The 41,161-nt window shown below is 72.1% G+C and carries 39 protein-coding genes; 14 read left to right on the forward strand and 25 right to left on the reverse strand.

What is annotated here, in order from left to right:
• Positions 1-51 precede the first annotated feature (51 nt).
• Entirely contained in the window at positions 52-1,275 is a 1,224-nt protein-coding gene (locus M8J73_RS04135) for a 4-hydroxybenzoate 3-monooxygenase (RefSeq protein ID WP_249828241.1), read from the reverse strand.
• 85 nt (positions 1,276-1,360) lie between these two features.
• The gene (locus M8J73_RS04140; RefSeq protein ID WP_249828242.1) at positions 1,361-2,341 is read right to left on the reverse strand and encodes a threonine/serine dehydratase family protein; all 981 of its coding nucleotides are present in this window, start codon (positions 2,339-2,341) and stop codon (positions 1,361-1,363) included.
• Between the two features lie 178 nt (positions 2,342-2,519).
• On the opposite strand from M8J73_RS04140, the gene M8J73_RS04145 reads away from it, so the two are divergent.
• Positions 2,520-3,092: a hypothetical protein gene (locus tag M8J73_RS04145; RefSeq protein ID WP_249828243.1), complete on the forward strand. Its 573-nt coding sequence runs from the start codon at positions 2,520-2,522 to the stop codon at positions 3,090-3,092.
• Positions 3,093-3,176: 84 nt separating this feature from the next.
• A complete protein-coding gene (locus M8J73_RS04150; protein ID WP_055537865.1) occupies positions 3,177-3,743 on the forward strand; it encodes a DUF4291 domain-containing protein in 567 nt (188 codons plus the stop codon).
• Positions 3,744-3,837: 94 nt separating this feature from the next.
• Here the strand turns inward: M8J73_RS04150 and M8J73_RS04155 are convergent, their stop codons facing one another.
• The gene (locus M8J73_RS04155; protein ID WP_206187800.1) at positions 3,838-5,103 is read right to left on the reverse strand and encodes a DUF418 domain-containing protein; all 1,266 of its coding nucleotides are present in this window, start codon (positions 5,101-5,103) and stop codon (positions 3,838-3,840) included.
• A gap of 267 nt (positions 5,104-5,370) precedes the next feature.
• Here M8J73_RS04155 and M8J73_RS04160 point away from each other — a divergent pair, with 267 nt between their 5' ends.
• The 3 genes from M8J73_RS04160 to M8J73_RS04170 all read left to right on the forward strand — a co-directional run bounded on the left by M8J73_RS04160 (position 5,371) and on the right by M8J73_RS04170 (position 8,571).
• Positions 5,371-6,600, forward strand: coding sequence for a DUF418 domain-containing protein (locus M8J73_RS04160; RefSeq protein ID WP_055537869.1), 1,230 nt, complete (start codon positions 5,371-5,373; stop codon positions 6,598-6,600).
• A gap of 187 nt (positions 6,601-6,787) precedes the next feature.
• The gene (locus M8J73_RS04165) at positions 6,788-7,456 is read left to right on the forward strand and encodes a response regulator (protein WP_169797825.1); all 669 of its coding nucleotides are present in this window, start codon (positions 6,788-6,790) and stop codon (positions 7,454-7,456) included.
• Positions 7,453-8,571, forward strand: a complete 1,119-nt coding sequence (locus M8J73_RS04170) for a sensor histidine kinase (protein ID WP_249828244.1) — start codon at positions 7,453-7,455, stop codon at positions 8,569-8,571. Before M8J73_RS04165 ends, M8J73_RS04170 begins: the two co-directional genes overlap by 4 nt.
• 25 nt (positions 8,572-8,596) lie before the next feature.
• Here M8J73_RS04170 and M8J73_RS04175 read toward each other — a convergent pair whose 3' ends face one another.
• The 4 genes from M8J73_RS04175 to M8J73_RS04190 form a co-directional block, all read right to left on the reverse strand.
• Entirely contained in the window at positions 8,597-8,947 is a 351-nt protein-coding gene (locus M8J73_RS04175; protein ID WP_055542650.1) for a UBP-type zinc finger domain-containing protein, read from the reverse strand.
• The gene (locus tag M8J73_RS04180; RefSeq protein WP_055542649.1) at positions 8,944-10,452 is read right to left on the reverse strand and encodes an ATP-binding protein; all 1,509 of its coding nucleotides are present in this window, start codon (positions 10,450-10,452) and stop codon (positions 8,944-8,946) included. The genes M8J73_RS04175 and M8J73_RS04180 overlap by 4 nt, the downstream gene beginning before the upstream one ends.
• Positions 10,453-10,480: 28 nt before the next feature.
• Positions 10,481-12,157 (reverse strand): NAD(P)/FAD-dependent oxidoreductase, encoded by a 1,677-nt coding sequence (locus tag M8J73_RS04185; protein ID WP_055542648.1) that lies wholly within the window; start codon positions 12,155-12,157, stop codon positions 10,481-10,483.
• A gap of 97 nt (positions 12,158-12,254) precedes the next feature.
• A complete protein-coding gene (locus tag M8J73_RS04190) occupies positions 12,255-12,608 on the reverse strand; it encodes a VOC family protein (RefSeq protein WP_055542647.1) in 354 nt (117 codons plus the stop codon).
• A 58-nt stretch (positions 12,609-12,666) separates the two neighbouring features.
• On the opposite strand from M8J73_RS04190, the gene M8J73_RS04195 reads away from it, so the two are divergent.
• A complete protein-coding gene (locus M8J73_RS04195; protein WP_249828245.1) occupies positions 12,667-13,539 on the forward strand; it encodes a universal stress protein in 873 nt (290 codons plus the stop codon).
• A gap of 16 nt (positions 13,540-13,555) precedes the next feature.
• On the opposite strand, the gene M8J73_RS04200 is transcribed toward M8J73_RS04195, so the two are convergent.
• A complete protein-coding gene (locus M8J73_RS04200; RefSeq protein WP_249828246.1) occupies positions 13,556-14,803 on the reverse strand; it encodes a DUF4032 domain-containing protein in 1,248 nt (415 codons plus the stop codon).
• A gap of 162 nt (positions 14,804-14,965) precedes the next feature.
• Positions 14,966-16,882 (reverse strand): AMP-dependent synthetase/ligase, encoded by a 1,917-nt coding sequence (locus M8J73_RS04205; protein ID WP_055539148.1) that lies wholly within the window; start codon positions 16,880-16,882, stop codon positions 14,966-14,968.
• Between the two features lie 343 nt (positions 16,883-17,225).
• On the opposite strand from M8J73_RS04205, the gene M8J73_RS04210 reads away from it, so the two are divergent.
• Positions 17,226-17,750 carry a hypothetical protein gene (locus M8J73_RS04210; protein ID WP_055539147.1) on the forward strand — a complete coding sequence of 175 codons (525 nt, stop codon included), beginning with the start codon at positions 17,226-17,228 and terminating at the stop codon, positions 17,748-17,750.
• Between the two features lie 38 nt (positions 17,751-17,788).
• On the opposite strand, the gene M8J73_RS04215 is transcribed toward M8J73_RS04210, so the two are convergent.
• Genes M8J73_RS04215 through M8J73_RS04225 form a run of 3 tightly spaced genes read right to left on the reverse strand, consistent with a single transcriptional unit; the run spans position 17,789 to position 20,878 of the window.
• Positions 17,789-19,288 (reverse strand): tripartite tricarboxylate transporter permease, encoded by a 1,500-nt coding sequence (locus tag M8J73_RS04215; protein WP_055539146.1) that lies wholly within the window; start codon positions 19,286-19,288, stop codon positions 17,789-17,791.
• 1 nt (position 19,289) lies between these two features.
• Positions 19,290-19,883, reverse strand: a complete 594-nt coding sequence (locus M8J73_RS04220; RefSeq protein ID WP_372503887.1) for a tripartite tricarboxylate transporter TctB family protein — start codon at positions 19,881-19,883, stop codon at positions 19,290-19,292.
• A complete protein-coding gene (locus tag M8J73_RS04225) occupies positions 19,880-20,878 on the reverse strand; it encodes a Bug family tripartite tricarboxylate transporter substrate binding protein (RefSeq protein ID WP_249828247.1) in 999 nt (332 codons plus the stop codon). Before M8J73_RS04225 ends, M8J73_RS04220 begins: the two co-directional genes overlap by 4 nt.
• A 260-nt stretch (positions 20,879-21,138) precedes the next feature.
• On the opposite strand from M8J73_RS04225, the gene M8J73_RS04230 reads away from it, so the two are divergent.
• Both M8J73_RS04230 and M8J73_RS04235 read left to right on the forward strand, forming a co-directional pair.
• Entirely contained in the window at positions 21,139-22,791 is a 1,653-nt protein-coding gene (locus tag M8J73_RS04230; RefSeq protein ID WP_249828248.1) for a sensor histidine kinase, read from the forward strand.
• Entirely contained in the window at positions 22,788-23,486 is a 699-nt protein-coding gene (locus M8J73_RS04235) for a response regulator (protein ID WP_055543376.1), read from the forward strand. The genes M8J73_RS04230 and M8J73_RS04235 overlap by 4 nt, the downstream gene beginning before the upstream one ends.
• Before the next feature lie 106 nt (positions 23,487-23,592).
• On the opposite strand, the gene M8J73_RS04240 is transcribed toward M8J73_RS04235, so the two are convergent.
• Positions 23,593-25,788, reverse strand: coding sequence for a hypothetical protein (locus tag M8J73_RS04240; RefSeq protein ID WP_249828249.1), 2,196 nt, complete (start codon positions 25,786-25,788; stop codon positions 23,593-23,595).
• Between the two features lie 203 nt (positions 25,789-25,991).
• Here M8J73_RS04240 and M8J73_RS04245 point away from each other — a divergent pair, with 203 nt between their 5' ends.
• Positions 25,992-26,303 carry a hypothetical protein gene (locus M8J73_RS04245; protein ID WP_249828250.1) on the forward strand — a complete coding sequence of 104 codons (312 nt, stop codon included), beginning with the start codon at positions 25,992-25,994 and terminating at the stop codon, positions 26,301-26,303.
• Here M8J73_RS04245 and M8J73_RS04250 read toward each other — a convergent pair.
• From M8J73_RS04250 to M8J73_RS04270, 5 genes are all read right to left on the reverse strand, one after another.
• Positions 26,281-27,165 (reverse strand): STM4011 family radical SAM protein, encoded by an 885-nt coding sequence (locus M8J73_RS04250; protein WP_055541766.1) that lies wholly within the window; start codon positions 27,163-27,165, stop codon positions 26,281-26,283. The genes M8J73_RS04245 and M8J73_RS04250 overlap by 23 nt on opposite strands.
• Before the next feature lie 8 nt (positions 27,166-27,173).
• Entirely contained in the window at positions 27,174-28,514 is a 1,341-nt protein-coding gene (locus tag M8J73_RS04255; RefSeq protein WP_055541759.1) for an STM4012 family radical SAM protein, read from the reverse strand.
• Positions 28,511-29,317 (reverse strand): STM4013/SEN3800 family hydrolase, encoded by an 807-nt coding sequence (locus M8J73_RS04260; RefSeq protein WP_055541767.1) that lies wholly within the window; start codon positions 29,315-29,317, stop codon positions 28,511-28,513. The genes M8J73_RS04255 and M8J73_RS04260 overlap by 4 nt, the downstream gene beginning before the upstream one ends.
• Positions 29,318-29,411: 94 nt before the next feature.
• Positions 29,412-30,578 carry an STM4014 family protein gene (locus M8J73_RS04265; RefSeq protein WP_107424094.1) on the reverse strand — a complete coding sequence of 389 codons (1,167 nt, stop codon included), beginning with the start codon at positions 30,576-30,578 and terminating at the stop codon, positions 29,412-29,414.
• Positions 30,579-30,626: 48 nt separating this feature from the next.
• Positions 30,627-31,595 carry an STM4015 family protein gene (locus M8J73_RS04270; protein ID WP_055541761.1) on the reverse strand — a complete coding sequence of 323 codons (969 nt, stop codon included), beginning with the start codon at positions 31,593-31,595 and terminating at the stop codon, positions 30,627-30,629.
• 266 nt (positions 31,596-31,861) lie between these two features.
• Here M8J73_RS04270 and M8J73_RS04275 point away from each other — a divergent pair, with 266 nt between their 5' ends.
• Together M8J73_RS04275 and M8J73_RS04280 are read left to right on the forward strand one after the other, a co-directional pair.
• Positions 31,862-32,188: a DUF8820 family protein gene (locus M8J73_RS04275; RefSeq protein ID WP_055541762.1), complete on the forward strand. Its 327-nt coding sequence runs from the start codon at positions 31,862-31,864 to the stop codon at positions 32,186-32,188.
• Positions 32,189-32,233: 45 nt separating this feature from the next.
• Positions 32,234-33,343, forward strand: coding sequence for a DUF6745 domain-containing protein (locus M8J73_RS04280; protein WP_055541763.1), 1,110 nt, complete (start codon positions 32,234-32,236; stop codon positions 33,341-33,343).
• A 118-nt stretch (positions 33,344-33,461) separates the two neighbouring features.
• On the opposite strand, the gene M8J73_RS04285 is transcribed toward M8J73_RS04280, so the two are convergent.
• The 4 genes from M8J73_RS04285 to M8J73_RS04300 all read right to left on the reverse strand — a co-directional run bounded on the left by M8J73_RS04285 (position 33,462) and on the right by M8J73_RS04300 (position 36,351).
• Entirely contained in the window at positions 33,462-34,082 is a 621-nt protein-coding gene (locus tag M8J73_RS04285; RefSeq protein WP_055541764.1) for an L-threonylcarbamoyladenylate synthase, read from the reverse strand.
• Between the two features lie 29 nt (positions 34,083-34,111).
• On the reverse strand, positions 34,112-34,573 hold the full coding sequence (locus M8J73_RS04290; RefSeq protein ID WP_283946298.1) for a GNAT family N-acetyltransferase: 462 nt from the start codon (positions 34,571-34,573) through the stop codon (positions 34,112-34,114).
• A 226-nt stretch (positions 34,574-34,799) separates the two neighbouring features.
• Positions 34,800-34,952, reverse strand: a complete 153-nt coding sequence (locus tag M8J73_RS04295) for a hypothetical protein (protein ID WP_249828251.1) — start codon at positions 34,950-34,952, stop codon at positions 34,800-34,802.
• Positions 34,953-34,986: 34 nt separating this feature from the next.
• On the reverse strand, positions 34,987-36,351 hold the full coding sequence (locus tag M8J73_RS04300) for an FAD-dependent oxidoreductase (protein ID WP_249828252.1): 1,365 nt from the start codon (positions 36,349-36,351) through the stop codon (positions 34,987-34,989).
• 219 nt (positions 36,352-36,570) lie between these two features.
• Between M8J73_RS04300 and M8J73_RS04305 the strand changes: the two genes are divergently transcribed.
• The gene (locus tag M8J73_RS04305) at positions 36,571-37,035 is read left to right on the forward strand and encodes a hypothetical protein (RefSeq protein WP_372503888.1); all 465 of its coding nucleotides are present in this window, start codon (positions 36,571-36,573) and stop codon (positions 37,033-37,035) included.
• A 179-nt stretch (positions 37,036-37,214) separates the two neighbouring features.
• Here M8J73_RS04305 and M8J73_RS04310 read toward each other — a convergent pair whose 3' ends face one another.
• The gene (locus tag M8J73_RS04310) at positions 37,215-38,198 is read right to left on the reverse strand and encodes an aldo/keto reductase (RefSeq protein WP_249828254.1); all 984 of its coding nucleotides are present in this window, start codon (positions 38,196-38,198) and stop codon (positions 37,215-37,217) included.
• 29 nt (positions 38,199-38,227) lie between these two features.
• The gene (locus M8J73_RS04315; protein WP_055543090.1) at positions 38,228-39,193 is read right to left on the reverse strand and encodes a DUF1152 domain-containing protein; all 966 of its coding nucleotides are present in this window, start codon (positions 39,191-39,193) and stop codon (positions 38,228-38,230) included.
• Positions 39,194-39,379: 186 nt separating this feature from the next.
• On the opposite strand from M8J73_RS04315, the gene M8J73_RS04320 reads away from it, so the two are divergent.
• Positions 39,380-40,162 carry an alpha/beta fold hydrolase gene (locus M8J73_RS04320; protein ID WP_055543089.1) on the forward strand — a complete coding sequence of 261 codons (783 nt, stop codon included), beginning with the start codon at positions 39,380-39,382 and terminating at the stop codon, positions 40,160-40,162.
• Here M8J73_RS04320 and M8J73_RS04325 read toward each other — a convergent pair.
• On the reverse strand, positions 40,051-41,046 hold the full coding sequence (locus M8J73_RS04325; RefSeq protein WP_055543088.1) for a hypothetical protein: 996 nt from the start codon (positions 41,044-41,046) through the stop codon (positions 40,051-40,053). The two genes, M8J73_RS04320 and M8J73_RS04325, sit on opposite strands and share 112 nt — an antisense overlap.
• Positions 41,047-41,161 lie beyond the last annotated feature (115 nt).

The following is a 41,161-nucleotide window of genomic DNA, read 5'->3' on the forward strand; positions in this document are numbered from 1 at the left end:
ACGACGAGGGACTCCCTCGGCCGACCGTCGGCCGGGGGATCGTCAACCGCCCTAGTGGTCGGTGTCCTTGCCGATGAACAGTTCCGCGAACGTCGACGCGGCGGCGGGGGAGTGCAGCAGGCGCCGCAGCCTGGCCTTCGCCGCGCCCGCCCGGAAGGGGTCACCGGACGACGGGCCGTGCAGCAGCTCCGCCAGCCACTGTGAGAACTCCTGGTAGTGCCAGACCCGCCGCAGACAGGCCGCGGAGTATCCGCGCAGCCCGCTGTTGTCGCCCCGGCCCAGACACGCCACGAAGGCGTCGGCGAGCAGCAGGGCGTCGTGCAGTGCCAGGTTCATGCCCTTCGCGGCGATCGGCGCGACCAGGTGGGCGGCGTCGCCCGCCAGGTACAGCCGCCCGTACGCCATCGGCTCGGTGACGTAGTTGTGCATGTCGAGGACCCGCTTCTCGACCAGGGGCCCCTCCGTGAGCGGCTCCGCGCCGGTCACCGCCAACCGGGTGTGCAGCTCCGACCAGACCCGCTCGTCCGGCCAGTTCGCCGGGTCGTCGCCCGCCGGGACCTCCAGGTAGTAGCGGGTGACCTCCGGGCTGCGCGCCATGTGCCCGGCGAAGCCCCGCGGATGGACACCGAGGATCACACAGTCCGACGACGGCGGCGCCTCGGCGAGCAGCGCCAGCCAGCCGACGCCGTGGTCATGGCGGGCCACGGTCGCGTGTCCGGCCGGCAGCGCGGTCCGGGTCACCCCGCGCGCTCCGTCGCAGCCCGCGACGAAGTCGCAGCGCAGCAGCCGCCGTTCACCCGTCGCGCCGTCCGTGTACGACACCGAGGGGTGTTCGCCGTCGAGGTCGTGCAGCTCCACCTCGCGTACGCCGAAGCGGATGTCGCCGCCCCGGACGTCCGCGTACTCCCGCACCAGATCCGTCACCAGCAGCGGCTGCGGATACACGTAGTGGTGGTGCCCGGTGATCTCCGTGTACGGGAACCGCTGCCGCTCACCGTCGAAGCGGAACTCGAACTCGGTGTGCACGGGCGCCCGTTCCACGAGCCGGTCGGCGAGCCCCCGCCGCTCCAGCGCGCGCACCGCCCACTCCTCCAGGAACCCGGCACGCGGCCGCCGCTCGATGAACTCCCGGCTCTCGGTCTCCAGCACCACGCAGTCCACGCCGGCGGCCCGCAGCACGGTGCCGACGGTGAGCCCGGCGGGCCCCGCGCCGACGATGACGACGGCGGTGCGCTCGACCGTGGGGGAGCCCGGTGAAGGGGTGGGGGTGGTCACCCGGGCATTATGCCGGGCGCCCGCTCGGACACCGTCAACTGCCATCGAAGGAAAGCCCGTTGACGCCCGGCAGTGACAGCCGGCGTCACAACCCGAAGCGCCGCGTCCACTCCGCGATGTCCGCCGGGGTCGTGTTGCCGCCGCACACCACCAGGCCGAGCCGGGCCCCCTCGCCGACCCGTTCCACGACCTGTCGGGCGGCGGGCAGCAGACAGCCGGCGGCGGGTTCCGCCCACACCTTGGCGTGCTCGGCCAGGTCGAGGACACCGCGGACCGCCTCCGCGTCCGGCACCACCAGGACGTCCTCGACGAGCGCGGACACATGGTCGTAGGTGAGGCGGGAGGCGGAGGGCGCGCTGAGCGTGGTGACGATCGAGGACAGGTCGACGGTGACGGGGCCGCCCGCCGCAAGGGCCTCGCTCATGCAGGTGGCGCCCTCGGTCTCCACGCCCCAGACACGCACCTCCGGCCGCAGCGCCTTGAAGGCGGCGGCGACACCGGCGATCAGACCGCCGCCGCCGATGCTGACGAGCACGTCCGTCACCTCCCCGGCATCCCCCTCGGCCGCGTCCTGCGCGTCCTCGGCGAACTCCAGGCCGACGGTGCCCTGACCTGCGATCACCACCTCGTCGTCGAACGGGTGGACGAGGGTGAGGCCCTCGGCCCGCAACCGCTCGGTGAGCGCGAACGCCTCCGCCATGCCGTCGGTGAGCCGCAGCGACGCGCCGGACGCCTCGACGAGGTCGGTGGACCGCTTGGGCGCGGTCCGGGACATCACCACGGTCGCCTTGATGTGCAGGGCCGCCGCCATGTGGGCCAGGGCGATGCCGTGGTTGCCGCCGCTCACCGCGACCACGCCGGCGGCCCGCTCCGCCTCGGTCAGCGACAGCAGCTTCGCGGTGGCGCCGCGGGCCTTGAAGGAGCCGGTGCGCTGCAACAGCTCCAGCTTGGCGGTCACCGGCACACCGAGGAACGCGCTGAGCCCCGGGCTCCGTACCGTCGGTGTCCGCACGACGTGATCCGCGATCCGCTCGGCCGCCGCCCGGATCTCGGAGATCCCGATCAACTCACCCACCCCGCCCCATGAAGCCGTTGCCGACGTCGGCCGGGCCGACGTACTGCCTTGACCTTGATCCACGATGGCGCCGAGGTCAAGCGACATCGGGCGGCCGGGCCGTGCGCCGACCGTGGATCAGTAGGGTGGGGTTGGGGCGGGCGTCGCGCCAAAGCATGGGGGAGGCGCCGTGTTGGTCGGGGCGAGGACCGGATTCGGTCTGGAGTTCCACGTCGAGCGGGACCCGGGGCTGCTGTGCGTCGATGTCTTCGTGGGCGGGCTCCATGTGAACGCGTGGGACAACGCGTTCTACCCGCCGCTGCTGGTCAAGAAGCTGAAGGACGAGCTGAGCCGCTTCAACGCGCCGACCGCGCGGCCGACGGGATTCACCTCGCCGGAGGAGTCCTTCCGTATCGCGGAGCACTGGATGTACGGCGACACCGGTACCGGGACCCGCTCCGGGGCGGATGCGGGGGCGGAGGCGGGCGAGGAGCTCGCGCGGTGGGAGTTCCTGGAGTGGGGCGAGTGCACGGACCAGGTGACGGCGTTCGCGTTCCCTGACGGAGACCAGGTGCACCTGGCCTGTCGAGTACGGGACGGAGGCGGCCAGGCCCGTGACACCGAGGCCCGGCGGGCCCCGACGGTGGTGTCGATGAGCCGGGCGGCGCTCGTCGACACGCTGGAACGCGGCCTCGCCGTAGCCGAACACGAGTGGGCCGTCCGGCTCGCCGCCATGAAGGCCCGCGGCGACTCTGATCATTGACCGGGACGGCGTTGAAGCCGTCGGAGGCCGGTCGCGGGGAAATTCCTTCGCGACGCGCACACACCGAATGACAGGGTGCGGCGCATGGCCCCCCAGTACCAGGTCCGCGCGGACCACGACGCCGACACGATCGTGGTCTACCAGGCATACGCGCCTGCCATAGCCGACGCGGCGCTGCGAGCGGGCCGCTTCGTCGCGCCGTTCTCCTTCCACAGGATGACGTGGATCAAGCCCTCGTTCCTGTGGCTCATGCATCGCAGCAACTGGGCCCGCAAACCAGGTCAGGAGCGCGTGCTCGCTGTGCGGATGACCCGCGAGGGCTGGGAGGAGGCCCTGTCCCGAGCCGTGCTCACGACCGCGGATCCGGCAGCCGTGGCCAGGGCGGCCGTGCATGTCCAGTGGGACCCGGAACGCTCGCTGCGCGGAGCCGCACTGAACCACTACAGCATCCAGGTCGGCATCGGCCGCGATCTGATCCGGACCTTCACCGACGACTGGATCGTGAGCCTCACCGACCTCACCCCGCGGGTCCGCAAGGCGGCGGCACTGACCCGAACCGGCCACACCGCCCAGGCCCAGCGACTGATTCCCGCAGAGCGGGCCTACCCGCTCCCCCAGGGGCCGGCGAACCTCCTGACGCGGGGCGCATGACACGACCGGCGGTCTCGGACCGGCGACCTCAGCGAAGGGCGGCCGCGTGCAAGGCCGGGGTGGGACGTGGAGGCGTCCCACCCCGACCGGGGGCTCATCGGATGTGCTTCGCCGGTTTGGTGGCGGCGTTGAGCAGGTACTCCAGGGGGCCTCGGCGGAAGAAGCGGGACCAGACGGCGGCGAACACGGTGGCTCCGAGGACGAACATGAGCAGGGGCAGCCAGGACGTCCGGGTGCCGGTCCCGGCGGGCACGGACAGCGCGGACTGGGCGAGGAAGTGGCCGACGTAGGCGGTCAGGGACATGGTGCCGACAGCTATGACCGGTTTCGCCAGGCGGCGCAGCCGCGGCAGCCGGTCCATCGCCACCGTCGCGCCCACGATCACGAGGATCGCGACGCCCACGCTGCCGATGATGTCGAACGTGGTGCCGCTGTGCGGCCCGGCGGTCAGCAGCATCGACGCCGGCATATCGGGGAACGAGCCGCCGCCAGAAGGCATCGAGGCGCTGTCGAGTGGTATCGAACCGGAGCCGCTGGACGACCCGTCCTCCGCGAGGCTCCGCAACGCTCCCGGGCCGGCCAGCAGCAGGGACATGCCGTAGGCGGCCGCGGTGAGGGCGGCACCGAGCGCGGCCAGGCGCCGCTGGACAGTGCCGGAGGACAGGTCGAGGCGGCCCAGTGCCATGCCCGCGATCACGAACGACATCCACGTGAGCGCCGGGTAGAAGCCAGTGAGCAGCAGGTCGAGGACGCCGACCTCACTGAGCCGGCGGAGCGGGTCGTAGGAGTTGATGCCCTCCTGGACGGAGGGAGTCAGCAGCGAGGTCAGGGAGAAGGCCAGTTGCGGCGTGACCAGGGCGAACGCGGCCGCGATGATGGCGAGGGTCCTGGCGCTCAGTCGCATCAGGGGCAGGGCGAGGAGGAAGTAGACACCGTAGAAGCCGAGGATGATCACGCCCCCGTACTCCATGGCCATGGCGGTGCCCAGGGCCAGCAGGACCACGGCGCGGATCGCGATGCGGGCCTTCGCCTGCCGGCCGGCCAGGCCGGTCTTGGGCCGGCGGCGGCCGGCGAGCAGCATGAGCGAGAACCCGGCGAGGGTGGCGAAGAGGACCGAGGAGTGGCCGTCCGCCATGTACCGGATCCAGCTGGCGGGGCCGTGTGTGGCTGACAGCGGGGGGCCGATGTGCACGACGTACATGCCGAACACCGCCAGTGCACGGGCCAGGTCCACCCCGACGAGGCGGCCCATCGAAGGGCCGTTCGAGGCCGGTTCGGTGGACTCGGGGGAGGGCCGGTGCTGGGGAGGTGCGTCCTCCCGCTGAACCGGCGTCTCCTGTGGTGGCTGTGTTTGCGTCATACGCAGACCTTCGCGTGGCGGTCGGCGGGCGGACCATCCGGCAGGTTTCGGGACCGGCCCTGCCGGTCGGCGGGTATCACCCTGCCGACCGGCGGAGACTCCTGGCGGTGCGGGACGGGCGACCGGACGGGAGGGCCGTGCGAGCCCCACGCAGCCCGGTGAGCGCCAACTCCAGCCACACGGCGGGGTGTTGTCCGCCGGTCGGCAGGGCGGTCACAGCCTTCTGCCGGATATTCCATGATCGGCACGGTCTCCAGGCTGAGCCGCATGACGCATCATCCCGACACCCCCCTGCCCACGGCGGACGCGTCGTCACCGGCATCCGAGAACACCGGGGCCCCGACGGACGCGCCCGGCGTCGGCCGTCTGGTCGGGTTGGACCTTGCCCGTGGCCTCGCCGTCTTCGGTATGTACGCGGTCCATGTAGGGCCTCCTCCGGGCCAGGGCGTTGTCATCGACTCCCTGATGGAGCTGGCGCAGGGTCGTTCCTCCGCCCTGTTCGCCGTACTGGCCGGCTTCGCGGTCGCCCTCATCACCGGGCGCCGCACACCGAAGACGGGCCGGGCCGGCCGTCAGGCCGTCGCCAAGGTGATCATCCGGGCCGTGATCCTGGTGGCCCTGGGCACCGCCCTGACGATGACCGGCACCCCCGTCGTGCCGATCCTCGCCTTCTACGGACTGTTCTTCCTGCTCGTGCTGCCGCTGCGTCGGCTGGGCGCCAAGCCGCTGGCGCTGATCGCCGCGGGGTGGGCCCTGACCGGCCCGCCGCTGCTGTACCTGTTGAAGCCGGTGGTCGGCGGCCGCTCGTTCCCCACCGTCGGCGAGGCCGACGGCCTCGTCTCGCTGTTCTTCACCGGCGGCTACCCGGCCCTGACCTGGGTGCCGTTCGTCATCGCCGGGATGGCCATCGCCCGCCTCGACCTGGCCGCCACGGCGGTCCGCATACGCCTGGCCCTCTCCGGTGTCGCGCTCGCCGTCGCCGGCTACGGCGGCTCCTGGCTGGCGCTGCGTCTCGTACCGGGGGCCGCCGCGGCCGTCCAGGAGGCCGAGAAGGGGTCGGCCATGGCCTCCATGCCGTCCGCGTCCTCGATGGCGTCGCCATCGCCCGGCAGCGCCGGCATCTTCGGTGACAGCCCGGCCGGGCTGCTGGTCGCCTCCCCGCACAGCGAGGCGACCCTGTCCATCGTCGGCAACACTGGCGTGGCGATCCTGGTGATCACCGCGTGTCTGGCCGCCGTGGACGCCTTCCCCCGGCTGCGCGGCCTTGCTCGGCCCGTCATCGCGGTCGGCTCGATGTCGTTGACCGCGTACGTCTACCACATCGTCGCCATCTGGCTCCTGGACACCGGGGGAGTGACCGTCCAGCCCCTCTACGTCCTGCTCGGCTTCATCGCGTCCGTGACGGTCCTCGCCACCCTCTGGTCCCGCTTCTTCCCACGAGGGCCGCTGGAGTGGCTGATGGGCAGGGCGACCGGGATCGCCGGGCGTATTCAGTGAGGCGCCGATCATCAGGGCTGCTCATCAAGGCCGGAGAGCGTCCGGCGGGGGAGGGTGGTGTCCCTGCCGACCGGTGGGTGCTCCCCCGCCGGGTGGCTGGACCTGCGACGGGAGGGGCCGTGGGGAGTCATCGGGGCTTTAAGGTCGGGTCGGCAGGTGTCGGGTGGTGGGGGAGAGGGTGGCGTGCGTGATCCGGGTTGTGGTGGTGGACGACGAGGCTCTGGTGCGGTCGGGGTTCGGGTTGATCCTGGGCGCGTCGGAGGACATCGAGGTCGTCGCGACCGCGAGTGGCGGTGAGGCGGTCGAGACGGTCCGCCGGGTGCGGCCGGACGTGGTGCTGCTGGACATCCGGATGCCGGACGTCGACGGGCTCACCGTGCTCCGGGAGCTGCGGGCGGCGCCGGACGCGCCGGTCGTGGCGATGCTGACGACGTTCGACGCCGACGAGTACATCCTGACCGCGCTGCACTGCGGCGCGGCCGGGTTCCTGCTGAAGGACACCGAGCCCGAGCAACTCGCCCATCTCGTACGCACCCTCGCCGCCGGCGGTGTGGTCCTCTCCCCCAAGGCCTCACGGACCCTGCTGCACAGCCACCCCGGCACCGGGACGGCCGTGGACGCCGACGCCGCCCGGGTCCGGCTGCTCACCGCACGCGAACGTGATGTCCTCGTCCTGGTGGCGGAAGGGCTGTCGAACGCCGACATCGGGGCGCGTATCCATCTGGGCGCCGGCACCGTCAAGGACCACGTCAGCGCCATCCTGACCAAGCTGCGGGTGACGAGCCGGGTGCAGGCGGCGCTGCTCGCGCAGCGGGCCGGACTCCTCGACGAACGCACCCAGGACGCCGCCCGATGACCCGCGCACGCACCCTGTGGCAGCGGATCCCCCCACCGGTCGTCGACCTCGTCCTGGTGGCGGCGGCAGCCGTCGACGTGTGGGTGACCCTGTGGGACGACTCACCGCTCGGCGTCGGACTAGCCGCCCTCGGCTGCACGGCGCTGGCCTTCCGCCGCCGGCTCCCGCTCGTCGTGTTCCTGCTCACCCTGCCGCTCGCCCTGACGCAGGATGTCGCCGTCGCTCCGATCGTGGCGCTGTTCACCCTGGCCGAACGGACCCGCAACCGCCTCCTGCTCGCCATCTGCGTCGCCCTGACCGGCATCGCCAACAGCATCCCGTGGCCCGAGGTGAGCCTGATGGCCATAGGCCAGACCATGACCCTGGTCGTCTTCGTCTACGGCCTGGCGACCGCCGCCGCCCCCGTCCTCTTCGGCCAACTCCTCCAAGCCCACCGGGACCTGGCCCGGCGACTGGTCGAGATCGAGGAAGCCCGCGAACACGAACGCGCCCTGCACGCCCAAGCCCTCCTCGCCCGCGAACGCGCCCAACTCGCCCGCGAAATGCACGACGTCGTCTCCCACCAGGTCAGCCTCATCGCCGTCCAGGCCGGCGCCCTCCAAGTCGCCGCACCCGACACCGACACCAAGAACGCCGCCCGCACCATCCGCTCCCTGAGCGTCACCACCCTCGACGAACTGCGCACCATGGTCACCCTGCTCCGCGCCTCCGGCAGCAACACCACCGAACTCACCCCCCAACCCACCCTCGCCGACCTCCACACACTCGTCGAATCCAGCGGCACCCACGCCCGGCTGACGGGTGAACTACCGCCCACCGTCGCCACCCCCACCCAACGCGCCCTCTACCGCACCGTCCAAGAAGCCCTCACCAACGTCCGCAAACACGCCCCCGGCGCCACCGCACACATCGAACTCTGGCAGGACAGCGACCACATCGGCGTCACCATCACCAACACCCCACCCACCCGGCCCTCCCTCCCCCTGCCCGGATCCCAACAAGGCCTCCTCGGACTACGAGAACGAGCCGACATCCTCCACGGCACCCTCCACGCAGGCCCCACCACCGAAGGCGGCTACCGCGTACACCTGCAAGTCCCCCTCACCGCCGACTGAGACGGCGTAGGCGCGGGCACCCGGCTCACCCCAGGTGCTGCGCCCAGTCCGGCGGCACGCGGCCCGCGGGCCCCGGGGCCGGCTGGTCCGCGGGGTGGCTGTGGGGTGGCGCCAGGTCGGGGCCCGACTCGTACATCTCGGACGTCTCGTAGTTCCAGAACCATGTCTCGCCGGGCTCGTAGCTCTGGACGAAGGGGTGCCCGGCGGCCGCGGCGTGCGCGGTGGCGTGCTTCGCGGGGGAGGAGTCGCAGCAGCCGATGTGCCCGCACTGGGCGCAGCGCCGCAGATGGAACCACCAGCCGCCGACGGCGTCGCACTCCACGCAGCCGGCCCCGCTCGGCGGCACGGCGGGATCGATTCCGGCGGGCAGGCTCATGACGTCTCCTCGGGCGCGTCGGAATCGGGCGCGTCGGATTCGGGGGCGAGGGTGAGGTCCAGGTCCGGCGCGGGCGCCGTCAGCGGCAGCAGGACCTGGAAACGGGTGTCGCCGGGTGCCGAGTGGACCTCGATGTGCCCGTGGTGCTTGTTGACGACGATCCGCCAGGAGATGTCGAGGCCCAACCCGGTGCCCTGCCCGACGGGCTTGGTGGTGAAGAACGGGTCGAAGATACGGCCCCGGATGCCGGGCGGGATGCCCGGTCCCGTGTCGCGGAACTCGACGAGCAGCTGATCCCGGTCGTCGCGGGCCGTGCGCACCGTCAAGGTGCCCTCGCCGCCGGTGTCGTTGATCGCCGCCACCGCGTTGTCGATGAGGTTCGTCCACACCTGGTTCAGCTCGCCCGGGTAGGCGGGGATCCTCGGCAGCGTGCGGTCGTACTCCTTCACCACCCGGATGCGGTCCCCGATCTTCCCGGACAGCATCAGCAGGGTGCTGTCGAGGAGTTCGTGCACATCGGCGTTCTGGTAGGGGGCCCGGTCCAGCTGCGAGTACTGCTTCGCCGCGTCGACGAGCTGGCTGATCCGGGTCGTGGAGTCCTCGATCTCGTTCATCAGCAGCTCGGTCTCGACCGTGTAGTTGAGCCAGCGCACCGCCCCTTCGAGGGTCTGCTCGTCCACGGATGCCGCGACCCGGTCCAGCCACGCGGTGTCGAGCCCGGCCTGCACGAAGTTCGGGGCGAGCTGCCAGCCGCCCGCGATGCCGTGGTCGTCGAGCCAGTCCGTCAGCTCGTCCTCCCGGTCGGCCGCCTCCAGCGGGCTGAGCGGTGTCGCCTTGGCGACCTGCTCGGCGGTCCGCTCCTGGAGCTCGACCAGCGACTCCAGTGTCTCGCGTCGGAACGGCCCGGAGGCGATGGCACCCAGTTTGTGCCGCATACCGGCCACCCGCTCCCGCAGCGCGGAGGTGGCCCGTACGGCCGCCGCGGCCGGGTTGTTCAGCTCGTGGGTGAGGCCCGCCGACAGCGACCCGAGTGCCAGCAGCCGCTCCCGCTGCCCGATGGTCCGCTGGGTGTTCTGGCTGCCGAAGAAGAGGCCCTCCAGCAGATGCACGGCCATCGGGAACCACTCGCGCATGATCTCCGCGAACGACGCCGAGGGCAGGATGAAGAACCGCGACGGCTCGATGACCCGCATGGACCCCTTGTAGCGGGCCTGGTCGGCCTGGTCGCCCAGATACGCCTGGAACGCGCCCGCGTACACCCCGCGCTGCGAGGTGCGGTTGAGCTCCACATCGTCGTCGCCGACCTGCCGCGACATCACCAGCGTGCCCTGGAGGAGCACGAAGAAGCAGGTCGCGGGCTCGCCCTCGCGGTAGACCCAGCCCGGTTCGAACCGCTCGACGCGGCCCTCACGGCACAGCCGGTCCAACTGCTCGGGCGACAGCTTCTCGAACAGGAACAGCGTGGCGAGTTCCGCCCGGTCGCAGGCGAGCGGCTGCCCGCTCACGACACCGCTCCGGAGACCCGCGCGCTTCTCATGACTGCTCCAGATAACGGTGCACGAGCATGACGGCCATCGCTCCCTCTCCCACGGCGGACGCGACCCGCTTCGCGGACTCGTACCGGGCGTCCCCGGCGACGAACACGCCGGGCACATTGGTCTCCAGGTGGTACGGCGGCCGGTCCAGCTCCCAGCCCGGCGGTGGACTCCCGTCGACGGTCATGTCGGGCCCGGCCAGGATGAAGCCGCGCTCGTCGCGCAGCACGGTGCCGTCCAGCCAGTCCGTCAGCGGCTCGGCGCCGATGAACACGAACATCCACTGCGCGTCGACCAGTTCCTCGTGCCCGCTCGCGACGTCCTTGAGGGTGAGCCGCTCCAGCTGGTTGGTGCCGTGCGCGGCCTCGACGACCGTGCCGGTGCGCACGTAGATGTTGGGCGTCTCCGCGAGCTGCTGGATCAGGTAGTGCGACATGGACGCCGCCAGCGACTCCCCGCGCACCAGCAGCGTCACCGACTTGGCGCCGCGGGACAGATACATCGCCGCCTGCCCCGCCGAGTTGGCGCCGCCCACGATGTACACGTCGTGCCCCTGGCAGGCGGCGGCCTCGGTGAGCGCCGAGCCGTAGAACACCCCGCAGCCGTTGAGGTCGGCACAGCCCGGCGCGGTGAGCTGCCGGTACGACACGCCCGTCGCGAGGATCACGCTGTGCGCGGCGACCGCCGAACCGTCCGAGAACCGGATGGTTCGCGCCGCCCCGTTCACCTCCAGGCCGCTGACCTCGCGTGCGGTGAGGATCTCCGCGCCGAACTTGGTGGCCTGCCGCCGGGCCCGGTCCGTGAGCTGCGCGCCGGACACCCCGTCGGGGAACCCGAGGTAGTTCTCGATGCGTGAGCTCTGCCCCGCCTGGCCGCCGGTCGCCGACCGCTCGACGAGCAGCGTCCGCAGCCCCTCCGACGCCCCGTACACGGCCGCGCCCAGCCCGGCCGGGCCGCCGCCGATGACGACCAGGTCGTAGAAGTCCTCGGCCGGGGTCGTCGCCAGCCCCACCGTCTCCGCCAGCTCCGGGTCCTCCGGCGCGACCAGGGGCGTACCGTCCGGGGTGACCACGAGCGGCAGCCGCTGCCCGTCCGCGCCGGCCGCGGCGAGCAGCCGCCGCCCCTCCGGCTCGTCGGACGAGAACCAGCGGTACGGCACCTGGTTGCGGGCCAGGAACTCCCGGACGCCCGAGGACCGGGCCGACCAGCGGTGCCCGACCACCTTCGTCGTGCCGGCGCAGGTCCGGTCGGCCGCCCGCCACGCCTGCAGCAGATCGTCCAGGACCGGGTAGAGCTTCTCCTCCGGCGGGTCCCACGGCTTCAGCAGATAGTGGTCGAGGTCGATCACATTGATCGCGTCGATGGCCGCGTTGGTGTCGGCGTACGCAGTGAGCAGCACCCGGCGCGCCCCCGGATAGACGTCCAACGCCTGTTCGAGGAACTCGATGCCGTTCATCTGCGGCATCCGGTAGTCGGCCAGGACGACCGCCACCTGGTCGCCGCGCAACTTCAGCTCCCGCAGCGCCTCCAGGGCCGCCTCACCGGACTCGGCCCGTACGATCCGGTACGACTCGCCGTAGCGCCGTCGCAGATCCCGGGCCACCGCACGAGACACTCCCGGATCGTCATCCACGGTGAGGATCACGTTCCGCGCCGGACCGACCGCCTGAGTCATATGCCTCCCACCCCGAACCAATGTGCTCATCGTATGTTCGGACGTTCGGGTTCGCTCGGCTTCGGAGTCTCCACCCCCACTCGCCTCGAGCGGCCGGTCAGCTGCGGCGTCCGGAGAGGACGCAGAACTCATTGCCCTCCGGGTCCATGAGCACGACCCATGACTCGTCCCCCTGTCCGACGTCCGCGTGGCGGGCGCCGAGAGCGAGGAGCCGGGACACCTCCGCCGCCTGGTCGACCGGGCGGAAGTCGAGGTGCAGCCGGTTCTTCACGGTCTTGGCCTCGGGGACCGGAGTGAACAGCAGGCCGGGCACGCGGTCGGGCTCCGGGCGGATCTCGTACTCCTCCGGCGTGTCGTTCACCACCACCCACCCGAGTGCCTCGGCCCACCAGCGCCCGAGAGCCACCGGATCGGCGGCGTCCACCACTACCTGCTCCCAGTTCAGGTCCATGCCGCGAGGGTAGTGAAGACTGGGCCCGTCAGCCTGATGAGACGAAGAAAGGTGGCCGATGTCGACGCGCCCGATCACCGCCGCAGTGGACGGTACGCCCGAGAGCCTCGCCGCACTGGCGTGGGCCGGCCGGGAGGCCGTACGCCGGGACGTACCGCTGCGGGTGGTGCACGCCTGGCAGTGGCAGCCGCACGAGGCGATCACCGTGGACCGGGACGGACAGGCCGGATGGGCACGGGACGCGCTCGCCGAGGCCGTCCGCGGCGTCACCGAGCGGCACCCGGGCCTGGAGGTCTCGACGGACCTGGTCGAGGGGCCGCCGGTGGAGTCCCTGACCGCCGCGGCGGAGCACGCCGAGACCCTGGTACTCGGCTCGCGCGGCCACGGAGCCGTCGTGGGCTTCCTCCTCGGCTCCGTGGGACAGCAGGTCCTCGTCGACTCCCCGCGTCCCGTCGTGTTCGTCCGCGCCGGTGACGAGGCCGCCGCCGAGGCCGCCGGACGCGAGGTCGTCGTGGGCCAGGGCGGCACACCCGAGGACAGCGCCGCCACCCTGCGGTTCGCCTTCGAGACCGCGGCCGCCCGGGGCGCCGCCCTGCGGGCCGTCCGCGCGTGGACGCTGCCGCCGCTGTACGCGTACAGCCCCGGTTCGCTGAAGCTGCTCGACGAGGCGGGCGGCCTCGAACCGTACGAGAAGAAGGCGCTCGCCGCCGCGCTCCGGCCGTGGCGGGAACGCTTCCCCGAGGTACGGGTCACCGAACACGTGGAGATCGGCAGTGCCGGTCAGGTCCTGCTGTCCGTCGCCGGGCACGCCCAGCTGATGGTCGTGGGCCGCCGCGCCCGGCGCACGGCGGTCGGCGCGCGCATCGGCTCTGTGGCCCACGGCGTCCTCCACCACGCGCCGTGCCCGGTGGCGGTGGTCCCGCACGCCTGAACGGCGGGCGCGCGCCTCACATCCCGGTGACGTCGTCGATCGGCGGCGGCAGCACCGCGCGCGCCTTCGGCAGGACGTGGTCGATGTAGTCCTTCACGGCGATGTCCAGCCCGATGTCCTGCTGCGCCCGCTCCGACAGGTACCAGCGGTGCTCCAGCAACTGGTGGTAGATCTCCGCCGGGTCCATCGAGCCGCGCAGCTCCAGCGGCACGGCCCGCACGGTCGGGCGGAACACCTCGCGGACCCAGCGGTGCGCCAGCACCTCTGGGCGGGCGCCGAGGGGGTCACCCGGGGCGTAGTCGTCCTGGGTGGCCATCCAGCTCTCCAGGTCGTTCAGCAGCCGACGGGCCTGGTTCTCCTCGGTGTCCAGGCCCGTCAGCCGCAGCAGCTGCCGTTGGTGGTGGCCCGCGTCCACCACCTTCGGCACGAAGGTGACCGTGTCGCCGTTGGACGAGTGCTCGATCTGCATCTCGGCCACGTCGAAGCCCAGCTCGTTCAGCCGGCGGATACGGCGCTCGATGTAGTGGTACTTCCCGGCCGGGTACACCGACGTACGCGTCAGCTCCTCCCACAGCCGGCGGTAACGGGAGCAGATCTCGTTGCCGAAGTCGATCGGGTCCACCGACGGGTGCAGCGCCCCCGACGCCTCCAGGTCCAGCAGCTCCCCGCTGATGTTCACCCGGGCCAGGTCGAGGTCGTACTCCCGCTGCCCGGTGCTCAGCTGCGCGTGCAGATCACCGGTCTCGGCGTCCACGAGATACGCGGCGTACGCGCCCGCGTCCCGCCGGAAGAGGGTGTTGGACAGCGAGCAGTCGCCCCACGCGAACCCCGTCAGATGCAGCCGCACCAGCAGCACGGCCAGCGCGTCCATCAGCCGGTGCATCGTCGCCGGACGCATGGTGGTCTCGAACATCGAGCGGTACGGCATCGAACCGCCGAGGTGCCGGGTGATCAGCACCGGCTCCAGCGGATCGCCCGCCTCGTCGGTGCGGCCGGTGACCACGCCGAGGGCGTCCACCGCCGGGATGCCCAGCCGGTCCAGGTCGCGCAGCAGCCCGTACTCGCGCAGCGCGGGCCGCTCGGCGAGCTCCTTGACGGCGATCACCTCGTCGCCCGCGCGGGCGTAGCGCACGACGTGCCGGGAGATACCGCGGGGGAGCGGGACCAGGTGGTGCTCGGGCCACTCCTCCAGGGGCAGGTGCCACGGCAGTTCGAGGAGCAGCGCGGGGTGTTCCGGGTTGGTGGCGCTGATCTGCAGTGCCATGGGTCCTCTGCCTTCGTCTCACGGTCGAACGGGTGCTCGGGGGACGGGCGGCGCATCGCCCCCGCTGGAGCATCTCCGCATTTGAAGGACCGTTTCGTCAACAGAGAGTGAAACAGAGACGGACACAGGTGGCACGGGCGGACGCGGCAGACGGCCCCGTCGTCACGGACGGGGACGGCGGAAGACGTCGTCGGGGTCCTCTAAGCCGGGGAAGTCCTCCGTCACGGAGCGGCGGGCGGCCCGCGCGGACGTCGCGTACATCGCCTCGATCTCCGCCGCGTACCGCTGCACGATCGTGTCGCGGCGCAGCTTCATCGACGGGGTCAGCATGCCGTTGGCGAGGTCGAACGGCTCGGGGAGGATACGGAAGACCCGGATGGACTCCGAACGCGACACCGTGCTGTTGGCAGCGGCGATCGCCCGCAGCACCTCCTGCCGCAGCGCGTTCTCCTCCCGGGCCTCCGGGCCCATCAGCTCGTTCGCGGGGCCGAGCGCGCCCCGCCAGTGCGCGAGGAACTCCGGGTCCAGCGTGATCAGCGCGCCCACACAGGGCCGGTTGTCGCCCACGACCACCGCCTGGTGGATCAGTGGATGCATCCGCAGCTGCTCCTCCAGCGGCGCCGGGGCCACGCCCTTGCCGCCGCTGGTGATGATGATGTCCTTCTTGCGCCCGGTGATCGACAGATAGCCCTCGGAGTCCAGCCGCCCGATGTCCCCCGTGGCCAGCCAGCCGTCCTGAAGCGCTGCCCGGGTGCCCGCCTCGTCGTTGATGTACCCCTGGAACACCGAAGGCCCGCTGACCAGCAGCTCCCCGTCCCGCGCCACCCGGATCTCGGTGCCCGGCAGCGGCCGGCCCACGGTGCCGAACTTCTCCCGGCCCACCGGCTGCGCCGTGATGCCGCCCGCCGTCTCGGTCAGGCCGTACCCGTCGTGGACGAGGATCCCGATCCCGGCGTAGAACAGCGCCAGGTCGCGGTTGAGGGGGGAGCCGCCGGAACAGCCGCCGCGCACCCGGCCGCCGAGCGCGGCACGCAGCTTGCGGTACACCGTCTTGTCGTAGAAGGCGTGCTGGAGCCTCAGATCCATGCCGGGGCCCGGACCCGAGTCGAGGCGGTGCCGCTCGGCGGCGAGCGCGTAGTCCTGCGCGGTGCGCACGGCACGCTCGAACACGGCGCCCCGGCCCGCCTGCTGGGCCTTGCGCAGGAAGTTCTTGTAGATCTTCTCGAAGACGTAGGGCACGCCGTACAGGAACGTGGGCCGGAACGACAGCAGGGCCGCCGACAGTGCCTCCTCGGTCAGCTCCGGCTCATGGCCGAGCAGCAGCCCGCCCCGCAGGCACATCCCCTGGATCATCAGGCCGTAGACGTGGGAGAAGGGCAGGAACGCGAGGATCGCCGGCTGCTCCCCGGGCGCCGCCGCGGTGTGCCGCCACCCGGCGAGCAGCACGTCGCAGGGGCTGGCGAGACTGCGGTGGGACAGCGCGCAGCCCTTGGGGTGACCGGTCGTGCCGGAGGTGTACGCGATCACCGCCGTGGAGTCGGGCATCACGATGCGGCGCAACGAGTCCACCGTCGCGTCCGGCACGTCCCGGCCGACCTCGACCAGCTGCGGCAGCGCGTCGGCGTCCAACTGCCACACATGGCTCAGCAGCGGCAGCTTGGCGCAGACCGAGCCGACCGTCATCACGCCCTGCTCGTCCTCGACGACGACACCCACACAGGCCGCGTCCCGCAGGATCCACTCCACCTGGTCACGCGACGACGTCGGATAGATCGGCACGATCTCCGCGCCCACCGACCACAGCGCGACGCCGAGCACCGTCCACTCGTAACGGGTCCGCGCCATCACGGCCACCCGGTTGCCCGGCCGGATCCCGGAGGCGACCAGCCCCTTGGCCAGGCTCACCACCTCGTCCCGCACCTCGGCCGCGCCGAGCGACGTCCAGGTGTCCGGGGTGCCGGTCTCGCGGCGCGCGATCTGCGGCAGCGCGGGATCGCGCTGCGCCGTCTCGAACAGTGAGTCGGCGAGTCCCCCGGTCATGACCCGGGCCGCCGACGGAGCAATGCCGAACGTGCTCATGCGCTGCTCCCCAGACCTTCCCCTGCGCGCGATCTCGCCGACGGCGCGGCCACCGGCGGTGATCGAACGTAGCGTACGGCGCCGACACGCGCGCACGGAATGGGGAAGTCGTCGCCATATGACGGAACCGGCAACGCCCCCACACATATCCGCACAGCGGGCGGCCGACGTGATGTACGGCACGTGGGGGACCCCCTCCCGGCCGCCTTGGCGGGAATCGTCGCTGCACACGGCTTGATCACGTCTGACCGGCGGCGATGCGGGAATTCGGCACCCCCGACGCGTGTGGCACTGTGGTGCGCGCGAGCGCGGGAGTCGTCCCGCCGACGTGGAGAGGTGGACGGTGCGCGAGCCCAACGTGATCGGGGACTGGCAGGAGTACGACGGCGACCTGGCCGGCCTGCGTGTGCGCGTCCACGGCCTGGAACGCGCCGAACCGCCGCGCGGCGGTGACGACGCCGCCGAGGGCCTGACCTACTTCCGGTTCCGGGTGACCGTGGAGAACCGCGGCACCGGCCACGTCGGCCTCCACCTGGAGGACGGGCAGCTCGACATCCGCACCGGCCCCGACGGCGAGAGCGCCTTCCTGGACTGGCGCAACTCCAAGTTCATCGAGGGCTTCGACCTCTACCCGCTGCGCCGGGCCACGGCCGTCCTGTACGCCGCCGCGCCCGAGGCCCAGCTCCTCCGGCTCGACATCCAGGTCCAGCTGCGGGCCGACGAGGAGTGGACCGACCGCCATCTGTGGTCGGGCGGCATCGGCGTCGACGAGGAGCTCCTCGACCCGGCCTCCGGCACCGTCCGCGAGAGCCTCGCAGGGCAGATCAGTGCGTTCCTCCACGAGGAGGCGGAGCGGGGCGCAAGTTGAACCCGGCCGCCCCGTGACCGAGCCGGATCGCACCCGACTCACACGCTACGGGCGGTGCGCGCGCGGGCCGCGAGCCGCTTCAGCAGCGGCCAGGCCAGCAGCACCACGATCACCGCGTACACCGTCACCGCGAACGGGGTGTTCACCAGGCCGGTGACACTTCCGTCGCTGATCTGCAGGGCGCGCCGCAGCTGTTGTTCGGCGCCCGGTCCGAGGATGACCCCGATGACGGCGGGCAGCACGGGCAGTCCGTAACGACGCATGCCGAGCCCGATCAGACCGATGACCAGCAGGATCACCAGGTCGATCACCTCGCCGCCGACCGCGTACGCGCCGACCGCCGCGAAGAACATGATCCCCGCGTACAGATACGGCCGGGGGATGCGCAGCAGCTTCGCCCACAGCGGGGCCAGCGGCAGATTGAGCGCCAGCAGCAGCACCATCCCCACGAAGAGGGACGCGATCAGACCCCACACGAGGTCCGGCTCGTGTTCGAACAGCAGAGGGCCCGGCTGGATGCCGTACTGCTGGAACGCGGCCAGCATCACCGCCGCCACCGCCGTCGTGGGCAGACCGAGCGTCAGCATCGACACCAGGGTGCCCGCCGCCGAGGCCGACGCCGCCGACTCCGGCCCGGCCACCCCCTCGATGGCGCCCTTGCCCCACTCGTCCCGGTGCTTCGACAACCGCTTCTCGGTGACGTACGACAGGAACGTGGGGATCTCCGCGCCGCCCGCCGGGATCGCCCCGAACGGGAACCCGATGAACGGGCCGCGCAGCCACGACTTCCATGTCCGCCGCAGATCCGAGCGGCCGAGCCACGGGCGGCCCACCGGTATCGGTTCGCCCGGCCCGCGCCGTAGATGGGCGGCGACCCACAGGGCCTCGCCGATCGCGAAGAGACCGACCGCGACGATCACGACGTCGACGCCGTCGGCGAGCTGGAGCGAACCGAATGTCAACCGCTGCTGCCCGGTCATCTGGTCCAGCCCCACCAGGCCGATCGTGAGCCCGATCAGCAGCGAGGCGAGCCCCCGGACCCGGGACGAGCCCAGCACCGACGTCACGGCGATGAACGCCAGCACCATGATCGCGAAGTAGTCGGGGGCACCGATGCCCACGGCCAGCTCGGCGACCGTCGGCGCCAGCGCCACCAGCAGGACCGTGCCCACCATGCCGCCCGCGAAGTGCCCGATCGCGGCGGCGGCCAGTGCCTGCGCGCCCCGCCCCGACCTGGCCATCGGGTTGCCCTCCATGGCCGCGACCACCGCCGCGCTCTCACCGGGGGTGTTGAGCAGGATCGAGGTGGTCGAGCCGCCGAACATCGCGCCGTAGTAGATGCCGGCGAACATGATGAACGCGCCGATCGGGTCCAGCCCGTACGTCACCGGGAGCAGCAGCGCGACCGCCATGGCCGGGCCGATGCCGGGCAGCACCCCGATCGCCGTGCCGAGGAGCACCCCGACCGCGGCCCACAGGATGTTGACCGGCGTCAGGGCCGTACCGAAGCCGTCCAGGAGGGAGGTGAGGGCGTCCATGTCACAGCACTCCCATCAGCGGGCCGCCGGGCAGGGGCACCCCGAGGAGGTTGTTGAAGACGGCGTACGTGACGAGCGAGAGGACGGCCGCCACGAGCGGGTCGCGGTCGTGGCGGCGGCTGCCGAGGGCGAACGCCGCGCCCCAGAACAGCAGGGCGCCCGCCGCGGGGAAGCCGAGCGGTTCGATGAGGACGGCCGAGCCGAGGAACACCCCGGTGAGCAGCAGGACCGTGCGCCAGTCGGCGGGCTCCGACAGGTCGACGTCCTCACCGGCCTCCGCCTGCCCCCGCCCGCCGCGCAGCACGTCCACGGCGAGCAGCGCCGCGATCAGCAGCAGCCCGGCGCCGACCACCACCGGCACCGTCCGCGGGCCGACGGGCCCGCGCTGCGCGATGTCGACGTCCATGGTGAGCGCGTCCGTCAGGACCAGCACACCGAGAGCCAGCAGCAGCACGCAGACGCCGAGCTCGGAGTGGTTCCGCAGCCAGGACCCGCGGTCCGCCGCGGGCGCCGGGGGAGTGTCGGTGGGGTGCGGCGTGCCGGTGGGATGGGGCGTGCCGGTGGAGTGCGGCGTGCCGGTGGGGGGCGTCGTCACAGTCCCAGCTCCTTCAGCACCGACACCACGCGTTCGTCCTGGGCCTCCAAGAACTCACCGAACTTCTCGCCGGTGAGGAAGGCGTCGTCCCAGCCGTTCTGCTTCAGGGACTGCCGCCACTCCGGGGAGTCGTGCAGCTTCTCGATCAGCCGGGTCAGCTTGGCCCGCTCGGCGTCGGTGAGACCCGGTGGCGCGACGATGCCGCGCCAGTTGGTGAAGTTCACGTCGTAGCCCGCCTCCTGGAGCGTCGGCGCGTCCAGCCCGGTCACCCGCTCGGGGCCGGTCACCGCGAGCAGCCGCAGTTCGCCCGCCCTGATCTGGTCCAGGTACTCGCCGACGCCGGACACCCCGAAGGCGACCTTGTCGCCGAGGATGGAGGCGAGCAGCTCACCGCCGCCGTCGAAGGGGATGTAGTTGACGTCCCGCGGCGCGATCCCGGCCGCCCGGGCCATCAGCATCGGCGCCAGATGGTCCGGCCCGCCCGGCGCCGAGCCACCGCCGACGGGGAGCTTGCCGGGCCTCTCCTTCCAGGCGCCGATGAGATCGTCGATCGTTCGGTACGGCGAGTCCTTGGCGACGACCACGACGTCCTGCTCCTCCGTGAGCCGGGCGATCGGCGTGGTGTCGGCGAGGGTCTTCGGCGCGTCGTTGGAGCGGACGGCACCGACGACGCCGAGCCCCATCGACATCGCGAGCCTGCCGTTGCCGTGCTCGCCGACCAGTCGGCTCAGCCCGACCGTGCCGCCGGCGCCGGGCAGGTTGAACACCTCGATGTTGTGGGTGAGCCCCGCGTCCTCGGCGTTCTTCGCGGCCGTGCGGGCCGTGATGTCGTACCCGCCGCCCGGCGTGTTCGGCACCATGAAGCGCAGACCCGGTATCTGTGTGCCCGTGTCACCGCCGTCGCCGGTCGTCAGCAGCGGCGGCCCCACGAGCACGAGCACGGCGGCACCGAACAGGGCGAGGGCGTGTCGCCCCCGAGGGGTGCGCAGACGCACGAGTGTCACCACCTGTCGTGGACGTCGATGGAGGAGAGTGACCCGCGACACATCGTGCCCACCCGGAGGGGTGTGCAGCAGTTGCGGAGGCAATGGACGTTGTGGTCTTTGTGGTCGCGGCCTCTGTCACCTTATGGGCACTCTCCCCCCGCCTCTCTTCTCCTGACCCCGCACGAGCGCCATCATTGTGCGACCCAACGCACCCCCCTCGACGCCCGAGCCGCCCGGCGTCGCCTCCGCACGAGAGATGAGTCCCCGTCGTGGTCGCCGAGTTCCGCCGCCATACCCTCGCGGGCGAGATGCTGGTCCTCCAGCTCGGCATCGTCGTGGTGGTGCTGCTGGCGGTCGCCGGGGTCTCCCTCACCCAGTCCGCGGCCACCTTCAACCGCGTCGAGGGCCGCCGCGTCACCGCCCTCGCCGAGCAACTGGCCGCCAACCCCCTGGTCCGCGACGGACTCGCCCGCGCCCTGCCCCAGGAGGCCCTGGCCCCCCTGGTGAACTCCACCCAGACCCAGTCGGGCGTCACCTCGGTCACCGTCGCCGACGCCGACGGCAGGATCGTCAGCTCCACCGACCCCACCGTCCTCGGCGACCGGCTCCCGCTCGGCGAGGGCGCCGCCCGGGGCCGCGGCTGGTCCGGCCCGCTCACCCTCGACGACAGCCGCGAGCTGGTCGCCCAGGTGCCCGTCCTCGGCGCCACCGACGACCACCTCGGCGTGCTCCTCGGCACCGTCATGGTCGGCGAGGCCTCCCCGACCGTGTGGCAGCGCCTCAGCGGCGCCTCCTCCTACCTCCTCGTCTATCTGGGCGTCGCCAGCGGCCTCGGCATCGCCGGCTCCTGGCTGCTGGCCCGCCGCGTCAAACGCCAGACCCTCGGCCTGGAACCCCGCGAGATCGCCGGCCTCGCCGAACACCGCGAGGCCATGCTGTACGGCATCGCCGAGGGCGTCGTCGCCCTGGACCCGCAGGCCCGCGTCACCCTCGTCAACGAGGTGGGCCTGCGCCTGCTCGACCTGCCCGCGGACTGCGTCGGCAAGAGCCTCAGCGAGCTGGGCGTCGAGGGGCGACTGCGCGACGTCCTCACCGGGGCGCAGGAGATCCCCGGCCACAAGGGCGACGAGGTCGTCATACGCCGGGGCCGGGTCCTCGTCATGAACCGGATGACCGTCACCAAGGACGGCCGCCACCTCGGCTCGGTCACCACCCTGCGCGACCGCACCGAACTCGCCCGCCTGGAACGGGAGATGGGCTCCTTCCGCAGCTCATCCGAGCTGCTGCGCGCCCAGGCCCACGAGTTCGCCAACCAGCTGCACACCATCTCGGGACTCATCCAGATCGGCGAGCAGGACGAAGTGGTCCGCTACATCCGCGCGCTCAGCCGCCACCGCCAGTCCCTCGACATGACCCTCAGCCGCCGCGTCCGGGACACCGCGGTCGCCGCGCTCCTCATGGCCAAGGCGTCACTGGCCGCCGAACGCAAGGTCAGTTTGCGGATCTCCGAGAGCACCGCGCTCGACCGGCTCGCCCCGGAGGACGCCGCCGACGTCGCCACCGTCGTCGGCAACCTCGTCGACAACGCGGTGGACGCCGCGGCCGCCGCCAGCGAACCCGGCGACCGCGAGGCATGGGTCGAGGTGGAACTGCGCCAGGACGCCTCCAGCGTGGAGATCGTCGTCCGGGACTCGGGCCCCGGCGTCGCCCCCGAACTCGCTCGCGAGGTGTTCTCCCACGGCTTCACCACCAAGGCCGCCCAGGAGGGCGAACGCGGCATCGGTCTCGCCCTGACCCGCCTGGTCTGCGAACGCCATGGCGGCGAGATCTCGGTGACCAACACCCCCGACGGGGCCATGTTCACCGCCCGCATGACCGTCAGCCACCTCGCCGACGCGGTGGCGGAAGGAGCGACACCATGAGTCCTGGTCCGGCCACGATCGACGTCCTCGTCGTCGACGACGACTTCATGGTGGCCAGGGTCCACCGCACCTTCGTCGAACGGGTCGAGCCGTTCCGGGTCGTCGGCGTCGCCAGCACCGGGGAGCAGGCGGCCGCCGCCGTCGACGAACTGCGCCCCGATCTCGTCCTGCTCGACCTGTATCTGCCCGACGTCTTCGGCCTCGACGTCATACCCCGGCTGCGTACGGCCGGCCACGACTGCGACGTCATGGTCATCAGCGCCGCGCGGGAGGCCGACACCGTGCGCGGCGCGGTCCGCCACGGTGTCGTCGACTACCTCCTCAAGCCGTTCGAGTTCGAGGAACTGCGTTCCCGGCTCCAGCGGTACGCCGCCCAGCGGGGCCGGCTGCTCACCGCGGTCGTGCAGAGCCAGGCCGACGTCGACCGGGTCCTCGCCGGGGCGTCGACGCCGCCGACGTCGGCGGTCGGCGCCCTGCCCAAGGGCATGAGCGTCGAGACCGCCGACCTCGTCGAACGCACCCTCCGCGCCGCCGACGGCACCCTGTCCGCCACCGAGTGCGCGACCCTCGCCGGCATCTCCCGCGTCAGCGCCCGCCGCTACCTGGAGTACTTCCACGCCACCGGCGCAGCGGACGTCTCCCTCCGCTACGGCGTGGCGGGACGCCCGGAGCGCCGGTACACCTGGCGGGTGTGAAGCGCCGGTACACCTGGCGGGTGTTGTGAAACGCCGGTACAGCTGGCGAGTGTGAAGCGCCGGTACAACAGGCGGGGGTGTGAGGGACGCGGAGCGCTGTCGCGAGCTACCTCCCGTCGGCCTCCCCGTTCCCGTTCCCGCCGTTCTTCACGTCCGTCGGGCTGGGCATCAGGCTCAGCTCGGCGAAGGCGTCCGCGACGCGGGAGCGGTCGGTGTCGGTGGCGCCGGCGACGGAGGGGGCGCCGGCGGCGTCCAGGGTGCGCAGCCGGTCGACCGCCTCGGGGAGGTGGTAGGCGCCGCCGCCCAGGACGACCCACTTGCCGACCTCGGGGTGCATGACGAGGGCGGCGTCACGGTTCTCCGCGTCGGTCGTCGGCCGGTCCACCCACACCTCGCAGCTCCCGGTCACCCCGACCGGCACCCCGCCGGCCGACCAGCCGACGGTCACCGTCAGCGTGTGCCGACCCGGCCGCTCCAGCGGGAACCCGTCGGAGCTCCAGAACACGCGGTACTCCGCGCCCAGGGACTCGCCGGGCGCCAGCGGGGCCAGCTTCGCCGACTCGCAGGTGATGACGAACGGCCGCACCGGCCGCTCCTCCCCGCTCTCGTCGAGGCACGACATGGTGGCGAACAGCGCCTCCATCCGCAGATCGTTGGGCACCACCAGCTCGCCCTGCGAGGTGTTCGTCAGCCGCCAGGACACGGTGACCGGCGCCCCGAGCGGGACGCGCCCGGCCTCCGCCCACACCTCGAAGTCCAGCTCGTCCGAACGGAACAGGTTGCGGTCGGACGCCTGCGGGGCCCCCGAGGGGAACCAGCTCGCGAACGGCCAGCCGCCGGGGCGCACCACCGGGTCCGGCATATGGGCCAGATGGTTGCGCACGGTGGGGTTGAAGCCGAGGTTGATCTGGTCGGGGAACACACCGGGCGCGCCGGTGGCGGGCCCGCCGAGGACATCGGCCACGCTCGGCGTGGTCGTCATGATCGAGTTGTCGGCGGCGGTCTCCGTCTCCTGGTGGATCTGGTTGAACGCGTGCGTCACCTCATGGGTCGCCGACCGCAGATAGGCACGCGGGAAGTCGCGCTGCCGCTGGTTCTCCGCGAGTCCGAAGTTCGAGGAGTCCGAGCTCGGGTAGCCGTCGTCGCTGAAGCTCGCCGACCCCTCGCGCGGCACGCCGATCTGGTCGTACATCACGCCACGCGAGCAGCCCAGGGCGGCGGGCACCACCACGAGGTGGGTGCGCCACTCGGCGTCGAGGTCGGTGCTCGACTTGCGCACGCCCGACATCAGCGCGTGCAGGTTCGCCGCCGACCAGCAGGCGGTCGGGTTCACCCCGACCGGCACCGGGATGTCGATCTGCGCCTCGACCCGGTCGATCGACAGGTCCCAGCCGGCGGTGGCGTACACCGTGTCGAAGAACTCCGTCCCGCTGCCGGACGCGGCGGGCACCGGCTGGGGGCCGACCGCGCCGCGCAGGGTGTCGATCTCCAGGACGGCGCGGCGCAGGAAGCTCGACACCCATGTCAGGGTGATGGTCCCGCGCAGCACGTCGCCCTCGAACACCCGGCCCTCGAAGCGGGGCCCGCCCAGACCGGGCAGGGGCAGGGGGGAGCCCGGCACGCGGGTCAGGACGAACCGCAGGGACCTGCTGGGGGACGAGGGGAACGACCCCTTGAACGAGCCGGCCGGCGGCTGGGTGTAGTCGAACTCGTCCACGTCGAGGGTCACCTGGCACGGCCGGCCCGGCAGCCCGAAGAGGGGCACGACCAGGCGTGTCGCCTTCAGGTACGAGTGGTACCGGTCCCGCGGGAAGACCGGGACGCGCGGCAGCAGGGGCGAGGGCGCGCCGGGGCGGCTCGCCGCGGCCGCTACGGACTCCCCGCCGCCGGTGAGAGCGGCCCCGCCCGGCCCGGCGGCGCCGTCGCCCGACCCCGGGTCGGGGACCAGGGACGGCGGCTGCCGGTACAGGTCCCCGCTGACGATCACCCCGTCCGGGCCGGCGGCCTGCGCCTTGCGGTCGACGCGCAGCGTGCCGACGAGGTGCGGCAGGGACGCCTGGGCGGGCCGGAACGTCACCCGGTAGCAGCCGTCACGGAAGTCCGGGCGGCACGGCCGCAGCGGCGGTGGCGGCAGCGGGACGGGCCGGTCGCCCCGCTCGGTGGCGCCCTCGGCCGGCGAGGAGTCCTCGACGGCGATCGGGGCCGCGACCGGAACCGCGGACGGGGTCACGTTCACGGCGTTCGGCGCGAGCCGTGGGTCGGCGGCGTACATCTGTGGTGCCTGTGGTGCTTCGTTGTGCATGATCGCCCTCCTGGGGCCGAGACATGGGTGACAGGAGCCCCCTGATCGACCGATTCCGTCGCCGAGCCCCGGGCGTGGGCCGCACGTGACAGTTTCGAGTACCTGCTGAACTTCGTCCGGAAGCTGGGATGCCGCAATAGTCCGGTCGGGTAATGCTTGGCCGTAATGCGCCGGTTGACGTACGTGCATAGAATCGAACGGTTATGGCCGATCCGAGTGCGTCCGAGCCGGGGCCCCTGACGGGCCGTTGGCGCCGTGTGTCCGACTCCGACTGCGCTCGCGCCTATCCCGCCGGACTCGTCATCGGCCCGGGATCCCGCTACCGGGCGGTGGGCGGCGCCGACCGGGGCCTGCCGGTGTGGGACGTGGGAACGGCCCGGATGCCCGACAGGACGACGCTGACCATGAGCACGTCCAGCGACGAGCTGGTCAGCTACCGGCTGGACGCCACCGCCGACCGTTTCACGGTCACCACGCCGGACGGCTGCACGCTCACCTACGAGCGCGAGGACTGAGCGGCATCCCGAGGCGGGCCTGCGCCGTCGGTATCCGTTCGAGGACGCCGCCCACGAACACGTCGTACAGCGGCAGGGACTCCAGATGGACGTACCCGATGTGGCAGTCGCAGACGGCCAGCGGGCAGACGCGGGGCGCGAGCGCCGTACGGAAGGAGCCGTCGTAGAGGTTGCCGAGTTCGTCCCGGACGAAGTGGCACCGTCTGACGGTGCCGTCACCGTCGACGGACACCACCGTCGAGCCGGTGCGGCAAGCGCGGCCCGCCGACCGGTGCGGGTGGCGGCTGAACGGGAACAGCGGATCCAGCGCGGTCCACGCCGCCGCCTCCTCGTCGGTGTAGGTGTGCCCCTCGGCGGCGTTCACCCACAGGTACACCTCCTCGGGCAGCTCCGCGCGCAGCCGGCGGGCCTCCTCCAGGTGTTCCGGCAGGCCGACGACGCCCACGCTGAAGCGGACTCCCATCGCGGTGAGCCGCCGGGTCTTGCCGAGGAACCGTTCGTACGGGGTCTGGCCCGGGTGGTACGTGCACCACAGCGCCACCGTGTCCCGGTCGGCCTCGGCCAACCACTCCGTGCGGCAGCTGAGGTTCGTCTGGATCGCCACCCGGTCGATGCGCGGCTCGTGCGACAGCTCGACCAGCGCCCGCCGGTACCAGGACCGCGTCAGCCCCTCGCCCCACGGTGTGAACAGCACCGACAGCCGGTCGCCGGTCGACGACCGCGCCCAGCCGGTGAACCGGTCCAGCGCTGCCCGGTCGGCCCGCAACTGCTCCGTCGAGTCACGGCGCTTGGCGAACGGGCAGTAGGGGCAGTCGTAGTCGCACGACGCCAGCGGTCCGCGGTACAGGAGCGTCAGATCCATGGCGGCCGTCACTTCAGCTCGTAGTCGGCCATCGCGGCCCGAACGGCGGGGGAGAAGAAGTCGGGCCCGATGGCGTCCGAGTGCGCCAGCCCCTCGTCGGACAGCTTCAGCACCTCCCCGCCCGCTCCGGCGAGCCAGCCGCGTGCGTCCAGCCGCTCCAGCTCCGCCGGGAAGTCGTCGTACGGGTCGGCGCCGAACCGCCGCCGGTAGTCGGCCACCGGCAGCCCCTGCGCCTGGAGAAGCGACTGGAGCAGATGACGGCGGCGCGCCTCGTCCCCGTCGACCTCGCGGCCGTGCACGGCCCGCCCGAAGTCCTCGGTGGCGGTGTAGTCGTCGATGATGCCCCGGATCTCCCGCATGGCCACCGCGTAGTCGAAGGAGTAGTGCAGCCTCGACGTGTACGAACGGGCGCCGCAGCCCAGGCCGATCATGCCGTCGGTCTGGCATGCGTAGTCGTCCGGGCCCTGCGGCGGCGCGTCCGCGTGGCGGAACATCCGCATGGACACCTGCTCGTAGCCCCGGGCGAGCAGATGGTCGCGGCCCTCCCGGTAGCGGCGCAGCCGGGCCTCGTCCCAGTCGCGGTCCGCCGTCGCGGGATCGGCGTGCCGGCCCAGACCGGTCAACGGCCGCACGTACAGCGGGTACAGGTAGATCTCCTCGGGCCGCCAGGCGAGGGCCGCGTCCAGGGAGAGCCGCCAACTGGCCGCCGTCTGCCCGTCGATGCCGTAGATCAGGTCGATGTTGAGGACGGGGATGCCGGTGTCGCGGATGCGGGACAGGGCCGCCTCCACATCGGCACGCCGCTGCGGCCGTACGGCCGCGCGCGCCTCCTCCTCGACGAAGCTCTGCACACCTAGGCTCAGCCGTGTCGTGCCCCGCGCGGCCAGCACGGACAGCCGGTCGGCCGTCGCCGTGGCGGGGGACGCCTCCACCGACAGCGGGATCGCCCGCAGGTCCGCGCCCATGTGCCGCTCCGCGATGTCGCAGAGCCGCTCCAGCTCGGCGGCCTCCAGGAACGTCGGGGTGCCACCGCCGAACGCGGCGTTCGCGAACCGCACCGGCTCCGTGTCGCCGAGCGCCTCCCGGACGGCGATCGCCTGCCGCTCCAGGGCGTCCAGGTAGCGCCCGGTCAGCCCGTCCGGGGCGCCGATCCGCGTGAACAGGTTGCAGAACCCGCAGCGCACCTCGCAGAACGGTATGTGCGCGTACAGCGACAGGGCCGCCTTCGACTCGCCCGCCCACAGGTCGGCGAGGCGCGGCCGCTCCGGCAGCCTGCGGTACGCCGTCTTGTGCGGATAGGCGTACACGTAGTGCTGGTACGGGCGAACGGGGGGCGCGGTCACGGTCATGCGGACGGCTCCAGGAAGAAGTGGCTGTAGGGGACGGTCCACACGGCCTCGTGGCCCAACCGGTGCCCGGTGTAGCCGTCGTCGCCGTAGGTCGTCCCGTGGTCGGAGCAGACGACGGCGAAGCAGCGGCGCCGCGCGCTCATCGCGGCGAACAGCCGCCCGATGTGCCGGTCGATGTACTCCAGGGCCGCCGCGTGCGTGGCGAGGCTGTCGCCCGCCTCACGGGTGGCGCCCGGCAGATGGAACCAGTTCGGCTGGTGCAGCGCCGAGGCGTTGAGGAACAGGAACAGCCGCTGCTCGGCGGGCAGTCCGGCCACCACCTCCTCGGCGCGGGCCACCTGCGCCTCGAAGGACGTCGGGGACGCGACGGAGAACTCCGGCTCCCAGTGGCTCTCCTGGAACAGGCCGGGCAGGACGCTGCCGAGCGCGCCCTGCTTGTTGAAGAACCCGACACCGCCGACGCACACCGTGCGGTAGCCGCGCTCGGCGAGCGCCGACACCAGGTCGGGAGTGTCGAACACGAAGGTGCGGCCCGCGGTCGTCTCACTGCCCGCGAACCGGCTCGCGAACAACCGGGGATGCGGCCCCGGTGCCGCCGGGGTCGGCAGGAAGCCCGCGAACATCGCCTGGTGCGAGGCGTAGGTGAAGCTGCCGGGCGCGTGCCGCTTCTCCCAGACACCGCCGGGCAGACGCGCCGCCAGGTTCGGCAGCCGCCCGGCCGCGGCCAGCTCCACCGCCACGTCGTACCGCAGGGTGTCGAGGGTGAGCAGCAACAGGTCGTCCCGGCCCACCACTTCGTTCATGTCGGGCGCGGGCGCGGGCGCGGGCGCGGGCGCGGGCGCGGCGTCGCTGTCGGGCACGGGCTCGGCGTCGGCCGCGGGCGGCCCGAGGGCCGTGTCAGAAGGGTGCATGGTCTTTCCTTGCCTGGGGGTGGTGCGAGAGCGCCGACGGCAACCGGTCCCGTACGGCCGCGATCTGCGCCGTGTAGGTGTCCAGGCCCTCCGCGGGGCCGCCGGGAAGACCGGTCAGCCGGGGCAGTAGATCGCCGAAGGCGTTGACCTCGCCGACGGCGAACCGGCGCCAGCCGATGGCGGGGAGGAGATCCACCCCGACGCTCAGGGTGTCCGGGAAGCACGCGGCCGCCCGCTCACAGATGTCGAGGGCCTGGCGCCAGCGGTCGCCCGCCGCGTCGACGACCGACGTCAGATCGCCCCGCGCGCCGCCGAGATGGAGATTGGTCATGGGGAAGCGGCTGGTGCGGACCACGGCGTGGGTGGCCCGGCCCGCCACGACCAGCACCCGCAGATCCGCGGACCTGCCCTGGGCGGACGCCTTCGGCAGCCACCGCTCGATGTGCAGCCCGTCCGGTGCGAGGGCGTCGACGATGCCGGCGATCTCGCGTTCGTCGGTGTACCGGCGCACCCGCAGCGAGTTGTGCAGCCGGAGCGGGGCGCGCAGCCGGCCGTCCGCCGCCACCTCCACCGCGGTGGTGGCCCGGATCCGGCCGCTCGCCGACGACTCGACGGCCAGCACACCCGACGCGGAGGAACCGTGCGCGGGCTTCACGAAGACACGCGGCATGCCGTGCTCCCGCATCAGTGCCCGTACGTCGTCCCAGCCGCGCACCGCCGTGCGGCCCCCCGAGGTGGGGGAGGGCGGCACCGGGACGCCCGCCGCGTCCAGCCGGGCGTGGCAGAGCCGCTTGTCGAACAGCACCGCCAGATCCGCCGGTTCGTCCAGCCTCATCCCGCCCCGCAACGACCCGACCGCGTCCAGGAAACGCCCGTACCAGGTGGCCGAGCCCTCCACACGCGTCGGATCGTCGACGCCGCGCAGCAGCTGGTCCACCTCGGCGTTCTCGCCCGGCGAGTCCAGCCGTACGACCTCGTCGTCGGCGAACTCGTGGCCGCCGTCGCGCAGGACGTCCCGCCACTCGACGACCCGCGGTGTCCCCACGCCCGCGGCCTCGGCCGCCGCGACGAACAGCCCGACCCGGCGGTTCTCGCCGTTGCCGACGACCGCCCACCTGAACGGGTCCGCACCCGCGCCGGTCCGACCGGACACACCGACCCCCCTCACCTCGTACCCGCCGAAACCGCGTGCCGCGCCCCGTTACTCGCCGACCGCGACGTAGCGCCAGACCGTGCCGTCGTCGTCCTCGTCGGAGTCCGCGTCGTCCGGGTCGACGTCGACCTGGACGCCCTCGGCCTCCAGGGAGTCCCGCAGGCGGTCGCGTATCGCGGAGCTGAGGTAGTTGTGGTGCAGGTCCAGCGTCGTGAGGTGGGTGAGCGGCTGCCCGGTGAGCAGCGCGGTCGCGCCGTCGTCGGTGAGGACGCCCATCGACACGTCGAGGACCTCCAGGCGGGCCACCACGGGGGCGGAGGCCAGCGCCGTGCAGATGTCGTCCTGCATCTCGCTGTTGCGCAGCGCCAGATGCCTGAGGGAGGGCAGCCGGGTGCCCGCCAGGATCGGCGCCAGGTCGGCGACCTCGGAGTCACCGCCGTACTCGGACGTGCCCAGCCACAGGTCGAGGTGGACGAGGGCCGGCAGATCACTCCCCGCCACACCGCGCACCGCCTCGACGGGCATGCCGCCCGTCTCGACGGTCAGCTTCCGCAGCCGCTCGTGCCGCAGCGCCGGGAACACGAGACCCTGACCGCCGCGCACACCGAACTCCTCCAGCTCCGTGAAGGCCGAGAGCAGCGGACCGACATCGCCCTGGTTGATCCAGGAGATCTCGCACTCCTCCATCACGATGTCACCGAGGAACAGCGCGCGCAGTGCGGGCAGCCGGTCCTTCGCCGCCACCAGGGCCTCGATCACCGGCTCGGGCCCGCTGTCGTAGGCTTCGTTCCACGCGCCCACGACCAGCGCCCGCACCTTCGTGGTGTCGATCGAGGCGAGGAACCGCGCGAACGCGTCCTGCCACGCCTCGTCGCTGTCGTACGAGTCCACGGCGACGGACCAGGCCACCTCCCCCGGAGCGGGCAACTTACCCGTGCCCTCGGGGCCCTTCACCGAGTCGGGGAACTGGACGACGGGCAGGTCGTGGAACTCCCGCAAGTGGCTTCCGATGGTCATGTGTGCCCGCCCCTTCGTTCCATGTCGGTGGGCGGGACCCGAGCCCGTGCGCGGATCCCCCCGTTGCTCCCCGGGGCGCGCACGGCGCCGTCGGGTAGGGGAGTTCTACCAAGCCCCTCTGACATCGGGTACAGCGGACCCCGTTCCTTGTGGACAGGCCCCGTGAACAGGGCCTGAAGACACCGCGTCCGGGGCCATTGTCAGTGCCTGCCTCTACGGTCCCTTCCATGCGGAGCACAGCGAGTGCCCCGACGGGAGGGAGACCCATGTACCGGCAAGGAGACGTCCTCATCGCGCCGATCGCGGAGACCGCCGTGCCCGACACGGCGCGTGACGCCGCGTCGGAACCGCGCGACGGACGGGGCCGGCTCGTCCTCGCCCTCGGCGAGGTCACCGGACACGCCCACGCCGTCGTCGGCCCCGGCCGCCTCGTCCGCGAGACGGACGCCTTCGGCCCGATGCTGCTGCACGTCCCGGAGGGCGCCCGGGTCGTCCACGAGGAGCACGCGCCCATCTCCCTGCCGAAGGGCTGGTACCGGGTCGTGCGCCAGCGCGAGTACGTGCCGGGTTCGGTGCGGATCGTGGCGGACTGAATCGCCGCGGCCGACGGGGCAGGGCACAGGACATCGGGATCGGACATGACATCCAGGAGGAACGGCGTGACGGAGCGGACGAGTTGGCGTGCGGTGGCGGCGGCCACGGGAGCCGGTGACCGGGCACGGACCGAGGCGGGCGTACGGCTCGCCTACCGGCGGGCCGGGCTGCCGGAGCCCGAGCGGATCGTGTGGGTCCGCTCGCCGCTGGAGGCGGTGCGCCTGCTGTCGGGGACACCGACCGAGGGCGGCGAGACGGTGACCGGCACCGGGGCGAGCGTCCGTGACGCGGTCCGCAACCGCCCGGTCGCCGCCGCGCGCGGCCGGCTGCACACCCGGCTGGGCCCGGCGGGCTGGAGCGAGCACTGGCGGTCGACCGGCGCGGACCTGTGGGAGACCACCCGGCCGCTCGTCGACCGCGTCCGCACCGGCGTCGTCGAGGCCCTGGCCCCGGACGACCGCAAGGAGGAGACCCGTGTCCGGCTCCTCCTCCTGGACGCGGTCCTCGGCCAGCACGACGCGGCCTGGCTCGCCGCCTTCGACGACCTGGACGCCACCGGCGCCGGGCCCGCCCCCGACACGAGCGCCGGGCCTGCGGCGGCCGACTCGTCCCCGGGCCTCGACGGACTCGCCGAGGTCGCCCGTACGGCGGGCTGGTGGTGGCCCTACGAGAACGTGGCGGTCGTCGCCGAGCGCCCCACCGAGTTGCACCGGGACGAGGCCGGCCGACTGGACCGGGGTGACGGCCCCGCCCTCGCCTACTCCGACGGTTTCGCCCTGCACGCCTGGCGCGGGCTGCCCGTGCCCGGCGAGTTCCTCGACTCCCTGGCCACGCTGACCCCCGTGCGCATCCGCGAGGAGGAGAACGCCGAACTGCGCCGCGTCATGCTGGAGCACTACGGCTACGACCGCTACCTGGAGGAGTCGGGCGCCAAGCCGGTGGGCCGGGACGAGACGGGCGTGCTCTGGCGCGTGGAACTGCCCGGCGACGAGGACGTGGTGATGGTGGAGGTCGTCAACTCCACCCCCGAGCCCGACGGCACGAGCCGCACCTACTGGCTCCGGGTGCCCCCGACGACGCGGACGGCCCGCGAGGGAGTGGCCTGGACGTTCGGGCTCAGCGCCGAGGAGTACGAGCCGCTGCGCCAGACCTGAGCCACCGCCGCGCGGCGCGCCCGCTCTTCTCCCCGGTCACGCGAACCTTCACGCCGGTCACGCGAACAGTCACACCGTCCCGCGAACCGCCACCCCGTCCCGCGGACCGTCGCTCCCGTCACTCGAACCGCGAGATGTCGCCGGCTCCCTTGCGGATGATCTCGGCCTCGCCGCTGGAGAAGTCGATCACGGTCGTGGGCTCCGTACCGCAGTCCCCGGAGTCCACCACGGCGTCGACCTGGTGATCGAGCCGCTCCTTGATCTCCCAGCCCTGCGTCAGCGGTTCCTCCTCGTCGGGGAGGAGCAGGGTGCTGGAGACCAGCGGCTCACCCAGCTCCGCGAGCAGGGCCTGGGCCACCCGGTGGTCGGGGATACGCACTCCGACGGTTCGTTTCTTCGGGTGGAGCAGCTTGCGCGGCACCTCCCGGGTGGCGGGCAGGATGAACGTGTAGCTGCCGGGCGTCGACGCCTTGACGGCGCGGAACACGTCGTTGTCGACGTGCACGAACTGGCCCAGCTGCGCGAAGTTCTGGCACACGAGGGTGAAGTGGTGGCGGTCGTCGAGCCGTCGGATCGTACGGATCCGCTCGATACCGTCACGACTGCCCAGCTGGCAGCCCAGCGCGAAACATGAGTCCGTCGGATAGACGATGAGCCCACCCTGACGGATGATCTCGGCCACCTGACCGATGGCGCGCGGCTGGGGGTTGTCGGGGTGCACGTCGATGTACTTGGCCATCTTCCGAGCTTATGCCTCCGCGGGACCCGTCAGCGGACCCGCCGGGCCAGTACCTGTCCCGGCCAGGTGCCGGACAGGAAGCGGTCGGTGGGCGTGAAGCCGTTGCGCTCGTAGAACGCGACGAGTTCGCCCCCGCCGCCCGCCCAGCAGTCGACCCGCAGCAGTTCCACACCGGCCCGCCGGGTCTCTTCGACGGCGTGGGCGAGCAGGGCCGCCCCGATGCCCTGTCCGGCCCGGCCCCGGTCGGAGATCAGCAGCCGGACGTACACCTCGGGCTCGTCGGCCGGGGCGATCGGCATCTGCGGGCTGGGCCCGGAGTCCAGGACCAGCGCGCCGACGGGGATACCGTCCCGCTCCGCGATGTGTGGGGCGTTCTCCGTCATGTACCGCTCGACGCGCTCCACCCCGTCGGGCCGCCGCGAGTACGGGATCGTGCCCCACTGCTCGGTGTTGCCCCGGGCGTTCATCCAGGCCACGGCCCCGTCGAGCATGTCCAGCACGGCTGGCGCGTCGGTGAGGGCGCCCGGCCGTATCCGCAGGTCGTCAGTCAAGTCGTCCACGCCGCAGAAGCCTAGACACTCCCGCTTCACCACCGCGCACCGATTTTCACCAAGGGCTGATGACCGCGTTGCAGGGGCGCGGGGAACTGCGCGACCGGCCACGGAACACCCACAGCCGACCCACGACGCGCAGCCCCCACGGTCCCTCGGCGGAGCCTTACGCGTCGCTCTCCCGCAGCATGTCCTCACGCTCGACGAGCTTCACGCGCTCGCGGCCCTGCGGCTCGCTCAGCGCCTTAGGGGCCGGCGCCCACTCCCAGGGGTGCGGGGAACTGCGCGACCAGCCACAGACGATCTGCAGCCGACCCACGGTCCGCAGTCCCCCACGGCCACTCGGCGGAGCCTTACGCGCCGCTCTCCCGCAACATGTCCTCACGCTCGACGAGCTTCACGCGCTCCCGGCCCTGCGGCTCGCCCAGTGCCTTCTCGGCGGCGTCCAGCTTGTACCAGCCCTCCCACGTCGTGAAGCGCACCTCGCGCTCCGCGAGGAACGCGTCCACGGCCTCCGGCGCCGGGGCGGAGGGCTCCTGCAGACGGCCGTTCGCGAAGTCGTCCAGCAGGTTCGCGACCGTCTCGTTGGCGTCGCCCTTGGTGTGCCCGATGAGGCCGACGGGGCCGCGCCGGATCCAGCCGGTGACATACGTCGACGTCAGGTGCTCGCCGGTCTCCTGGACGACCCTGCCGCCCGCGTCCGGGACGGTGCCCGACTCGAGGTCCCAGGGCAGCTTGGGCAGCTTGTCGGAGAGGTAACCGACCGCGCGGTAGACCGCGGTGACGTCCCAGTCCTTGAACTCGCCGGTCCCCTTGACGTTGCCGGTGCCGTCGAGGGCGGTGCGCTCGGTGCGCAGGCCGACGACCTTGCCGTCCTCGCCGAGTATCTCGGTGGGGGACTCGAAGAAGTGCAGGAACAGCTTGTGCGGGCGCTCGCCGATGTCGCGGATCGCCCAGTTCTCCAGGGTCTTGGCGACCATGTCGGCCTGCTTGTTGCCGCGCCGGGTCGCGATCGAGCCCTCGTCGTAGTCGATGTCCTCGGGGTCGACGATGACCTCGATGTTGGGGGAGTGGTCCAGTTCCCGCAGCTCCATCGGGGAGAACTTGGCCTGCGCGGGGCCGCGGCGGCCGAAGACGTGGACCTCCAGCGCCTTGTTGGCCTTCAGGCCGTCGTAGACGTTCGGCGGGATCTCCGTCGGCAGCAGCTCGTCGGCCGTCTTGGCGAGGACGCGGGCCACGTCGAGCGCGACGTTGCCGACGCCGAGGACGGCGACCTTCTCGGCCTCCAGCGGCCAGGTGCGCGGAACGTCCGGGTGGCCGTCGTACCAGGAGACGAAGTCGGCCGCGCCGTACGAGCCGTCGAGGTCGATGCCGGGGATGTCGAGCGCCCGGTCGGCCGTGGCGCCCGTGGAGAAGATCACCGCGTCGTAGAACGCACGCAGGTCGTCGAGGTTGATGTCCGACGGGTAGTCGACGTTGCCGAAGAGGCGGATCTGGGGCTTGTCGAGCACCTGGTGCAGGGCGGTGATGATGCCCTTGATGCGGGGGTGGTCGGGGGCCACGCCGTAGCGGATCAGTCCGAACGGGGCGGGCATCCGCTCGAAGAGGTCGATGGAGACACCGGGCTCGGCGGCAACGTCGGACTTCAGCAGCGCGTCGGCGGCGTAGATACCGGCCGGGCCGGCTCCGACAATGGCTACCCGCAGAGGGCGGGGCATGGTGAGGTTCCCTTCGAGCGGAGACAAGCGACTCGACGGCAACCCTAAACTAAGGCAACCCTTACCTGGTACGCGGGTCGGGTCTATGACCTCATAAGCTGATCTTATGGCATGCAGGCACCCCTGGCAGGCACCCCTGACGGGCGCCCCCGGCGGGCGGCGGGGCGGGCGGCGGGGCCCGCACCCGACCAAGGCGTTGGCCATGGATGTGGACGCGAGGTGTTTGCCCGCGCGGTGAACGGCAACGCGGAGTCCATGAGCCGAACCAACAACGACACCAACGAGAGCACCTCGTCCGCAGAGACGGCCGCCGCCAAGGCGCGCCGGACCGCCGACAAGGCGACCGCCCCGGCCACCGGGACCGCCAAGAAGGCCGCAGACAAGGCGGGTGACACCGCGTCAGCCGCCAAGAACGGGGCCGGACGTGCGGCCGACACCGCGAACAGCGCCGTGCACAGCGCGGTCAAGGGTGTCGAGGTGGGCCGCCAGGCGGTCGTCCAGGCCTCCGGTCAGGTCGCCGCCACCGCCAAGACGGCGGTGACCGTCCTCGCCCAGCGCAAGCTCGTCGCCGCGGGTGTGGGCGCGGGGCTGACCGCGCTGACCGCCGCCTCCTACCTGGCCGGACGCCGGTCGGAACGCCATGTGCACGGCCCGCTGACCCGGCTCACCGGCGGACGTATCTGACGTCCACCCGCACGACGCCCGCACGACGCCCGCACAGGGCGGCACCACGCCGCACCACGAAGCACGACGCGGCGCGGTGAGGCACTGACGCTCGGGAGGCGGCGAGAGCGCCGCCTCCCGAGCGTCTGCCTGCGTGACCGTCCGCGGCGTGACTGTCCCGCGGCGCCCGGCGGTCGGACCTACCAGCGGCCCTCGACCTGGTCCTTGATCCGCCGGTCGTACAGGTCACGGATCGCGGTGAGCGTCTCGTCCGAGAGCGCCGGCAGAGCGGCGGCGGCCGCGTTGGCCCGCGCCTGCTCGGACGTGCGGGCGCCCGGGATCACGGTGGTGACACCCGGCAGCTGGATGATCCAGCGCAGCGCCAGCTGGGCCGGGGTGAAGCCCTCGGGCGCCAGCCCGGCGAACTCCACCGCGGCCTCGACGCCCGTCTCGTAGTCGACGCCGGAGAAGGTCTCGCCCTGGTCGAAGGACTCGCCGTGCCGGTTGTAGGTGCGGTGGTCGTTCTCCGCGAAGACCGTGTCCTTGGTGTACTTGCCCGACAGCAGCCCCGAGGCCAGCGGCACCCGGGCGATGACGGCGACGCCCGCCTTCTCGGCGGCCGGGAGGACCTCCAGGAGCGGCTTCATCCGGAACGGGTTGAGGATGATCTGCACGCTCGCCACGTTCGGCCGGGCGATCGCCGTCAACGCCTCCGCGCACGTCTCCACGCTGACGCCGTACGCGGCGATGCGCTCCTCCTCGACGAGGGTGTCGAGCGCGTCGAACACCTCGTCGGAGGAGTACACCGGCGTGGGCGGGCAGTGCAGCTGCACCAGGTCCAGACGGTCCACGCCGAGGTTGCGGCGGGAGCGGTCGTTCCAGGCCCGGAAGTTGTCGAGGACGTAGTTCTCGGGGATCTGGGCCACACGGCGGCCCATCTTCGTCGCGACGAGCACATGCAGGTCCTGCCGGCTGCGCAGGAACGTGGCGATGGTCTGCTCGCTGCGCCCGTCGCCGTAGACGTCGGCGGTGTCGAAGAAGGTCACCCCCGCCTCGGCCGCGGCCTCCAGGACCGTCAGGGCTTCCTTGTCGTCGACGTCTCCCCAGTCGGCGCCCAGCTGCCATGTACCGAGCCCGACCACGGACGCGTGCTGACCCGACCTACCGAATGCGCGTTCTTCCATGCGGTCAGTGTGTCATCCGTTCCCCCTGCTCAGTGCGGGAAGGCACGCGGTCGGCGCTGCCGGGGCAGTTCGTCCCGGAACCGCTCGATGACCGAGCTGATCTGCCGGGTGAGGACGGTCTTCTCCAGCCGGTCGAGATACAGGTTGCGGCGGGCGAGGCCGACCGCGTCCACACAGAAGTACAGGGCCATCAGCGGATTGACGAACAGCTCGCTGTCACGGGTCCGCTCGGTGAACCGGACGTCCCCGAAGTCGCCGCGCACGGCCGCCGCCACGGAACCGTTGACGATGCTCGGATACTCCGGCGTGCACCGCTGGGCGTGGGCCACCGCGTCCAGGTACAGGGCGCCCTCGTGGCTGTCGCGTGGCAGCGAGAACGCGCCCAGATAGGCGCCGTCCCGGTCGAGCGCCGCCAGGTTCTCCAGGACCAGCGCGTGGTTGACCCCGTGGTAGGCGTCCACACCGAAGCCGAGGCACGCCACCAGCCGGTCCGGGACCTCGTCCAGGCCGGCGACGGCACCGAGGCTCGCCATGTCCTCCTCCGGAGTCCCGAGCCCGTGCTCGTCCCCGCGCATCAGGATGTCGGTGCCGCCGTCCACCAGCACGATCGCGTCCACACCGCCGAGACGGTCCAGGAGCGCGCGGTAGGCGTCCCTGAGCGGCGCCACACCCGTACGGGAGAAGGCGTACACCGTGGCGGGCAGCCCGTACAGGTCGAGCCACCGGGCGAGGGTGCGCTCGGGGAAGTAGTCGCCGCGGGAGGCGGTGTCGGGGCCGATGGCGGCGACGTCCTGCTCCACCCAGACGTCCAGGTCGAGGCCGAAGAGATCGGCGAACGAGAGGTTGGCGAGGTGGACCTCCTTGCCCGCCGAGCGCAGGGCGAGGGCCAGCGGCAGACCGGCGTAGACGTCGAAACCGCCGCCGGCACCGGCGACGAGAACACGCCGGGCCTCGTTCAGACGGGTGAAGAACGCGGGCTCGTGGAGGGAGAACACCGGGGGAAGCTAGCAGGGCCACCGCCCCCGGGGCCCGGGATTTACCGGCGGCCGGTCACGGGGGCCGGCGGCCGGATGGCGGCGGAGAACCGCGGACCTCGGATTTCCCCCGTGAACGACGGTGACGAAGGGCCGCACCTGCGGTTACCGTACCGGGCAGTAACCGGAGCGTATCCAGGAGGCACCATGCCGCAGCTCGAAGTCGCCGGAGCGAGCCTGACCTACGACGACGAGGGTCCCCGCGACGGCGACGGGGTGCCCCTGGTGTTCATCCACGGCTGGACGGCGAACCGTCACCGCTGGGACCACCAGCTCGCCCACTTCTCCGACAAGCGCCGGGTGATCCGGCTCGATCTGCGGGGGCACGGCGAGAGCACCGGCGCCGGGGTGCGCACCATCGCGGAACTCGCCGACGACGTCCTCGCGCTCCTCGACCACCTGGAGGTGGAGCGGTTCGTCCTCGTCGGCCACTCCATGGGCGGCATGATCTCCCAGACCATCACCCTCGCCCACCCCGACCGCGTGGAGCGCCTGGTGCTGGTCAACTCCATCAGCCGGATGACCTACAGCCGCGGCCGGGGCCTGCTCATGGCCGCCTCGACCAGGGTGCCGTTCAAGCTGTTCGTCGCCGCCAACATCCAGCGCGCCTTCGCCCCCGGCTACCCGCGCGAGGAGATCCGCGAGTACATCCGCGCCTCCTCGGCGACCCCGCGCGAGGTCGTCATGACCCTGTACGGCGCCATGCGCGCCTTCGACGTCCTGGACCGGCTCGGCGAGATCCGCGTCCCGACCCTCCTCGTCCACGGCTACCATGACATCCAGCTGCCCGTCTCCCAGATGCTGCGCATGGCGAAGGCCTACCCGGACGCCGAGGTGCGCATCCTGGACGCCGGCCACGAGCTCCCCGTCGAGAAGCCGGCCGAACTGACCGCCACGCTGGACCGCTTCCTCACCGGCGCCCGCGTCTGACCCCGCGCCCAGGGCCCTTCTGATGGATCTCCGCGGCGTCGCGCCGCCCGCACCCCGGGCGGCGAGGCCCGCCATACGTACGGCCGGCCGGGCTCAGACCGCCCGACTTTCAACCGCGACGTCCCCCGGCCCAGCAGACCGCCGAGCGACCGCGGCCACCGCAGTACGGCACCGATCACGGCCCTCGTCCTCGACAGCCGTCCGATGTCCTCGGCGAGGGACAGCGCCGCCCCCGTCCACGCGAAGCCGAAGGACCACACCGACAGCCACTCGCACAGGTAGAGGGGCGTGACCGGCCAGTCCTCGCCGACCCCGGTGGCGGCCGCCGCGCCGGCGAGCGCCATGAAGACGAGGATCAGCACCCCGGCCACCAGATAGGGCCGCCGGACGTACGACCGGTCCTTGATGCCGGGCGCCCAGTACATCAGCAGGCAGAACCCGGCCATCGAGGTCAACAGCCCGACGGCGAACACCAGATGGAACACCGAGACCGTCAGCTGCCCGGAGTCCGCCCCGGAACCGGGTGCCGTCGGGAAGAGGGCGACACCGAGCGCGCAGCACCCGGCGACCGTCCCCATCACATCGTTCATCCGGTTGAAGCGGTAGATGATCAGGAAGGTCCCGAGGGCGCAGAGGCTGCCGACGAAGACGTCCCGGGTACTCGTGTGGTACGCGCCGCTCATCGAACCGGGCCATACGTCGTCCCCGGTACGGCCGTCGAGGAGCGCGGCGATCGCGTTGCCGAGCGGCAGCGCCAGGGGCAGCAGGACACCGATGATCCCGACACCCAGGCGCAGCCGCATGACCGTGCGCGCGTCCTGATCCCGCTGTGCTGTCGCCACCCTGTCCCGCAGGGGCACGGTGACGGTTCCGTCCGTGCTCACCGAGCACCTCCTCACCGAAACGCGCCAGGCGAAGGTGTGCCCGCGACGCCCGCCACCGGACGATGACCGGAAGTCGTCGAACGTAAACCCGAACACGGCCGGTGAGTGAGGCTCC

The sequence above is a fragment of the Streptomyces neyagawaensis genome, from assembly GCF_023516595.1.
GTDB classification, from domain to species: Bacteria; Actinomycetota; Actinomycetes; order Streptomycetales; family Streptomycetaceae; genus Streptomyces; species Streptomyces neyagawaensis.

Excerpts from the sequence above, each read along its gene's own strand:
- M8J73_RS04150 (WP_055537865.1), top strand. The coding sequence starts at position 3,177 with ATGGCCCCCCAGTACCAGGTCCGCGCGGACCACGACGCCGACACGATC.
- M8J73_RS04155 (WP_206187800.1), bottom strand. The coding sequence starts at position 5,103 with ATGACGCAAACACAGCCACCACAGGAGACGCCGGTTCAGCGGGAGGAC.
- M8J73_RS04160 (WP_055537869.1), top strand. The coding sequence starts at position 5,371 with ATGACGCATCATCCCGACACCCCCCTGCCCACGGCGGACGCGTCGTCA.
- M8J73_RS04170 (WP_249828244.1), top strand. The coding sequence starts at position 7,453 with ATGACCCGCGCACGCACCCTGTGGCAGCGGATCCCCCCACCGGTCGTC.
- M8J73_RS04175 (WP_055542650.1), bottom strand. The coding sequence starts at position 8,947 with ATGAGCCTGCCCGCCGGAATCGATCCCGCCGTGCCGCCGAGCGGGGCC.
- M8J73_RS04185 (WP_055542648.1), bottom strand. The coding sequence starts at position 12,157 with ATGACTCAGGCGGTCGGTCCGGCGCGGAACGTGATCCTCACCGTGGAT.
- M8J73_RS04190 (WP_055542647.1), bottom strand. The coding sequence starts at position 12,608 with ATGGACCTGAACTGGGAGCAGGTAGTGGTGGACGCCGCCGATCCGGTG.
- M8J73_RS04195 (WP_249828245.1), top strand. The coding sequence starts at position 12,667 with ATGTCGACGCGCCCGATCACCGCCGCAGTGGACGGTACGCCCGAGAGC.
- M8J73_RS04200 (WP_249828246.1), bottom strand. The coding sequence starts at position 14,803 with ATGGCACTGCAGATCAGCGCCACCAACCCGGAACACCCCGCGCTGCTC.
- M8J73_RS04205 (WP_055539148.1), bottom strand. The coding sequence starts at position 16,882 with ATGAGCACGTTCGGCATTGCTCCGTCGGCGGCCCGGGTCATGACCGGG.
- M8J73_RS04215 (WP_055539146.1), bottom strand. The coding sequence starts at position 19,288 with ATGGACGCCCTCACCTCCCTCCTGGACGGCTTCGGTACGGCCCTGACG.
- M8J73_RS04235 (WP_055543376.1), top strand. The coding sequence starts at position 22,788 with ATGAGTCCTGGTCCGGCCACGATCGACGTCCTCGTCGTCGACGACGAC.
- M8J73_RS04240 (WP_249828249.1), bottom strand. The coding sequence starts at position 25,788 with ATGCACAACGAAGCACCACAGGCACCACAGATGTACGCCGCCGACCCA.
- M8J73_RS04245 (WP_249828250.1), top strand. The coding sequence starts at position 25,992 with ATGGCCGATCCGAGTGCGTCCGAGCCGGGGCCCCTGACGGGCCGTTGG.
- M8J73_RS04250 (WP_055541766.1), bottom strand. The coding sequence starts at position 27,165 with ATGGATCTGACGCTCCTGTACCGCGGACCGCTGGCGTCGTGCGACTAC.
- M8J73_RS04255 (WP_055541759.1), bottom strand. The coding sequence starts at position 28,514 with ATGACCGTGACCGCGCCCCCCGTTCGCCCGTACCAGCACTACGTGTAC.
- M8J73_RS04260 (WP_055541767.1), bottom strand. The coding sequence starts at position 29,317 with ATGAACGAAGTGGTGGGCCGGGACGACCTGTTGCTGCTCACCCTCGAC.
- M8J73_RS04270 (WP_055541761.1), bottom strand. The coding sequence starts at position 31,595 with ATGACCATCGGAAGCCACTTGCGGGAGTTCCACGACCTGCCCGTCGTC.
- M8J73_RS04275 (WP_055541762.1), top strand. The coding sequence starts at position 31,862 with ATGTACCGGCAAGGAGACGTCCTCATCGCGCCGATCGCGGAGACCGCC.
- M8J73_RS04280 (WP_055541763.1), top strand. The coding sequence starts at position 32,234 with ATGACATCCAGGAGGAACGGCGTGACGGAGCGGACGAGTTGGCGTGCG.
- M8J73_RS04285 (WP_055541764.1), bottom strand. The coding sequence starts at position 34,082 with ATGGCCAAGTACATCGACGTGCACCCCGACAACCCCCAGCCGCGCGCC.
- M8J73_RS04290 (WP_283946298.1), bottom strand. The coding sequence starts at position 34,573 with ATGCTCGACGGGGCCGTGGCCTGGATGAACGCCCGGGGCAACACCGAG.
- M8J73_RS04300 (WP_249828252.1), bottom strand. The coding sequence starts at position 36,351 with ATGCCCCGCCCTCTGCGGGTAGCCATTGTCGGAGCCGGCCCGGCCGGT.
- M8J73_RS04310 (WP_249828254.1), bottom strand. The coding sequence starts at position 38,198 with ATGGAAGAACGCGCATTCGGTAGGTCGGGTCAGCACGCGTCCGTGGTC.
- M8J73_RS04320 (WP_055543089.1), top strand. The coding sequence starts at position 39,380 with ATGCCGCAGCTCGAAGTCGCCGGAGCGAGCCTGACCTACGACGACGAG.